This is a genomic window from Floridaenema fluviatile BLCC-F154 (assembly GCF_041929135.1).
Taxonomy (GTDB): Bacteria; Cyanobacteriota; Cyanobacteriia; order Cyanobacteriales; family Aerosakkonemataceae; genus Floridanema; species Floridanema fluviatile.
Genome location: NZ_JBHFNS010000094.1, coordinates 57,672 through 115,342 on the forward strand (window position 1 = coordinate 57,672; position 57,671 = coordinate 115,342).

The 57,671-nt window shown below is 40.1% G+C and carries 57 protein-coding genes (2 of these 57 cut by a window edge); 27 read left to right on the plus strand and 30 right to left on the minus strand.

Annotation, left to right across the window (positions count from 1 at the left end; all coding sequences use genetic code 11):
• The 9 genes from ACE1B6_RS28455 to ACE1B6_RS28495 form a co-directional block, all read left to right on the plus strand.
• A protein-coding gene (locus ACE1B6_RS28455) for a TIGR04376 family protein (protein ID WP_413260677.1) crosses the window boundary here: on the plus strand, nt 1-346 show its 3' portion. 227 nt of this gene lie to the left of the window's left edge; only the last 346 of its 573 coding nucleotides appear in the window; its start codon lies beyond the left edge, outside the window; the stop codon is at nt 344-346.
• 122 nt (nt 347-468) lie between these two features.
• Entirely contained in the window at nt 469-804 is a 336-nt protein-coding gene (locus ACE1B6_RS28460; RefSeq protein ID WP_413260678.1) for a cation:proton antiporter subunit C, read from the plus strand.
• Nucleotides 801-2,243: a cation:proton antiporter gene (locus ACE1B6_RS28465; RefSeq protein ID WP_413260679.1), complete on the plus strand. Its 1,443-nt coding sequence runs from the start codon at nt 801-803 to the stop codon at nt 2,241-2,243. The genes ACE1B6_RS28460 and ACE1B6_RS28465 overlap by 4 nt, the downstream gene beginning before the upstream one ends.
• Nucleotides 2,228-2,617 carry a Na+/H+ antiporter subunit E gene (locus ACE1B6_RS28470; RefSeq protein ID WP_413260680.1) on the plus strand — a complete coding sequence of 130 codons (390 nt, stop codon included), beginning with the start codon at nt 2,228-2,230 and terminating at the stop codon, nt 2,615-2,617. The genes ACE1B6_RS28465 and ACE1B6_RS28470 overlap by 16 nt, the downstream gene beginning before the upstream one ends.
• Nucleotides 2,614-2,874, plus strand: a complete 261-nt coding sequence (locus ACE1B6_RS28475; RefSeq protein WP_413260681.1) for a hypothetical protein — start codon at nt 2,614-2,616, stop codon at nt 2,872-2,874. The genes ACE1B6_RS28470 and ACE1B6_RS28475 overlap by 4 nt, the downstream gene beginning before the upstream one ends.
• A 1-nt stretch (nt 2,875) precedes the next feature.
• Nucleotides 2,876-3,154 (plus strand): monovalent cation/H(+) antiporter subunit G, encoded by a 279-nt coding sequence (locus ACE1B6_RS28480; protein WP_413260682.1) that lies wholly within the window; start codon nt 2,876-2,878, stop codon nt 3,152-3,154.
• Nucleotides 3,147-3,731, plus strand: coding sequence for a DUF4040 domain-containing protein (locus ACE1B6_RS28485; protein ID WP_413260683.1), 585 nt, complete (start codon nt 3,147-3,149; stop codon nt 3,729-3,731). Before ACE1B6_RS28480 ends, ACE1B6_RS28485 begins: the two co-directional genes overlap by 8 nt.
• Complete coding sequence (locus ACE1B6_RS28490) at nt 3,731-4,390, plus strand: Na(+)/H(+) antiporter subunit B (RefSeq protein ID WP_413260684.1); 660 nt, start codon at nt 3,731-3,733, stop codon at nt 4,388-4,390. Before ACE1B6_RS28485 ends, ACE1B6_RS28490 begins: the two co-directional genes overlap by 1 nt.
• Nucleotides 4,391-4,672: 282 nt before the next feature.
• Nucleotides 4,673-6,139: a cation:proton antiporter gene (locus tag ACE1B6_RS28495; RefSeq protein ID WP_413260685.1), complete on the plus strand. Its 1,467-nt coding sequence runs from the start codon at nt 4,673-4,675 to the stop codon at nt 6,137-6,139.
• Between the two features lie 12 nt (nt 6,140-6,151).
• Here ACE1B6_RS28495 and ACE1B6_RS28500 read toward each other — a convergent pair whose 3' ends face one another.
• From ACE1B6_RS28500 to ACE1B6_RS28530, 7 genes are all read right to left on the minus strand, one after another.
• Nucleotides 6,152-6,715: a hypothetical protein gene (locus tag ACE1B6_RS28500; RefSeq protein ID WP_413260686.1), complete on the minus strand. Its 564-nt coding sequence runs from the start codon at nt 6,713-6,715 to the stop codon at nt 6,152-6,154.
• A 130-nt stretch (nt 6,716-6,845) separates the two neighbouring features.
• Nucleotides 6,846-7,043, minus strand: a complete 198-nt coding sequence (locus ACE1B6_RS28505; RefSeq protein ID WP_413260687.1) for a hypothetical protein — start codon at nt 7,041-7,043, stop codon at nt 6,846-6,848.
• 280 nt (nt 7,044-7,323) lie between these two features.
• A complete protein-coding gene (locus ACE1B6_RS28510) occupies nt 7,324-8,448 on the minus strand; it encodes an ABC transporter permease (RefSeq protein ID WP_413260688.1) in 1,125 nt (374 codons plus the stop codon).
• Nucleotides 8,449-8,469: 21 nt separating this feature from the next.
• On the minus strand, nt 8,470-9,576 hold the full coding sequence (locus ACE1B6_RS28515) for an ABC transporter permease (protein WP_413260689.1): 1,107 nt from the start codon (nt 9,574-9,576) through the stop codon (nt 8,470-8,472).
• Complete coding sequence (locus tag ACE1B6_RS28520; protein WP_413260690.1) at nt 9,573-10,031, minus strand: GNAT family N-acetyltransferase; 459 nt, start codon at nt 10,029-10,031, stop codon at nt 9,573-9,575. The genes ACE1B6_RS28515 and ACE1B6_RS28520 overlap by 4 nt, the downstream gene beginning before the upstream one ends.
• Nucleotides 10,032-10,034: 3 nt before the next feature.
• A complete protein-coding gene (locus ACE1B6_RS28525; protein ID WP_413260691.1) occupies nt 10,035-11,990 on the minus strand; it encodes an ATP-binding cassette domain-containing protein in 1,956 nt (651 codons plus the stop codon).
• Between the two features lie 152 nt (nt 11,991-12,142).
• Nucleotides 12,143-13,519, minus strand: a complete 1,377-nt coding sequence (locus tag ACE1B6_RS28530; RefSeq protein ID WP_413260692.1) for an HlyD family secretion protein — start codon at nt 13,517-13,519, stop codon at nt 12,143-12,145.
• Between the two features lie 228 nt (nt 13,520-13,747).
• Between ACE1B6_RS28530 and ACE1B6_RS28535 the strand changes: the two genes are divergently transcribed.
• Nucleotides 13,748-14,374, plus strand: coding sequence for a TetR/AcrR family transcriptional regulator (locus tag ACE1B6_RS28535; protein ID WP_413260693.1), 627 nt, complete (start codon nt 13,748-13,750; stop codon nt 14,372-14,374).
• 23 nt (nt 14,375-14,397) lie between these two features.
• Complete coding sequence (locus tag ACE1B6_RS28540; RefSeq protein ID WP_413260694.1) at nt 14,398-14,847, plus strand: hypothetical protein; 450 nt, start codon at nt 14,398-14,400, stop codon at nt 14,845-14,847.
• A gap of 196 nt (nt 14,848-15,043) precedes the next feature.
• Here the strand turns inward: ACE1B6_RS28540 and crtH are convergent, their stop codons facing one another.
• Nucleotides 15,044-16,573 (minus strand): carotenoid isomerase, encoded by a 1,530-nt coding sequence (gene crtH, locus ACE1B6_RS28545; protein WP_413260695.1) that lies wholly within the window; start codon nt 16,571-16,573, stop codon nt 15,044-15,046.
• A gap of 363 nt (nt 16,574-16,936) precedes the next feature.
• Between crtH and upp the strand changes: the two genes are divergently transcribed.
• From upp to ACE1B6_RS28560, 3 genes are all read left to right on the plus strand, one after another.
• Nucleotides 16,937-17,590, plus strand: a complete 654-nt coding sequence (gene upp, locus ACE1B6_RS28550) for a uracil phosphoribosyltransferase (protein ID WP_413260696.1) — start codon at nt 16,937-16,939, stop codon at nt 17,588-17,590.
• A 337-nt stretch (nt 17,591-17,927) separates the two neighbouring features.
• Nucleotides 17,928-18,305 carry a ssl2009 family thylakoid membrane protein gene (locus tag ACE1B6_RS28555; RefSeq protein WP_413260697.1) on the plus strand — a complete coding sequence of 126 codons (378 nt, stop codon included), beginning with the start codon at nt 17,928-17,930 and terminating at the stop codon, nt 18,303-18,305.
• 142 nt (nt 18,306-18,447) lie between these two features.
• Entirely contained in the window at nt 18,448-18,726 is a 279-nt protein-coding gene (locus ACE1B6_RS28560; RefSeq protein ID WP_413260698.1) for a YggT family protein, read from the plus strand.
• Nucleotides 18,727-18,782: 56 nt separating this feature from the next.
• On the opposite strand, the gene ACE1B6_RS28565 is transcribed toward ACE1B6_RS28560, so the two are convergent.
• Complete coding sequence (locus ACE1B6_RS28565; protein ID WP_413260699.1) at nt 18,783-19,214, minus strand: hypothetical protein; 432 nt, start codon at nt 19,212-19,214, stop codon at nt 18,783-18,785.
• Between the two features lie 193 nt (nt 19,215-19,407).
• Between ACE1B6_RS28565 and ACE1B6_RS28570 the strand changes: the two genes are divergently transcribed.
• The gene (locus ACE1B6_RS28570) at nt 19,408-20,013 is read left to right on the plus strand and encodes a hypothetical protein (RefSeq protein WP_413260700.1); all 606 of its coding nucleotides are present in this window, start codon (nt 19,408-19,410) and stop codon (nt 20,011-20,013) included.
• A 116-nt stretch (nt 20,014-20,129) separates the two neighbouring features.
• Here the strand turns inward: ACE1B6_RS28570 and ACE1B6_RS28575 are convergent, their stop codons facing one another.
• The 6 genes from ACE1B6_RS28575 to ACE1B6_RS28600 form a co-directional block, all read right to left on the minus strand.
• Nucleotides 20,130-20,990: a shikimate dehydrogenase gene (locus ACE1B6_RS28575; protein ID WP_413260701.1), complete on the minus strand. Its 861-nt coding sequence runs from the start codon at nt 20,988-20,990 to the stop codon at nt 20,130-20,132.
• Nucleotides 20,991-21,028: 38 nt separating this feature from the next.
• Entirely contained in the window at nt 21,029-21,532 is a 504-nt protein-coding gene (locus tag ACE1B6_RS28580; protein WP_413260702.1) for a hypothetical protein, read from the minus strand.
• The gene (locus tag ACE1B6_RS28585; protein ID WP_413260703.1) at nt 21,525-23,735 is read right to left on the minus strand and encodes a cation:proton antiporter; all 2,211 of its coding nucleotides are present in this window, start codon (nt 23,733-23,735) and stop codon (nt 21,525-21,527) included. The genes ACE1B6_RS28580 and ACE1B6_RS28585 overlap by 8 nt, the downstream gene beginning before the upstream one ends.
• Before the next feature lie 168 nt (nt 23,736-23,903).
• Nucleotides 23,904-24,332 (minus strand): hypothetical protein, encoded by a 429-nt coding sequence (locus tag ACE1B6_RS28590; RefSeq protein WP_413260704.1) that lies wholly within the window; start codon nt 24,330-24,332, stop codon nt 23,904-23,906.
• An 82-nt stretch (nt 24,333-24,414) separates the two neighbouring features.
• On the minus strand, nt 24,415-26,388 hold the full coding sequence (locus tag ACE1B6_RS28595) for an FHA domain-containing protein (RefSeq protein ID WP_413260705.1): 1,974 nt from the start codon (nt 26,386-26,388) through the stop codon (nt 24,415-24,417).
• 14 nt (nt 26,389-26,402) lie between these two features.
• Entirely contained in the window at nt 26,403-26,921 is a 519-nt protein-coding gene (locus ACE1B6_RS28600) for an FHA domain-containing protein (protein ID WP_413260706.1), read from the minus strand.
• A 368-nt stretch (nt 26,922-27,289) separates the two neighbouring features.
• Here ACE1B6_RS28600 and metK point away from each other — a divergent pair, with 368 nt between their 5' ends.
• The gene (metK, locus tag ACE1B6_RS28605; protein ID WP_413260707.1) at nt 27,290-28,552 is read left to right on the plus strand and encodes a methionine adenosyltransferase; all 1,263 of its coding nucleotides are present in this window, start codon (nt 27,290-27,292) and stop codon (nt 28,550-28,552) included.
• A 471-nt stretch (nt 28,553-29,023) separates the two neighbouring features.
• Here metK and ACE1B6_RS28610 read toward each other — a convergent pair whose 3' ends face one another.
• Both ACE1B6_RS28610 and ACE1B6_RS28615 read right to left on the minus strand, forming a co-directional pair.
• The gene (locus ACE1B6_RS28610) at nt 29,024-29,785 is read right to left on the minus strand and encodes an OmpA family protein (RefSeq protein WP_413260708.1); all 762 of its coding nucleotides are present in this window, start codon (nt 29,783-29,785) and stop codon (nt 29,024-29,026) included.
• Between the two features lie 7 nt (nt 29,786-29,792).
• Complete coding sequence (locus tag ACE1B6_RS28615) at nt 29,793-30,335, minus strand: hypothetical protein (RefSeq protein WP_413260709.1); 543 nt, start codon at nt 30,333-30,335, stop codon at nt 29,793-29,795.
• Between the two features lie 253 nt (nt 30,336-30,588).
• On the opposite strand from ACE1B6_RS28615, the gene pcrA reads away from it, so the two are divergent.
• Both pcrA and ACE1B6_RS28625 read left to right on the plus strand, forming a co-directional pair.
• Nucleotides 30,589-32,937 (plus strand): DNA helicase PcrA, encoded by a 2,349-nt coding sequence (gene pcrA, locus ACE1B6_RS28620; protein ID WP_413260710.1) that lies wholly within the window; start codon nt 30,589-30,591, stop codon nt 32,935-32,937.
• Nucleotides 32,938-33,292: 355 nt separating this feature from the next.
• A complete protein-coding gene (locus ACE1B6_RS28625) occupies nt 33,293-33,517 on the plus strand; it encodes a DUF4327 family protein (RefSeq protein ID WP_413260711.1) in 225 nt (74 codons plus the stop codon).
• Between the two features lie 46 nt (nt 33,518-33,563).
• Here ACE1B6_RS28625 and ACE1B6_RS28630 read toward each other — a convergent pair whose 3' ends face one another.
• From ACE1B6_RS28630 to ACE1B6_RS28640, 3 genes are all read right to left on the minus strand, one after another.
• Entirely contained in the window at nt 33,564-34,847 is a 1,284-nt protein-coding gene (locus tag ACE1B6_RS28630) for an FGGY-family carbohydrate kinase (RefSeq protein ID WP_413260712.1), read from the minus strand.
• A gap of 117 nt (nt 34,848-34,964) precedes the next feature.
• Entirely contained in the window at nt 34,965-35,420 is a 456-nt protein-coding gene (locus ACE1B6_RS28635; protein ID WP_413260713.1) for a tellurite resistance TerB family protein, read from the minus strand.
• 59 nt (nt 35,421-35,479) lie between these two features.
• Nucleotides 35,480-36,397, minus strand: coding sequence for a histone deacetylase family protein (locus ACE1B6_RS28640; protein ID WP_413260714.1), 918 nt, complete (start codon nt 36,395-36,397; stop codon nt 35,480-35,482).
• A 507-nt stretch (nt 36,398-36,904) separates the two neighbouring features.
• Between ACE1B6_RS28640 and gyrA the strand changes: the two genes are divergently transcribed.
• Complete coding sequence (gene gyrA / locus ACE1B6_RS28645; RefSeq protein WP_413260715.1) at nt 36,905-39,472, plus strand: DNA gyrase subunit A; 2,568 nt, start codon at nt 36,905-36,907, stop codon at nt 39,470-39,472.
• A gap of 46 nt (nt 39,473-39,518) precedes the next feature.
• Nucleotides 39,519-41,105: an apolipoprotein N-acyltransferase gene (gene lnt, locus ACE1B6_RS28650; protein ID WP_413260716.1), complete on the plus strand. Its 1,587-nt coding sequence runs from the start codon at nt 39,519-39,521 to the stop codon at nt 41,103-41,105.
• A gap of 53 nt (nt 41,106-41,158) precedes the next feature.
• Here lnt and tsaB read toward each other — a convergent pair whose 3' ends face one another.
• Nucleotides 41,159-41,812 carry a tRNA (adenosine(37)-N6)-threonylcarbamoyltransferase complex dimerization subunit type 1 TsaB gene (gene tsaB, locus ACE1B6_RS28655; protein WP_413260717.1) on the minus strand — a complete coding sequence of 218 codons (654 nt, stop codon included), beginning with the start codon at nt 41,810-41,812 and terminating at the stop codon, nt 41,159-41,161.
• 383 nt (nt 41,813-42,195) lie between these two features.
• Between tsaB and ACE1B6_RS28660 the strand changes: the two genes are divergently transcribed.
• A complete protein-coding gene (locus ACE1B6_RS28660) occupies nt 42,196-43,068 on the plus strand; it encodes an exosortase-dependent surface protein XDP2 (protein WP_413260718.1) in 873 nt (290 codons plus the stop codon).
• Nucleotides 43,069-43,178: 110 nt separating this feature from the next.
• Here ACE1B6_RS28660 and ACE1B6_RS28665 read toward each other — a convergent pair whose 3' ends face one another.
• Nucleotides 43,179-43,427 (minus strand): Ycf34 family protein, encoded by a 249-nt coding sequence (locus ACE1B6_RS28665; RefSeq protein WP_413260719.1) that lies wholly within the window; start codon nt 43,425-43,427, stop codon nt 43,179-43,181.
• Nucleotides 43,428-43,528: 101 nt separating this feature from the next.
• Here ACE1B6_RS28665 and ACE1B6_RS28670 point away from each other — a divergent pair, with 101 nt between their 5' ends.
• From ACE1B6_RS28670 to ACE1B6_RS28680, 3 genes are all read left to right on the plus strand, one after another.
• A complete protein-coding gene (locus ACE1B6_RS28670; protein WP_413260720.1) occupies nt 43,529-44,833 on the plus strand; it encodes a tRNA nucleotidyltransferase/poly(A) polymerase family protein in 1,305 nt (434 codons plus the stop codon).
• Between the two features lie 180 nt (nt 44,834-45,013).
• The gene (gene cbiT / locus ACE1B6_RS28675) at nt 45,014-45,616 is read left to right on the plus strand and encodes a precorrin-6Y C5,15-methyltransferase subunit CbiT (RefSeq protein WP_413260721.1); all 603 of its coding nucleotides are present in this window, start codon (nt 45,014-45,016) and stop codon (nt 45,614-45,616) included.
• Nucleotides 45,617-45,689: 73 nt separating this feature from the next.
• Nucleotides 45,690-46,559 carry a phosphatidate cytidylyltransferase gene (locus ACE1B6_RS28680; RefSeq protein WP_413260722.1) on the plus strand — a complete coding sequence of 290 codons (870 nt, stop codon included), beginning with the start codon at nt 45,690-45,692 and terminating at the stop codon, nt 46,557-46,559.
• Nucleotides 46,560-46,730: 171 nt separating this feature from the next.
• On the opposite strand, the gene ACE1B6_RS28685 is transcribed toward ACE1B6_RS28680, so the two are convergent.
• The gene (locus ACE1B6_RS28685) at nt 46,731-47,483 is read right to left on the minus strand and encodes an LmeA family phospholipid-binding protein (protein ID WP_413260723.1); all 753 of its coding nucleotides are present in this window, start codon (nt 47,481-47,483) and stop codon (nt 46,731-46,733) included.
• 96 nt (nt 47,484-47,579) lie between these two features.
• Here ACE1B6_RS28685 and ACE1B6_RS28690 point away from each other — a divergent pair, with 96 nt between their 5' ends.
• Nucleotides 47,580-48,344 (plus strand): pseudouridine synthase, encoded by a 765-nt coding sequence (locus ACE1B6_RS28690; protein WP_413260724.1) that lies wholly within the window; start codon nt 47,580-47,582, stop codon nt 48,342-48,344.
• Nucleotides 48,345-48,473: 129 nt separating this feature from the next.
• Nucleotides 48,474-49,256: a helix-turn-helix domain-containing protein gene (locus tag ACE1B6_RS28695; protein ID WP_413260725.1), complete on the plus strand. Its 783-nt coding sequence runs from the start codon at nt 48,474-48,476 to the stop codon at nt 49,254-49,256.
• Between the two features lie 66 nt (nt 49,257-49,322).
• Here ACE1B6_RS28695 and malQ read toward each other — a convergent pair whose 3' ends face one another.
• A complete protein-coding gene (gene malQ, locus ACE1B6_RS28700) occupies nt 49,323-50,819 on the minus strand; it encodes a 4-alpha-glucanotransferase (RefSeq protein ID WP_413260726.1) in 1,497 nt (498 codons plus the stop codon).
• Nucleotides 50,820-51,013: 194 nt separating this feature from the next.
• Between malQ and ACE1B6_RS28705 the strand changes: the two genes are divergently transcribed.
• Entirely contained in the window at nt 51,014-51,445 is a 432-nt protein-coding gene (locus tag ACE1B6_RS28705) for an NUDIX domain-containing protein (protein ID WP_413260727.1), read from the plus strand.
• On the opposite strand, the gene ACE1B6_RS28710 is transcribed toward ACE1B6_RS28705, so the two are convergent.
• The 6 genes in view from ACE1B6_RS28710 to ACE1B6_RS28735 are tightly spaced (at most 59 nt apart) and all read right to left on the minus strand, a layout consistent with a single transcriptional unit that may run on beyond the window.
• Nucleotides 51,442-52,569, minus strand: coding sequence for a nucleotidyltransferase family protein (locus ACE1B6_RS28710; protein WP_413260728.1), 1,128 nt, complete (start codon nt 52,567-52,569; stop codon nt 51,442-51,444). The two genes, ACE1B6_RS28705 and ACE1B6_RS28710, sit on opposite strands and share 4 nt — an antisense overlap.
• A gap of 39 nt (nt 52,570-52,608) precedes the next feature.
• Nucleotides 52,609-53,652, minus strand: a complete 1,044-nt coding sequence (locus ACE1B6_RS28715) for an SMP-30/gluconolactonase/LRE family protein (protein ID WP_413260729.1) — start codon at nt 53,650-53,652, stop codon at nt 52,609-52,611.
• Entirely contained in the window at nt 53,600-54,484 is an 885-nt protein-coding gene (locus ACE1B6_RS28720) for an SDR family NAD(P)-dependent oxidoreductase (RefSeq protein ID WP_413260730.1), read from the minus strand. Before ACE1B6_RS28720 ends, ACE1B6_RS28715 begins: the two co-directional genes overlap by 53 nt.
• A gap of 59 nt (nt 54,485-54,543) precedes the next feature.
• On the minus strand, nt 54,544-56,049 hold the full coding sequence (locus tag ACE1B6_RS28725) for a glycosyltransferase family 4 protein (protein WP_413260731.1): 1,506 nt from the start codon (nt 56,047-56,049) through the stop codon (nt 54,544-54,546).
• A 47-nt stretch (nt 56,050-56,096) separates the two neighbouring features.
• Complete coding sequence (locus tag ACE1B6_RS28730) at nt 56,097-56,906, minus strand: DUF6817 domain-containing protein (protein WP_413260732.1); 810 nt, start codon at nt 56,904-56,906, stop codon at nt 56,097-56,099.
• A 43-nt stretch (nt 56,907-56,949) separates the two neighbouring features.
• Nucleotides 56,950-57,671, minus strand: partial view of a glycosyltransferase family 2 protein gene (locus tag ACE1B6_RS28735; protein WP_413260733.1) — the end only. The gene runs 1,483 nt beyond the window's last position; only the last 722 of its 2,205 coding nucleotides appear in the window; the start codon falls outside the window, past its right edge; the stop codon is at nt 56,950-56,952.

Consider the following 57,671-nt stretch of genomic DNA (forward strand, 5'->3'; position numbering starts at 1 on the left):
GAAAGCAGCAAATAGAATGGATTTAGTCCAACCTGCACAGGAACATGAAGCGGCTTTGTTGCGCCAAGGAAATCAGCTTTGGGGACACATGAAAGGTGTGAAAGAACGGATTAGTAAAACTCAGGAATTGTATCAACAAATCGAAGTGCGAAGACAGGAAGTGCGGGCAAAAGCGGCGCAAGCAGAAGCGGCGCGTGCTAGTGCAAAGGCGGGGGCGCAAAATGTGGGTTGGAATCAAGGTAGTACTTTTAAATCTACCAGTGGAATGGATTCTTTGGAAGCGGAATTTAGCCGTTGGGAAGCTCAGGAAGAATTGGAGCAAATGAAGAAGAATATGGGGCGTTGATGATAGAGATTTGATATGGTTATAGTTGGAAATGTTTATGGTATCGATCTTCTTTTATGCGCTCTATAAGTAAATCTTTGATAAAATAATTGCGATCGCTCCCTTAGCAACAGGCAATTCTAGTGTTAGAAGCGTGTGTATTAGCAACAATATTCTGTGGATTTTTCGGGATCATCCTGAAAAAAAACCTGATGATGAAGATCATCGCTATGGATGTGATGAGTACGGGGGTGATTGCCTATTATGTACTGATTGCGTCGCGAGAGGGTTTGTTCACACCTATTTTGGGCACTGTTAACAAAGGGACTTTTGCCGATCCAGTCCCCCAAGCAGTTATATTAACAGCGATCGTGATCGGCTTTTCGATTCAGTCGTTAATGCTGGTTGGGGCGATGAAACTGGCACGGAATAATCCCACTTTGGAAATTAACGAGATCGAGAAGAATAATACACCATGAATACCTTGACGATCGCATGGATCGCACTCCCCTTTTTTGTCGGGTTCGTCATCTATTTAATTCCTCAACTCGATCGCTATCTAGCACTGGTAGTCGCCTTGGCTTCCACTGGATATGCAGCACTGCTATTTTTAGAAAAATCGCCCCTGACACTGCAATTACTCGATAGTTTCGGTGTTACCTTATTCGCTGACCAATTAAGCGCCTTCTTTATTTTGACAAATGCGCTGGTAATGGCAGCGGTACTCTTCTACTGTTGGAACAGCGGGAAGACGGCTTTTTTTTATACCCAAGTCGTTATTTTACATGGCAGTGTTAATTCCGCTTTTCTCTGTGCGGATTTTATGAGTTTATACGTAGCATTGGAAGTACTTGGGATTGCTGCGTTTTTGTTAATTGTTTATCCGCGCACGGATCGATCGATCTGGGTTGGCTTGCGCTATCTCTGCGTCAGCAATGTCGCATTACTGTTTTACCTAATCGGCGCAGTATTAGTCTATCAAGCCCATAATTCCTTTAGTTTTACAGGTTTGGCTGACGCACCCCCCGAAGCTTTAGCCCTAATTTTCTTAGGACTCTTGACAAAAGGCGGAATTTTTGTATCGGGATTATGGTTGCCCTTGACTCACTCGGAATCGGACACTCCAGTGTCAGCAATGCTGTCGGGAGTTGTAGTCAAAGCGGGAGTTTATCCCTTGGTGCGTTGTGCGCTAATGGTGCCAGAAGTTGACCCAATAGTAAGAGTTTTCGGCGTGGGAACTGCACTTCTGGGCGTGTTCTATGCCGCCGTTGAAAAAGATACTAAGCGGATGCTGGCATTCCACACAGTTTCCCAGTTAGGCTTTGTCCTCGCCGCCCCGCTTGTTGGGGGTTTTTATGCGCTGACACATGGACTAGTCAAATCCGCACTCTTTTTAATTGCAGGTAACTTACCAAGTCGCAACTTTAAGGAACTGCAACATCAGCCGATTAGTACCCCAATCTGGATTGCTTTAGTAATAGCTAGTTTCTCAATTTCTGGATTTCCCTTGTTGTCGGGATTTGGGGCAAAGGTGTTGACATCAAAGAATTTTTTGCCTTGGCAAACGATCGCGATGAATATTGCCGCCTTGGGAACAGCAATTTCATTTGCTAAATTCATTTTTTTGCCGTTTGGAGGAACAGAAAATCATACAAAACCTGGTTTCTGGATGGCAATAATTACCTTAATTGGTGGGTTGTTTGTCGCTAATGTTGTTTATTACGAAGCTTACACTGTCGAAAATATCATCAAACCTCTAATTACCATTGGTTTTGGATGGTTGGCATACTTGCTGATTTTTAAACGTTTAGCTATCAAGTTACCTCGTAACATAGAGCAATTCGATCATTTGATCGGTGTGATGGCTTTGATTTTAGTCTTTTTGTTCTGGAATGGATTTGCATGGTTGGGTATCTAAATCTGATATTGCGATTAACCATCTGGTTTTTGCTGACTGCCAATTTCAGTTTGCAAAATATTTTTATTGGCATCATTGTGGCATTTCTATTGCCCGGTCTGGACAAAACTCCGGTAGTATTAAGAGATTGGCTGCGGGTGTTAGGTGAAATTCTGGTGGCGATTCCTCAAGCATATTTTGAGGCATTTGAAATTATGCTTCGTCCCCATAATGAAGAAGATGTGACAATGGAAAGAGTCAAACCACAACGGACTCCAGGGCTGATATTCTTGGATATCTTCTTAATCACTTTTACGCCAAAAACTATCGTGTTGAAATATCACAAAGATGGCTGGTACGAAGTTCACTGGGTACGGAGGCGGAATAACAGATGAATATAGTTTTAATAGCAATGATTTTCGCCCTGCTTATACCCATCTATGAAGCCTTGAAAGATGATAATATTTGGCAAAAGATGTTGGCATTTTCCAGCGTGGCGACTAAGACAACAATTATGATTTTGGTTGTATCTGTCTTACGTGATGACTGGATGATCGGTGTGGTTGGGATAATCATTTTGAGTGTGGGGAATGCAGCATTAATGTTGCTGGCTAATGTGTTGAAACGAATTAATCAGGTGTCAAATAGTTAATATGATCGACCTGTTAAGTTATATCTTGATTGGCTTAGGACTCGTTTTTTGGTTTTGGGGAACTTCTCATCTGTTGGGGAAGCGATCGGTCTTGTTCAAGCTGCACAGTCTTTCGGTTGCTGATACTTTAGGATCGATGGCGATCGTGGTTGGGCTATTTTTGCAAAGACCTAACGAATGGCCCCTGCTGCTTTTGGGAATCATATCTCTGGCAATCTGGAATACAGTGCTGGGATATGTATTGGCATACTGCTCGAGTACGGAGGGTAGCCATGAATAATCCCGATCTTTATATTTACCTACTCGTCGCCCTGTTGCCGTTGTCTGCCTGCATGACGGTGTTTGAGGTTAATCCTTACCATGCTCTGGTGATTCGTGGCATCTTAGGAGCAATAGCAGCAATGGTATATGCCGTTTTGGGTGCGGCAGATGTGGCTTTGACGGAAGCTTTGGTGGGTACAATGTTGGCGATTACCCTATATGCGGTAGCGGTGCGATCGTCAATGGTAATGCGCCTGGGTGTGGTAAAAGATGTGGCGAAAGAGTCAGAGGAAGACCTGAATTTTAAGCGACTGATGGAGGCGTTGCGAAGGACTTTTAGTAAACGTTTTATGCGTCTGGAAATCATTTCTTATGAGGATAAAGACGGCTTACAACAAGCGTTAATGGAAAAGGAAATTCATGCAACTTGCGTTCGATTTGTTCCCTTAGAAATGGACGATCGAGAAGAGGAAGAAAAACCATATCATACGGCGACGAGAGTTAAAAGCATCTATGAAATTATGGAATCGGAACTTTCGTCATCAGAAACTAGTTTGACTTATGTAAACATACCAGATTCCGGGGAGAAGCATTAATGAAATGGGTCTATATTGCAGCGGGAATAGCGTTGTTTATCAAAATCCTACTTGTGCCTAACCCAACTTTAGACTCATCTTTGCCGATCGTGGATTCGATCGTCCAAGATAGTGGAGTTCCTAATGCTGTTACGGGAATTATTTTTCGGAATCGGCTTTATGACACGATTTTTGAAGTGGTAGTTTTTACGATCGCAATCATGGGTTGTTACTTTCTGCTGGCAAACGAAAAGCCCCAAAGTAAGGTTTATCAATTTACAGATGAACCTTCAATTGTTTTAGCACGTTTGGGAGCAACAATTTCGGCGTTAGTGGGAATTGAATTGGCAATTAGAGGTCACTTGAGTCCGGGTGGTGGATTTGCGGCTGGGGTGGCTTTAGGAACTGCGATCGGATTGGTGGCGATCGTGTCATCCCCGGAATGGATGCAAGCAATTTATCAACGTTGGAAAGCGGCTACTTTAGAGAAAATTTCGGTGCTAATTTTTGTTGTTTTATCAGCAATTACTTTGATCGGAATAGAGTTACCACACGGACAGTTGGGCGAACTTTTCAGCGGTGGTATTATCCCTATACTCAATATTTTAGTCGCCATAAAAGTGGGTTTAGGTTCTTGGGCAGCTGTTTTAATTTTTATTCGTTATCGAGGATTGTTTTAAGATTCAGCTTATTTTAAGTTGCAACCCCTCCCCGTCCATAGGGAGGGACAACGATCATTGAAAAGTGAAATGGTTATGATTGGAAATCGTTATATTATTAATTTTATTTTGGCGTTCTATTAAGTTTAACTTTGATAAAATAATCAGAAGAAATTATTTTCCGCGCCAGCTAATTCTAGTATTAGAATTGTGATTCAGGGATGAAATACTGATTGGTGCGATCGAGTTAATACTCAATAATTTGACTTTGGAAATCCAAGAGATAGAGAAATATAAAACACCATGAGTACCATTACGATCGCATGGATTATACTCCCATTTTTTCTAGGGTTTATCATCTACTTAGTTCCTAAAATCGATCGCTATCTAGCACTTTCTGTAGCCATAGTTTCGGCTGGATATGCTTTACAACTATTTGCAGAACGATCGCCACTGACGCTGCAATTACTAAATAGTTTCGGTGTGACATTATTTGCCGATCGATTAAGTGCTTATTTTATATTGACAAATGCACTGGTAACAATGGCTGTTTTTCTTTACAGTTGGAATCTGGGGAAAACAGCTTTTTTTTATACCCAAGCTACTATCTTACATGGCAGCATTAATGCTGTATTTATTTGTGCAGATTTTATCAGTTTATATGTGGCATTAGAGGTAATTGGTATTGCCGCATTTCTGTTAGTTACTTATCCCCGAACGGATCGATCGATCTGGGTAGGCTTGCGCTATTTGTTTATCAGCAACACAGCAATGCTGTTTTATCTAATCGGGGCAGTGCTAGTTTATAAATCAAATCATTCTTTCGCTTTTACAGGTTTGCCTGGGGCACCAACTGAAGCATTAGCTTTGATCTTTTTGGGATTATTAACAAAAGGAGGAGTTTTTATTTCCGGGTTATGGTTGCCCTTGACTCACTCGGAATCAGAAACTCAAGTATCGGCAATGCTTTCTGGTATTGCGATCAAAGCGGGAGTTTTTCCTTTAGTGCGTTGTGCCCTAATGTTCGATCAAGTTAGTCCGATCGTTAGGATCTTTGGAGTAGGGGCAGCACTTTTGGGAGTGATTTATGCCGCATTAGAAAAAGACACCAAGCGGATATTAGCATCAAGTACAATTTCCCAAGTAGGCTGGATTCTCTCGGCACCAGAAGTCAGCGGCTTTTATGCCCTGGCACATGGATTGGTAAAATCGACTTGTTTCTTGATTGCGGGTAACTTACCAAGTCGAAATATTCAAGAATTACAACGGCAGCAGATTAACACAGGGCTTTGGATTGCTTTAGTGATGGCAAGCCTTTCGATTTCGGGTTTTCCTTTATTTGTCGGCTTTGGGGCGAAAATGTTGACTCTGGAGAATGTGATGCCCTGGCAAACTTACGCCTTGAACATTGGGGCGGTAGGAACGGCGATCGTTTATGCCAAATTTATATTTTTGTCGCCTGGGGGACAAGAGAATGTCCGCCCTGGTTTGTGGCTACCAATAAGTTTATTAATCGGTGGATTAATTGCTACCAGTGCTTTACATTTAGAGGTTTATACTATTGCTAATATCACAAAAACTCTGATAATTATTGGTATTGGATGGTTGGCTCATCTTTTGATTTTTAGGCGATCGTTGTTTACTTTGCCGCGTGGGTTAGAAAAGTTTGAGAATTTGATTGGTGTTATGAGTTTGATGTTAAGCCTGCTGTTCTGGATAGTAGTTTTGAAATTGGGGTGGTTGGAGGAAGTGCGATCGGGATTGTTGTAAGATTGCCATTCCTTAAGGTAGTTTCTTTTGTAAAGAAAGCCATAAGTTAACTTCAGGAAGCAAAACTACCTTACCACTTTCTGCTAACACTGAGATTGGCTGCAAACGATTTTTAATTTTTCTCAATTCTCTTATTTCTTCAATCTGACATTTTTTCCAATTAGTTGCTTTTGTTGTCGCTTCAGAGTAGGACATTTTTAAGCTATCTTTGAACCAATGCAGTATCGAGTTAAGATCGAGAACTGGATGATCGGGAATAGCTCCGAATTTTACTATCATAGCGGCTCGCAACATCATTGAGGAATTGAGTAAAGAATCTCTAGTATCAATATTTGCTGATTTTGCCAATCGATCATATACTTCGATCGCTACTTCTGCCCATTTGATGCTATTGCTTGGAAGATGGCGATCGTCCTCAAGAGCATCAAAACTAGCTGCTTCAGCTAAACCCAACCAGTTAAATTCTTCTGGCGCTGAAGAAGGTTTTAATTCTATGGTTTTTAACCAATTTAGCACTGAGTCAGCATCCTCTTGCAATATTTGATTTAGTTGGATTGCCGATTTTGATTGAGTCATAAATTTTAGCGCGCTCCATAATATTTTACTACGGAATTTGAGCGATCTATATTTCGTTGTCTAAAGGCTTCTATGCCTATTGCTAGACTATCTGGAGTTGGTAGAAAGTGACCGCTATAATTATTGATTTCTAGAAGATAATATTCACCATTGCTACCAACATTTCTGCTTCACCTGCTGCTAAAACTGGCTGACCGCGAGTTAAAATTGTATGAGGTATTTCTTGGCTACCAACAAATTTTGGTATTACTAATAGTTGATTTTCTGTAGTTACTGCCCATTTGATTGTTCCTTCGTTAATTGTATCGTCAAATCCTACTTCTGCCACCTGAAGAGGTTTGATACTTAAGCGATCGCCTAATCTGAGTTCTGCATTTAAGCGATCGGGTAATTGATTAGAGAAAGAGTCTGGGGCAATACTGCTCGGTTAAGAGTAGGGGCGAAGCATTCGGGCGACAATTTATGACTCAAACCCTAGATTTTCTGTCCGAATGCTTCGCCCCTACAAAGGCAAAAAATGCTTAACCGAGAAGTATTGGAGTCTGGGGGAACTTTCCTAGAATACTCGGATGGCACTTGGGTTTAATTTTAATTTATGAATACTTATTTTAACTTAACTGGGAACGGAAGCGATTAATACTAATTGTCAGCAGAAGTACGGCAAAAATTGCTAACATTAATATGTTGGGCCAAAGTACTTCAATTCCCACACCTTTGAGTAATAAACCTCTGGTAATTGTGACAAAATGGCGTAAAGGATTGAACCAGGAAAGAGATTGAAAGAATGTTGGCATACTTTCAATGGGTGCGATCGCTCCTGAAAGCTGAATTACTGGTAAATTAATAAAGAAAGAAATCAAAATTACTTGTTGCTGACTCTTTGCTAAAGTTGCCAACATGATTCCAATTCCAATTCCCACAAATACGTAAAGTCCCGCAAAGGCAAAAAAGAGAATTACATTACCTCTAACTGGTACTTTAAACATAAATTTAGCAATACTTAAAGCTAGTAAAACATCTCCCATTAACAGAACAAAAAGCGGCACAATTTTGGCTAATAAAATTTCCCAAGCATCGGCGGGAGTCATTAATAATTGTTCTAAAGTCCCGGAATCTTTTTCTTTAACTACTGTGGTTGCGGAAACTAAAGTGCTAGTTAAATTTAACACTAATCCCATAACTCCAGGGACAATAAACCAAGTACTTAGTAACCCAGGATTATAGAGAAAAACGCTTTGCGCTTGCACTAATGGCAGTGATTTATTGTCATTCAAACTGCGACTATATTGATTGACAATTTGGTTAATATATCCATTGGCAATTCCGGCGGTGTTTGCGTCAACGCCATCAATCAAAACTTGAATTTCTGCGGGTTTGTTTTGGGATAAATTGCGATCGAAGTCAGGCGGAATTACTAACCCAGCAGTAATTATTCCGGTTCTGACTTGTTGACTTAATTCTGATTGACTGTAAGTATAAATTTTCGGTTGAAAAAGCTCATTTTCGGTAAAAGCTGCAATTAATTCTCTGCTTTCATAAGTGTTAGCATAATCAATAATTCCGATTTTTAAATGTTGCACATCTGGATTAAGAGAAAAACCAAAAACTAAAAGTTGTACCGTTGGCGGAAATAAGAGCAAAAACATTAATTGTTTATTGCGTAAGATTTGGTTAATCTCTTTGATAATTAAAGCGATTAAGGGAGTCTCTAACAACCAATTTATAAAATTCATAATTTCTTACCCCTTGATTAATTAATCTGGTAATTGCATTCTGCTTAAGTTTCGTCTAGCAACATTAAAGAAGAAGAGAAAGATTAAAAACAAAACTATTGGTACATACCAAACACCTAACCAACCCGAACCTCGAACAAAAGCATCTCGACTTAATTCAATGTAATATCTGGCGGGAATCACATTAGAAATTAACGATAAAGGAAAGGGAATATTGCTCAAGGGATAGATAAAACCCGACAGTAATAATGCTGTGGTAAAACCAGCAAAAGCGACTCCTTGAACGGCGGAATTTTGATTGTTTGCTCTCGTACCAATCATTAACCCAAACATGACGCTAGTCATTAAAAAAATTAGAGTTCCAACTAAGAAAGAAGTTGGTTCTGTAACTAAATGAATTTGAAATAAAATCGCACCTAAAATAATGACAAATACTGCTTGAGCAACACCTACTAAAAAGTAAGCTAGTAATTTACCAAGTAGTAGTTCAGCAGCAGTTAAACTGGAAGCATAAACTTGTAAAATTGTGCCTCTTTCTTTTTCTCTTACCATTGCGATCGCAGCTAGCAAAGAAGGAAAAATCCACAAAATTACCCCAAAAACTCCCGGTACAATATACAGTGATTCTTTCCTTCCGGGATTGAACCAAAGACGAGTTCGAGTTACAATATTATTATTAGTTGGTTGCAACTGAGAAGTTCTTAAAAATGCTTGAGTTGTTGCTTTAATACTATTTTGAATTACTCTGGCATTATTGGCATCTGTACCATCAATTAAAACTTGAATTGTACTAGGTTTATTAGCTTTTATTTCTCTGTCAAAGTCAGGGGGAATAATAATTGCTGCTTTGGCAATTCCGCGATCGATCGCACCAGCAGCATTATCGTTCCCTATCCCAGGTGTAGGTGCAAATTTGTTAGTCGCAAATAGCTGTTCTACATAGCTGCGACTTAAGGGAGTCATGCTAAAATCTTGAATAACTATGGGAATATCTCTAGTTTCTAAACGAATGGCATAACCATAGATAAATAGTGTAGCTATTGGTAGTAAAATCGCTAAGGCAAGAGTTAAGCGATCGCGCCGAAACTGTGCTAATTCTTTAATACATTGGGAGATGATTCTTTTCATTTTTCTCTATCAATCCAATTAGTCATTAAATAGCGATCGTGTTCGACAAATCCCGCTTTTTGGTAAATACTTTTTGCTCTGGTATTTTGATGGTTGACTTCCAAATGTACAGCTTTAATTCCTAAATTTTGACAAGTTGTTTTGACAAATTCTAATGTTTGTTTACCAATTCCTTGACTGCGATAAGTTTCCCGAATGTAAAACTCATCAATTAAAGCATCTCTTCCGTGAAATTCCAAGCTATAACCAAAAGTTAGCACTAAATAACCTGCTGGTTCTCGATCGGCATAAATTATCCAAATCCTTGCTAAATTATCGTTAGAAAAAACTTCATCGAAGCATTTGTTTAGCACCTCCACATTATATGTTAAGTGTTCGAGTTGATAGAACTCTTTGGTTAAGGTTAAGAGTAAATTGCGATCGCTATTCGTAGCAGTTTTAAAAGTTACTTCCATAAACTAAACCTTCTGTTGTGCGCGTTGTACTGTTCCAATAAAAGCATCTTCTAAAGAAAAGGGAATTGTTCGTACAGATTTGACATTTATTTCCGAATTTTGTAAAAAGGAACGGATTTCGGGAAGTTCAGTTTTTGGACGATCGAGAACGATGTGAAGGCGATCGCCAAAAATCGAAACTCGCCAAGATTCTAATTCAGTTTTTAGTAAATCAGAAGCAGCTTGAGTTTTGTTAGTAACTAACTCAATTAATTCTCCCGGTTGTTGTGCTTTAATTTCACTTGGCGAACCTTGAATTACCACTTCACCCGCTACCATAAAACCCATTCTATTACATTGTTCTGCTTCTTCCAAATAGTGAGTTGTGACTAAAATTGCCGTTCCTTGACGCGCAAATTCATTAATAAATCGCCAAAATTGTCGCCTTGCTAAAGGATCGACTCCAGAAGTAGGTTCATCCAAAAATAATATATCTGGTTCGTGCATTACGGAAGCGCCAAAAGCAACTCTTTGCTTCCATCCTCCGGGTAATTGTCCGGTAATCAAATTTTCTTGTCCCGCTAAACCACAGGTTTCTAAAACCCAGTCGATTTTTTGTTGGCGCGATCGCCTTGGTACGCCATAAACCCCGCAATAAAATTGTAAATTTTGCAAGATTGATAAGTCATCATAAAGCGTAAACTTCTGACTCATATAACCAATGCGTCGGCGTAATTCCTTACTGCGTAAATTGCTAGTTTGTCCGCCTAAATAAATTTCTCCGTTACTTGCTTCTAACAACCCGCAAAGCATTTTAATTGTCGTCGTTTTCCCCGCACCATTTGCGCCTAACAACCCATAAATTTCTCCATATTTAATTTCTAAAGTTACGCCTTTAACTGCTGCAAAATTTCCGAAAATCTTTTGTAAATTGTAAGCACCGATCGCAATATCGGACTGAGAACGAGAAGTTTTTGATTTAGGAAAAGTCACAAAGGGAGGATCGGAACCTTCTTGACGTAAGCGAGTTACAAAAACATTTTCTAACGTCGCTTCTGCACTTTCAATCGAGTTAATTGCTAAATCATAATGAGCGAAAATTTCCTCAACTTGCGACTTACCCTTAGCAGCATTTTTCACTAAAACATCTAGTCTGTCACCAAAGGTTTGGACATCAGCAATGTTTTGGGAATTGGCGATCGCCTTTAGCAAAACTTTCTCCGCAGTTTGTAAATCATTAGTGCGAACTTCCAAACGTTGTAAACCCAAACTTTCCCTTAACTCATTTAACGTTCCAACTTGATGAATTTCCCCATCATACATTAAAGCAATTCGACTGCATCTTTCCGCTTCATCCAAATAAGGAGTCGCCACAACAATAGTAGTTCCCTCATTAGCTAAAGTCGCCAAAATATCCCAAAATTCTCTTCGGGAAACCGGATCGACACCTGTAGTTGGTTCATCTAAAAGCAAAATTTCCGGTTGCGAAACTAACGCACAACAAAGCGCTAGTTTTTGTTTCATTCCTCCCGAAAGTTGTCCAGCTAGGCGATCGCCAAATTTCTCCAATCCCATTAACCCCAAATACTTAGCACGCCGCTGCATAAATAACTCATTAGGAACCTCTCTTAACCCCGCACTATAGCGAAGATTTTCATCAATACTCAAATCCAAATAAAGAGAAAATTGCTGTGTTAAATAACCAATTCCCAACCTAGCATTGCGAGGAACTTTACCCAAAACCCAAACATCCCCCGCCGACGCTTCCATCACCCCCGCCAAAATATGAAAAGTCGTCGTTTTTCCCGCACCATCGGGCCCAATTAAACCAAAAATTTCTCCCCGCCGAACCGCAAAATTAACCCCTTTAACTGCCGTTAATTTACCATATCTTTTATAAAGTTCTGCCACCTCGATAACCAAATTATTCGAGGGGTTTTGCATTATAAAATCAGCATTTTCAATAATAAACTGACTCATTTTCCCAACTTAAGTTACACTATTAATATTAAATTCTTCGTCTTTCTCTTCGTTTTCTTCGTGTCTTCGTGGTTCAAAAAAAAAGAATTTTTGAACCACGAAGACACGAAGGACACGAAGGAAGAGAAGAAAGAGATTTTTTGTTTTGCTTTTTATTTTAGGTGAGTAGAATTGGTTGAGGATTTTTGTTCGGGGAGGATTTCTGCATCAGCTGGCATTCCTGGTTTAGCGAATCCTTGGGGGTTGTCAAGAGCAAGTTTTACACCAAAAACTTGTTTAACTCGATCGTCTTTAAAATAGATATTTTCTGGCGTGAAAGATGCTTGAGTGTCGATCGCCGCAACACGAGCACTTAAAGCTTGATTTGGTGCTGAATCTAAGAAAACTTTCGCATTTTGTCCCACCCGAACTTCACCAATTTTACCTTCAGGAATAAACCCTCGTAAATAAACAGAATTTGGGTTAAGAACAGTTAATAAAGTTTTGCCAGTTGCTACCACTTCTCCCGGTTCAACGCTGCGAGTAATTACTACTCCGCTAATCGGACTAACTACATTTAAATAAGACATTTGTGCTTGAATTTGCTGTTGTGCTGCTTGAGCATTTTTTACTTCTGCTTCCGCTGCCGCTAATTGTGCTTTGGCAACATTTAATTGTCGGCGTAAAGCATTAACTTGAGCATTGCGAATGTCAGGATTAATACTGGTAGTTTCTGCTTGCAATAATCCACCTTGCGCCGCATTTACTTGCCTTTTCGCCGCATCAACAGCTGCTTTTCTACTAGCTAAAGTTGCCTTACTAGTTTCTAATCCCGCTAAAGCATTTTCATAAGTTGCTTCAGCAGTTTCAAAGGTAGTTTGTGCTCGATCGAATACTTCTTTGGAAAATGCACCTTGTTGGTAAAGTTGTGCATAGCGATCGCGATTTACCCTCGCTAATTTTAACTGTGATTTTGTCTGATTCACCTGCGTTTGTGCCCGAATAACTTCCGCTTGTGCTTGGTTAACCATCGCTTCCGCTTGACTCACTTGCGCCTGTGCAGCTGCTAGATTTGATTGCGCTTGAAAGATTCTTCCTTTAGCATCTCCCATCGCTTGCTGCATACTTAATTGTGCTTCTTGAATTTGGCTATTAATTACCTCAATTTGTGATAAAACTTGCTGTTTTTGTTGTTCCGCTGCCGTAATTCTTGCCGCTGCACCTCTTAATTGTGCTTGAATTTCTGCATCATCCAATCTGACAATTATTTCGCCTTGATTTACGCGATCGCCTTCTCGCACCGTCACAAAACTAATTCTTCCCCCTACCTTTGCACCAATATCTGTCGGATATCCCTCAATTCTTCCACTCAGTTCTAAACCTTTATCCTGCGGACGATTAAAATAATTCCAACTAAAAAAACCAATCCCACCCACTATTAATAAAGCTAGCGGAATTCGCAACAAACCAACTTTAAATTTACGCTCTGATTTGGGTTTTTCTGGCTCATCTGGAACTAACTTATTCGGTCGTGAACTTAATTGTGTCATTATCTTATACCCCCTGATTTTAGTGCTGGGGAATTGCAAAACTTATGAGGCTTTATCAAGCAAAATCGTCAATTCATCTCGCCTACTAATTAAATCAATCTTTGTTAAACTAGACTGTTTAGTATGACTTAATATTTGTTATACTATACCTGGCAATATGCTTGAACAATAATCTTACAAAAATTTACAAAATTTTTTCTAATGTAATAATTTAGACTGAGAAAATCAATGATGGAAAAAAAGGCAACATTAGCAATAAATAGCAAACAAGAACAAATTTTACAGGGAGCAATGAGAATTTTTTTAGATCATGGATACGCTACAACCAGCATGGATCGGATAGCAGCAGAAGCGGGTGTATCTAAGCAAACAATTTACAGTCACTTTCAGGACAAAGAAGGACTTTTTCGAGCATTAATAGAGCGAGTAACAATTCGCCGCTTGCAAGCAGAATATCAATCAGAATCAGAATTATTTCAAGGCGAACCAGTGGTAGTTCTCTCCAAATTGGCAAAAAGTATACTACACAGAATGGACGATCCAGAGTATATTGCTTTTATTAGATTAGTAATTGCTGAATCTGGGCGATTTCCCGAATTAGCGCAGCTTTATAGTAATACCGTCGTGCAATATGGCTATCGCAATTTGATTGCTTACTTTCAGTCTCATCCCGAATTAAACATCCCCGATCCAGAAGCAACCACTCGGATTTTTATGGGAACAATTGTTGGGTTTATGCTATCTCAAGAAATATTGCAAGGAAAACACACCATGCCAATGGAAAACCATCGGTTAATTAAAAGCTTAATTCGTTGTATTTTAGGTGATACTGCTACTCAAGAATTGTCAGATTAGTTAAGTTGCACAAAAGAAAGACTATGCTAACAACTCTCGGCAAAATAACTGTTATTTTGGTAGCGATCGCCGCGATCGCCAACTCCCCCCAAACCACCACCGCCCAAACCAATACCCACAACTTCACCAAACAAACAAAACGCTGCACTCCCCAAACTTGCACCCCCTACAGACTAAATTATGAACGCGCCATTGCCAACGGCATTATTCGCCGCCCTTCAGGAGTAGCAACCGAAAGTGAAGCGATTAAATTAGCCGATGAAGCTATCGCCAAAGGCAACAAAAATGAAGCCGCAATTCGTTTAGCCCAAGCCTTAGTAATTATCTCCGAAAAAACCCCCCAAGGAACTGCAAATGCTCAAGCATTAGAACGATCCTTAGACGAAGATGTAAAAGCAAGACAAAAGCAATCCCTAAGAGCCTATTTACCCCTATTCGGACGCATCTTTCCCGTCAACAAAAATCCCTATTAAAAAGGCAGAAGGCAGAAGGGTAAAAGTTTTGAGTTTTGAGTTAGGGAGACTTGGGGAAGTTTTGAGTTGTAGGGGCGGGTTTAGCAGACAAGTCTGTGTTTACAGCAGAAAAATTAATAACAAAACCCGCCCTTACAGAGTTTTAAATTCTCCTCTCCTCTGCCCCCCTGCCCCCCTGCCCCCCGCCCCTCTGCCCTCAAAGTCCCAAATCTACAGCCACGCGATGAGCACAGGCGAAACCGGAAAAAGCAACTGCATTTAAACCTTGACCTGGGAAAGTACTATCTCCCACACAATACAAACCGGGGATAGCAGTGCGATTAAAAGGCATTCCTAATAATCCCGCTAACTTGCGCCGGGGAATTGGGCCATAAGTGCCATCATCTCGACCTAAAAAGCGGCGATGAGTGCGGGGAGTTCCCACTTCCATAAAATCTAAACCAGCATCTAAACCAGGGAAAATCTTTTCTAAACGTTCAATAATTCTGCCAGCTGCTTCTTCCTTTTTCTCCTCATATTCATTTTCCGAAATTCCCTGCCAATCCTCAAACCAACTCGGTGTAAAAACGTGGAGAATGTGATAACCTTCTGGCGCTAAACTGGGGTCAAGTAATGTGGGAATGGAAACAAAAATTGTTCCTTCTGGTAACTCCATTTTCTGCCAATCTTCCAAAATAATGTGATGGCATTCCGTACCCAAAGGTAAAACATCTGCGGCTACCCCCAAGTGTAAACTTAAAAAACTGGGAGATTTTTTATAACGATGTTGCCATTTTTTCTCACTTGGGGGCATTTCCTCCGCAGGTAATAATTGCTCAAAAGTATCCCAGCGAGTAGCGTTAGAAATAATCCGTTTGGCGCGATATTCTTCCCCTGTGGCTAATTTTACGCCTACAGCCCTGCCATCTTCGGTAATCACCTTGGTTACTCTGGCTTTGTACTTAATTTCACCGCCAGCTTTTTCTAAACCTTCTACCAGTTTTAAGGCAATTTGACCAACTCCACCTTTGGGATAATTGATGCCACCGTAATGGCGATCGGAAAACACCATCCCAGCATTAATCATCGGTGTCATTTCCGCCGGAACAACTGACCAGCAGTAACATTCAATATCGAGAAACTTTAGTAAAGTAGGATCTGTAATGTACTTGCGAGCAACATCGCCAGCATTCAAGGGTAAGTACTTCACCAACCCCAAACAAGCCATTGGATGCTGGAAAAACACTCGCGTTAAATACCTGGGTTCTTCCAGTGAAAGCAAGTCCATTGCATTGAGACAATTAAATACTTTCCAACACTCGTCATAAAACTGACGAATACCGTGCTGTTCTTGCGGAAAATACTCTATTAGTTCTTGCAAAAATTTCTCATAATCGCGATGTACTCTAATATTTAAACCCTCTGGTAAGTGGTAATGAATCTGTACGGGATCGGGAATTGTTTCTAAGCTGACATTAACTGCTTGCAAAGCGCGAGTCAGGAGATTGGTAGTCCCTTTGTTGCCAAAGCCAAAAATCATTGATGCTCCCACATCAAATCTGTAGCCATCTCGTTCAAAGTAACCAGCACTACCGCCAGGAATCAGGTAACGTTCCAGCACTAGCACTTGAGCGCCCTTAGCCGCTAGCTGAGTTGCTGTCACCAACCCACCAATACCAGAGCCAATTACGATCGCATCCAACTCGAGCAAATTATCATTCGCCGCCAAATTTAGGGATTTTTTCACCGAAGGCATGGGGTAAGTAAGAAAGAAACCTATTTTATTGACGTATTAGAGTCTAACGTTATCAGTCTATCCCTGCTAGAAAAAAAAATACGGACTCTATCTGCTACCGCTGACCGAGCCCGTCTGCCGTACCTCAAAGAGGAGAACACGAGAGAGGAGAACACTTAAACATTAATATAGGGTTATTGAAAAATAATGTCAATACTATTAGGAAAAATTTGCAATAAGTTCCAGTAGTGGCGATCGCAAACAGATACAGCAATGTAGCAGCAAACAGCTTATGATGAGTCAGGGTTGAGCAACAGCCTCTTTCCAGCCAGGGAGGAAAATCCCCAAAACTAAGGTATTAAATGCAAAATTACTATGACTTTCCAGTTGCGAGTTTATGTACCGCCCCATCCTTTAATTAAACATTGGCTAGGTGTTGCCCGGAGTCAGACTACCCCGACTCCCTTATTTCGCAGCGCCATGACCGAATTAGGACGCTGGCTAACTTACGAAGCAGCACGAGAATGGTTGCCGACAATGGAAACCACAGTGGAGACACCGTTAGCTGAGTGTCCGGCTACTTTCGTTAACCCAGAGGTTCCTGTAGCAGTAGTGCCAATTTTACGCGCAGGTTTGGCACTGTTGGAAGGGGCGCAAAGTGTGTTACCTTTAGCCTCGGTTTATCACCTGGGCTTAGTGCGAGATGAGAAAACTTTAGAACCAAGTTGTTATTTGAATAGATTGCCAGCCCAGTTTAAAGAACAAACTAGGATACTAATTAGCGAGCCAATGTTAGCTACTGGTGGCTCAATTATGGCAACAATGGCAGAATTAACGGCTCGTGGTGCCGATCCCAGCTTGATCAGAATTATTTCTATAGTGGCGGCTCCTCCAGCCTTACAAAAACTCAGCGTTGCTTATCCAGCATTGAATATCTACACTGCCACCATCGATGAAGTAGTAAACGAACATGGTTTTATTGTGCCTGGTTTAGGGGACGCAGGCGATCGCACCTTTGGAACTGAGTGAGCTCTCGGAGCAGGGGTTAGAGGTGCAGAGGTGCAGAGGTGCAGAGGTGCGGGGGTGCAGAGGTGCGGGGGTGCAGAGGTGCAGAGGTGCAGAGGTGCGGGGGTGCAGAGGTGCAGAGGTGCGGGGGTGCAGAGGTGCAGAGGTGCAGAGGTGCAGAGGTGCGGGGGGAGTTTTTCCCCAACCCCCAACCCCCAACCCCCAACCCCGCCCAGTCCCTAGTCCCTAGTCCCCAATCACCAGTTCCCCTGCTAGGCATTTGTCATCAGCAACAGGTAAGCTGAAGACAGTTGTATTTTGTTAGCGATCGAAAATCTAAAATCGGAAATCTAAAATTGATATGAGTCAGCGAGATGGTTTTGCAGCAGGGTTTCTGGCAGGGTCTTTAGTTGGTGGTGTAGTTGGTGGTGTATTCGGAGCTTTGTTAGCTTCTCGAATCAGTAACCAAGCATCCGAAACAGAAGCATCAATATTAAATGCTAATCAATCAGAAACTAAAACTGAGAAAAGTAAAAAGCGTCAAATGGAAGCCGCTTCCGAACCGCGAATTGAAATGGCTAGGCGCAGCTTAGAGGATAAAATTGCTCAATTGAATCAGACAATAGATGAAGTTCGACTTTCTTTGGGCAATGTGAATGGAAATGTTACTTCCGAAAGAGGGGAACGTACTGGCGAAACTGATTCCCCATCAGGATCTATGCTGAGAGATAATTCCTGAATATGTTTCTTGGCTTTAAGATCCAAATTAGAGATATCTATGCGGCAACTATTGATTTAACTGGTGCGGAATGAGCCAATATCGGTTAAATTAAATTCAACCGCAGATAATCTTGTAAATTTAGCGAAAAACCAGAATAATTATGAGTCCAGTTGCTCTGCTGATAACTACACTTGCCACCTTTCTCAATATTTACATGGTGCTGTTGATTATTCGGTTCCTCTTGAGTTGGTTTCCGAATATCAATTTCTACGATCCACCTCTTTCCATTCTCAGCCAACTTACCGATCCTTACATCAATTTCTTTCGTTCATTTATTCCGCCGATCGGAGGAATTGACTTTATTTCTCCCACTTTGGCAATCCTAGCTTTACAGTTGGCAGCTAACTTGCTGACTGGCTTGGGATCGCAATTGTACTAAATTGTTGCTTAGAGCGTGTTCTCAATCTGCAAAAGCACGCTCTTACGCCTTGAAATTTAACGCCTGACTTTGCCAGTAAAACCTGTGGCTTTGAACTGTTCTAACTGTAATGGTGTCGGTTGATTAGCAGCTACGGAAATTCTAAATTCAAAGTCGCTGACTCCTGGGGGTACTTCTTCAATCAGCCCAACCCGGTTACGATTTTCCATAACGGAATTGCCGCTAGCGTCGTAAATTCGACCAAAAACATCGGCATTATAGACGTATTTACCGGAAGTATTATTGGCTTTGCCAGTAATCAGAAAGCAGTTAGCTGCCATTACTGAACCACTAGTAACGGCTCCTTCTGCCATTTCTGGCGGACAATCTTTGTATGAGATGTCAGTTAGCTTAATATGTGTTAGGGCTAGTACTGGTGGAGTAATTCCCCAACTTAAAATCACGATTAGGCAAGAGACTAGAAAAAGTTTTACGGCTGGAAACCTCATAAAATATCCCGCGAGCTATCTAAACTTCAGCATATATCTAATTGTGAACAAACTAGTTAAGTAAAATTCTGGAAAAGTTTTGCAATAATTAAAAAAATCATCCCTGATGTGCGCTGCCACAGGAGAACTGCCACACAATATCAACTATTTTAAGTTTTGTGTGGAATTTAGTCCTATTTCCTAATAGTATGCTATGTCGAAGGCTGAGATCGAAGCTGCTTTAAAAGCTGCATTTGACCAGTGTATTGCTGCTAACTGTCCTTTAACTGAGGTGCAGAAACAAATTTTGCTGGAAGTAGCTCAAAGGCTTTCTAGCAGTGCTGAGGAAACTGCAAACTCAGAGGGAACAAATCCCTTGGATGAGTTGACTGTTGAGGAACGTTTAGCTTTGCTGGATTTTGTGCAGGAACAGGAAAGTTTAAATCAACCTTGGAAGGTTCAGTTATTAAATGATTGGTTGAATAATACTGATTCTGGTTCGGTTCAGTTCATTCGCGATCGCTACGGTTTGCAATGGTTAAATTCGGTGCAACCTGCACATTTAGCCGAGTATTTTCAGCGTTTGTCAGCTGAGTTAAAGCTGAAAGCTGGCGATCGCATTGAAGTATCAAATGGTTTGTGGGAATGGGTGCAAGAAGAGGGTCCTTGTAGCCAAATGTGGGTTCCTTGCACGGTAATTAGTGTTGCAGAAAGGGAGAATGATTATAGTAGTTGTATCATTCGTTTTGACAACGGTAGTGAATACGAAATTCAAGGAATTTATGATTGGAATCGTTATAACTGGCGTTGGCCTTCTTAGGGGCGGAGGGGCGGAGGGGCAGAGGGGCGGAGGGGCAGAGGGGCGGAGGGGCAGAGGGGCAGAGGGGCAGAGGGGCGGAGGGGCAGAGGGGCAGAGGGGAGATAAATATTTGTCCTTTATATTCTTAAATATTGTCTTAAAGATTGGCGCATTTCTCCTACTGGAGGTTGTTGTTTTAGCCAAATTTTTAATGCTGCTGCGCCTTGTTGAACTAGCATTTCTAAACCGTCGATCGCTTCTACACCTTGTTCTTTAGCGATTTGCAGAAATTTGGTAGGATTGGGGGTGTAGATTAGGTCGTAGGCGATCGCATCTTTTGGCAATTTTTCCATCAATTCTACACTTACAGGAGTTTCATTAACGTGAGGATACATTCCCACTGGGGTAGTATTTACTAATAAGTTTGATTCGCCGATCAAATCGGGTAATTGTTCCCAATGATAAACGCTGAGATTAACTGCTAATTGGGAATTTTGCCAACTATTTTGAAAAGCTTTTAACTTCTGCAAATCTCTACCTACAACTTGGATTTTGGCACAGTTTAATTGAGCGCAACCTGCAACTACTGCTCTCGCTGCGCCGCCACAACCTAAGATTAATGCTGTAGTTTGATGCCAATTTTGCTTGTAATTTTTTAAAGGTGAAAGAAAACCTTCTACATCAGTATTTGTGCCATTCCATCCTGTTTTGGTGCGCCAAACTGTGTTAACTGCGCCGATTTCTTTGGCGATTGGTGATACTTCTGTTAATAGTGGAATGATTGCTTGTTTGTGGGGAATTGTGACACTAAAACCTGTTAAATCAATAGCAGCAAAACCGGATATTGCTGTCGATAAATCTTCTGGTTTTATGGGGAAAGGGAGATAAACGTAGTCTAATTGTAATTTTGCGATCGCGGCATTGTGCATCACTGGGGAAAGGGAATGCTCAATAGGATCGCCAATAACGCCTAATAGTTTGGTTTTACCTGTAATCACTGATTGCTAAACTGAATGAATTACTATTTTTTGTCTGGTTAATGTATTGTCTGTTTGTCTGACTTTTGAGTTGTTTCTTTAACTGCTGTAAATTTAACTTTTTCGGGAAATGAAGTCAAGCTAATTTCACCTTGCAGCGTTTTACTTTTAATCATACCGCGAATTTTTACTAATTGTTTCTGGCATCGATCTATTTGATTTACTTTGCCTGACAAATTGAGAGGTTTTTCACTACTTTTCTGCCATTTACCGAATAAAGAAGGTCTTTTTTCTGTTAGTCCTGATAATTGTTGATTACTATTTCTTGCTAACAAAGTACCATTTAAATAAATACCTGATTGTTGAATAGATAATAACAAATTTTTTGCTTTTAGGCATCCCGGTAGATTATTGCTGTCAATAAATAAATAATTACCATCAATTTCGGGAGAAGCTTGAATATAATTTGCGGCTAAGATATTAACAGCTTTAAATAAAATTAGCGTAAAACTAATTGCGCCAACGTAAAATGTCAAAATTTTAGGTTTTAGAATTTTATTCATCTTCAGTATTTCCTCCAAATTGATCTTGATTAGTATCATTATTAGAATTATTGAGCAAAGTAGCGAGGTGAGAAGTCACTTGACTATATCGACGAGTAATTAATAATGAAGAATCACATTCCACAGCTAGTAAATCAGTGTAACGTCCTAATGTTTGACGTTCAATTCCCCAAGCGCGACTAGTACCAGCAATAGTTAAGTCAATATTTTTAGATGCTTCTACTACTGCTTCCATTGGTTCTGGTGCGGTAGTAATTTGGATATCAATGCGATCGCGTATATGCTTCGGCAAACGTTCTAATAATGTGCGAAGTTCGTAATTTAAATCAGTTTTATGTAATCCATTTTGAAGTACTCTGAGAATAGTTAAACAACAAGTGTCACGATTAAAAAGTAATCTTAAGGCAATTTCCAAGGCTAAATCATCATGGATATTTGCGGAATATGGTACTAATAAAGTTTCTAATTTCTGCTTTCTGCGATCGACAAATATAGCTACATCTGTCGGTACATTGCTGAGCATTTGTCCAACTCTTCCACCTAAACGGTTACTACTAAAAGCTGGACGATGCCAGCCTACTAAAGTTAAATCTGTGCGATCTAATTTAGCAATTTCTGAAGTTTCTCTAGTCACATCATGAGAAATTCTAATAATTGGATGTACTAATTGACGAATTTCTGGAGGTTCCAAAGTTTGGATTATAGCTTCTAGGCGATCGCGACGTTCTTTAATTAATCTCTCTGCTTCTGCGGGAGTACTTTGATACAAGTAAGTTTCTTCTAATTCAATTAAACTTAAGGGATGAACTACAGTTGTTTCTAACCTAACTCCAGCTATTGCTACCGCTAATTGTAATAAACTTTTTTGAGTATTAGGATTAGCAATAGGAGTGAGAATTCGATAAGTAGGAGCGTGATAAACAGGGGAGATAACTTCTGCTGATTCCTCTTTTTCATTAATAGCTTCTAAAACATCCAACTGAATTAATCGCTTGGGATATGTCCATTCCAACAAAGGCGAAGTCATGAATGTTGTTACCAGTGCCATAATTACTAACATAGTAAACAACAAAGGCGAAATTACACCTAAACTCAAACCAATATTCAAGACGATTAACTCAGTTAAACCACGGGTGTTCATTAACCAACCGAGTGCCAAAGCTTCCCTTTTTTCAATTCCAGAAAATCTGGCAGCTAAGTAAGTTCCCACATATTTTCCTATGATTGCTACTCCCACAACTGTGGCACAGATTAACCATAATTCTGGTCGATTAAGTAAACCAATCTGGGTTTTTAAGCCACTATAAGCAAAGAATATTGGCAATAAAAATATTAAGACAAAATCCTCGGTTTTCTCGGCTAATTCTCTTACTAAACCGGGATTTTTGGGCATAATTGCCCCTAGTAAAAATGCCCCAAAAATCAAGTGAATTCCAATTAATTCTGTAATTAAAGCTGAGGTGACAACCCCTATATAAATTCCGGCTAATACTAACTGTGTTAATTTACCATTTCGTTTATAAAAAGATGCAAGTCTTGTCAGGAACCAACGTCCGAAAGTTACCATTAAAGCAATGTAAATTATAGACTCAATAATTGTCGGAATAGCACCAACTATGCTGTTAGTTCGAGTGACTGCGATCGCTAAAGCTAACAAACACCAAGCTGTTAAATCATCCACAGCTGCACAAGTTAAAGCTAAAGTTCCTAACCTAGTTCCTTGCAAGTTATTTTCTGTAATAATTCTTGCCAATACCGGAAAAGCCGTTACTGACATTGCTGAACCTAAAAATAAAGCAAAAGCCGTAAAAGATACCGTAGAATTTGATAGTAAAGGATAAAGTAAAAGCGCCAGCAAACTTGCCAAAGAAAAAGTCAATAAAATACTAAAATTTGAAGTGAAAACTGCTGTCTCTATATTACCTTTCAAGTATTTTGGATCTAATTCTAATCCAATCAAAAACATGAAAAATATTAGTCCCACTTGCGATAACACATTTAAAAAAGGGACTGTCTCCGCCGGAAATAAAGTGGCGGCTAATTCAGGAGCAATTAACCCAAATAAAGAAGGGCCTAACATAATTCCAGCTACAATTTCCCCAATTACCAAAGGTTGTTGTAGCCAGCGAAACACCAAACCTACAAGTCGGGAAAGCCCAATGATAATTAGAATTTGAATTAGTACTAAAACGACTGTCTGCATAATTTCCTCAAAGACAGTTTTAACTTAGCGTAGCTTAACGCTAAACTTGTACTTAGCAAGTTTACACTACATTTACTCAGCCGTTTGTATCATACCAAAATAAATTTGTTTACTTCTAGAAAACTTTATTAAATTACAGTCCTCGTCCAGCTACTCCAATTTAATACTTTATAACCACTGACCACCGCGAAACCGCCAGCGAGGAAAGATAATTCGCATTATCGTTTGAGATGCTAAATAAACACCTAGCCAAACTAAACTATAGTGACGGATAAACAAGTTTAAATCTAGATTTTCAATTCCCGGTAAAGGTAATTGCAACAATTTAATAATTATTATTAAGAAAATTGCCTCCCAAATTCCTGCTAGTAATTGAAATATTCCTGACCAATCTCGATCCCAGCGAAATTGTTGCAGATAATTATAAAATATATCCCAAAAAATGCCAAGAATGGCAATATATCCCAATACCCAAAAATAAACAGAACTAGAATTTGGGCTAGTAATTCCGAGTGCAAAAGGTAAAGTGATTAATACACCGACTGTTGCCAATAATAATAACCGAGTTTGCCATCTACCAAAAAGAGTGGGAGTCATTTAATTTTAGGTTTTGGATTTGGGTTTTTAGATTCTTTCTTAACTTTAAATTGGAATTTCTATCTGCGATTAGAAAAACAGATTAAGGAGACTGATTAACTGCCCATTTTAACCATTGAATCAAAGAAGTAATTGGGTTGAGTTTATGTAGTTCTGGGGCTTTTGCTGCGGCTAAACTGTCAACAGCGCAAAGGGCGGCATATTGTAATCCTAAAAAGCTATCAACTGCGGCGTAAGAATTGCCTAAAGTTATCGCACCAATAGCATATATTTTACCACGTTGATTTCGCATTTCTCCTATTTCAAAATCATTAGTAACTGCTAGTCTACCATTATCAAGTAATGGCAGTTTATATTGAGTTACTAAGTCATTTAATAAAGGGCTGGCTATGACTTGGGCATCTAATCCTGTCGCATCAATAATGAAGTCTGCTTCCAGGCGAATTTGTCCTTTTAATCCTTGTTCTTGAATGTAAGTAACGGTACGATTGTGGGCATCTGGTTCTACTTTTTCTACTGTACCAAATGTTATTTGATACCAGCCTTCTTTTAAGCCTTGATTAATGATGCGTTTCCAATCTTTCCGATCGGCTGTCGTAGTCCCTCCCCATTGTTGCAATAACTCTTTTCTTTCCTGAGAATTAGCTTTTTCTAACATTTCTTTTAAGTCGCCACCCCAACAAGCTTTAGGCCAATTAAATGGTTGAAATTCAAAATGATTTTCTACTTGACGTTGAGCGAAACCAAATTTGTTTCCTTGGGGTTTGGGCGATCGCATTAAATGTAAAATCGAAATTAACTTATTCTGTTCTCTCGCTTCATACAGCCTTTGAATAATCCGCGAAGCTACAATTCCCCGACCGCGAATTAAAACTGTACCACCGTTGTTTTCCAGAAATTCGTAAACATGATGATGGTCTTCATAAGCATTAACTACTGATTTAAAATCCTTAGTTTGTTGACGGTAAGCTTGTAAATCTGGTAAGAATTGTATGGCGGGATAACCTGTAGCTAAATGAATAAATTTGCTGATTAAAAAAGCCCGATCGGGGGGTGCTGTGCTGGAACGACGGCGCGAATAGGCGATCGCATAACGCCCATCAGTAGTTTGGCGAATTGCTCTCACACTACCATTACGAAATATTTTATCCCAACCTATTCTTTCGGCTTCGCGATCGATCGAATCAAAGACATTTTGCGATCGAGGCGTGTAAGTTTCCGCAAAACTTGGTTCCGCAAAAACTTGCCACAAATAACCCAAACTATCACCCACTTTTCCCTTAATTAAATCATGCCAAGCTTCCCTTAAAGCATAACTCGGCCAACCCCAAATATTATCAGGACAAGAATCAGAATTAGACCGCAATCTTTCGTGAGGCGGAATTTGCGAATTCAAGCACAAACGCTGATAGCGTGCATAAGGTTTTTCCTCCAAACCTAAAGCCACAATTTGATGAGATTTTACTCCACAAATTCGCAATAAATCCACCCAAATAAAGCTTCCCAAACCTGCCCCAATTGCTGTATAATCAACTTCATCAACCGCGTTACCAGTGGCATATAAATCTTGAATATTTACTTGCGGTTGTTGAAAGAAATTTGGCGGAAAACTTTGTCCTGAAGAAACAGGAGGAGTCACAATTAATGATTCTGGTAAATCCGTATCTGGATTAAAATTAATTGTGGCTGGAATCGGGGAAACTGCTGGGGGTGGAATCGTCGCCAAAGAAACGGTAATTTGATAATCAGCTATTTGGAGAATGTCGCCATTAGCTAAAAGCGATCGCGCCTGACGTTGCCCATTAACTAAAGTACCATTAACCGTATTTTGATCGATAACTACTAACCCATTTGCTTCCAGATCGATTAAAGCATGAAAGCGAGAAATGCCCAAAGTATTTAACACAATGCGCGACACCCGCAAACCTTTAATTTCGGCTGGCATTTGGGCAAATTCTCTTCCTAAAGCAACCGGAATATTTAACAAAGGTTCTCGTAGTTCTCCGGTAACGGGATCTTGCCAACTCAGCCGAATTTTTAGAGGTTGAGGATTCATAATTGCGGGAAAAATTAATGAGTGTTCGGAGTAATTAAAACGCTAGAAGCTGCTGCTAAAGAAGTACCGCACCAAGGACAACCTAAGTCTAACTGTTCAAAGGGAGAAATGCGATCGCACTTCGGACATTTTAAACCGTAAACTTGATTTACTGGAGTGGAATTAGGTGGCATCAAAATAGTTGGCGGAACACTACTACCAACCAAAGTTACAGACACCACTTTAATTTCAGTTTGTCCCAAACAAATAGTGCTACCTTCAACTAAAGTCATTTCCCCTTGAATCAAATTTTTACCATTCACTACTGGAGGATTACTTTGGCGCAAGTTTCGTACTTGAAAACAATAACAGTTTTGGTTAAAAAATATCTCTACGTGCAAGCCAGAAACAGTAGGATGAGTTAATACAATATCACATTTGAGAGGATCGCGACCTAACCGAACTGTACCCGGATTTTTACTAACTTGTTGGTCATGAATAACCACTTTTCTCAGTTGTGCTGCTTCTTGCCATTCAAGAGTAATTTCGTTCATCACTCAGTTCTCGCTTAATTTTAAATATATACAGGAAACTACTTCAAGTTATCAGGCTAAAATTTCCTGAATAGGAGCTAATATAGCGATCGATTGGTGTTACTTACTCCAATTTCACATAGTATCGCGTTGGTGTAGCCTGTGTTTGCCCGATTTCTCTCGCACTCAGAGCAAAAGAAGTGTCTGATGGCAGGAGTAAGATTTTAAATTACGATTAATCCTCAGCAAAATCATATCAATTACTCAATTAAGCAAATCTTGTTTCTACTTAAGGGTATAAATCTTGTTATGATGGCTGGTTACAGTGGTTGAATTCAGCCCAGATAGTTTAGTTATTACAAACCCACAAACTCAAGGAGGAGCTACCTTTGACTCGTCGCTACCTATTCACCTCCGAATCTGTCACCGAAGGTCATCCTGATAAAATTTGCGATCAAATTTCTGATTCTATTTTAGATACGCTACTCGCAGAAGACCCCTATAGCCGTGTAGCCGCAGAAGTTGTAGTAAATACAGGCTTAGTGCTAATTACCGGAGAAATTACTACCAAAGCGCACGTTAATTACGTCGATGTCGTCCGCAAAAAAATTGGCGAAATTGGTTACACTGATTCCGAAAACGGCTTTGCAGCCCACAGTTGCACCGTATTGGTAGCTTTAGATGAACAATCCCCCGACATCGCCCAAGGTGTGAACACCGCCCATGAAACTCGCCAACAAAGTGACTCTGACGCTTTCGATGCCATTGGTGCCGGAGATCAGGGAATCATGTTCGGTTTTGCTTGCAACGAAACCCCTGAGTTAATGCCCTTGCCGATTAGTTTAGCCCACCGAATTGCCCGCAGACTAGCCGCAGTTCGCAAAACCGGAGAGTTGACTTATCTGCGTCCAGATGGCAAAACTCAAGTAACTGTCGCTTACGAAGACGGAAAACCCGTAGGAATTGATACTATCCTGGTTTCTACTCAGCATACTGCTACTATTGGTGATATTACTGACGAAAGTGCAGTGCAAGCCAAAATCAAAGCAGACCTTTGGGAAGCAGTTGTTCTCCCAGTTTTCGCTGACATCGATGTGAAACCAGATGCAGAAACTCGCTTTTTAGTCAATCCCACAGGCAAATTTGTCATCGGTGGCCCCCAAGGTGATTCCGGCTTAACTGGTCGGAAAATTATTGTGGACACCTACGGCGGTTACTCTCGTCACGGTGGCGGTGCTTTTTCTGGTAAAGACCCCACCAAAGTAGACCGTAGCGCCGCTTATGCTTGCCGTTATGTGGCGAAAAATATTGTCGCTGCTGGGTTGGCGGAGAAGTGCGAAGTACAGCTTAGTTATGCGATCGGTGTAGCCCGTCCTGTAAGTATGATGATCGATACTTTCGGAACTGGCAAGGTAGACGATGACACTTTACTAAATTTAGTCAAAGAAAACTTTGAACTACGTCCAGCTGGAATTATCGCCGCCTTTAATTTACGCAATTTACCCGCAGAAAGAAACGGTCGTTTCTATCAAGATGTCGCCGCTTATGGACATTTAGGACGCACAGATTTAGATTTGCCTTGGGAAAAAACCGATAAAGCAGCTTTGTTGCAACAAGCACTCAAGCAAGAACTTTCTGTTCCTGTAAGTTAAACCAGAAAAGCGATAATATCATATCCGCTTGATTACCTATATTGTAGAGACGTTATATATAACGTCTCTACAAGCTTTTAGATTAATAATGCTATTTACAAACTTATTATGGTACAAAATATTTCAGCCAAAGATATTAGCCTAGAAGAATTAGAAAGACTAAGCTGTTACGCATTTAAAAGTCATATTGTAGGGTGCGTCAGATTTAGATATTTTCCTTTCTACATAGGCTTTACCGTCTGACGCACCCTACTCGTTAATAAGTGATTTAAATGCGTAACAGCTTATTCAACCTTCAATTAGTTGAAGATGAAGGAGTAATCGTTAAAGGCAATCTTGATACTTTAGTTCTCAAAGATCAAATTTGGCTGATGATAATTGAATCGAAACGAGTCACTTATTTAATTAGGGTTTTTAGAACGCAGATGAACGCAGATGTTTTTGTAGGTCTTTGGTGGGGGTTTTTAGGCTTTAAGTTTTGATTATTACTTCTACTCGTCGATTTTTTTGTCTACCTTCGGGATTATCTGAACCATCGGATTTACTATTAGGTGCAATGGGTTGAGTTTCGCCAAGTCCTTTAGTTTGGAGTCGCTTTGCTGGTACTTTAAACACATTAATAAAATAGTACTTGACTGCTGCGGCTCTGAGTCGAGAAAGTTTTTCGTTGTAAGCGTCATCGCCTTTGCTATCTGTATATCCGTTAATTAAAATTTCTGATTTGCCGTAGTAAGTTAAAAGTTGATTTAGCTTGGTTAGGGTGGGTTTTGCTGTGGCGCGAACGTGATATTTGTCAAAGTCAAATAAGATATGTTCGGGAAGGTTAATTTTAATTCCTAATTTGGTTTTTTCGGCTTTTAATTCAGTCATCGTTTTTTCCACTGTCGCCGCTGTAATTTTTGTCGGTGGTGGTGTTTCAACTTCGACTTTAGTCGCGGGAGTCGGGGAAGTTTCAACTTTTACATTTGTATTAGTCGTTGGTTCAACTTCTAATTTAGTTTCGGGAACGGTTTGAGTTTCTGTTTGTAACTGAGTAGTAGGAGTAGTTTGATTTGCTGTTTCTACACTTGTTGAAGTCAGAGATACAACTTCTAATTGGGAAACGGGAATTGGTATTATTTCTAATGTGGTAACTTTGGGATATGTATTATTGCGACGAAAGTCCAAATAGGAAAAACCCACCACAGCAAATAAGGCAAACAGCAAGTTTAACTGTCTAATTAGCTTGGTCATTTTTCTGTTACCTTTGAATTAATAGATTACTGAAATTTATGTAAGGAAAATTTTTTAAACGAGAATAACTAGGTAAACTAGAATTTGTGGCAATACTTAGGTTAGTAGCTTGCGGTGAAATTCTACCAACGAAAACAAATTGTCCTTTCAGAGTTGTTCCTGGTTGAATTTGGATTTTAGGATTATCTGATGGAACCATTAAACGGTATTGATTGGTGTTATATGAGGTATCGTCTCTTAAGATAAAGTCATCTTTGGCATTCAACTGAATAGCTTCCTGACTAACATTAGTAAATGCCATAGTGACAACAATGCTGTCATCAGTAAAGGCAATTTGAGTTAATCTTGCTACAATTTGTGGATCGTTTACTTGCAAATCATAAGTTTGAGTTGGTGGTAAGGAAGTTTTAGAAGTTGGTGCAGAAGTGCTAGCAGAGGTTTGAGAAATGGGTGTTGTAGAGGTAGAAGGTTGCTGTGTGAGTGGGTTGGATTGACAGGCGATACACAGTAGGGATATTGAGGTTAATATTGGTAGGATAGTAGCTTTCATAATGTGGCTCTATTTTGCTTTTCTGGTTAATTTTATAACTATCGATCGCACTAAAGATTCCTGAAAAATACGGAAATTGCTGAGGTTTTCAATACTGAGATTACAGAGAATTTATCTAAAAAAATGACGATCGCATTTTCCCCACAGTTTTAGTTTCAGTAAAATTTCTGTTTTCTTGAGCAAACCCTTTGGGAATGACGTACTATTAAAAAGCATATTCTGCGGCTTTAGCAGCATAGCATTCTTAGCAATTATGACAACAATTACTGATTTTCTAAGCCATCTTAACCCTAGTCAACGTCGCGCAGTGGAACATTACTGCGGTTCTCTGTTGGTGGTTGCGGGTGCAGGTTCCGGTAAAACTAGAGCTTTGACTTATCGCATTGCCAACCTCATCCTTAAGCATAAAATCGATCCCGAAAATATCCTCGCTGTCACTTTTACTAATAAGGCGGCGCGAGAAATGAAGGAACGGGTTGAAAAATTGTTTGCCGAACAAATAGTAGAAAAAACTACTGGTAAACCTTTTGCGTCTTTGTCGCCAGAGGAACAGACACATTGGCGATCGCAAATTTACAAAAAATACATTAAACCTCTCTGGGTGGGTACTTTTCACAGTCTTTGCGCTCGCATTTTGAGATACGATATCGAGAAATATCAAGATCCAAAGGGTCGGAAATGGAATCGCAATTTTTCTATATTTGATGAATCGGATACCAAAAGTTTAGTTAAAGAAATTGTTACTAAACAACTTAACTTAGATGACAAGAAATTCGATCCGAGTTCGGTTCGTTACGCCATTAGTAATGCGAAAAACTTAGGTTTATCTCCTCAAGAATTCGCCAAAGAACAGCCAAATTTCCGAGGTAAAGTAATTGCTGATGTTTACAGTCGTTACCAAGATGCTTTAGCGGAAAATAACGCTTTGGATTTTGATGATTTAATTTCGGTTCCAGTGCGATTATTTGAGCAAAATGAATCAGTTTTAGGATATTGGCATAGACGTTTTCAACATATTTTAGTTGATGAATATCAGGACACAAACCGGATTCAATATGACCTGATTCGCTTGTTAGTTACTAACGGAGAGAACCCGAAAAAGTTTGATAATTGGTTGAGTCGATCGGTTTTTGTAGTCGGTGATGTAGACCAAGCAATTTACTCTTTTCGCATGGCAGATTTTCGGATTTTGCTGGAGTTTCAAGAAGACTTTGGCGATGGTTTACCGGATGAAAAAACTCAGTCAATGGTGAAGTTAGAGGAGAACTATCGCTCAAGAGAAAATATTTTACAAGCAGCGAATCAGTTAATTGAAAATAACACTCAACGCATTGATAAAATATTGCGTCCGACTCGCGGAGAAGGAGAACCAATTTTTCTGCATCGTGCAGATAATGAAATAGATGAAGCGGATTTTGTTTTACAACAAATTCGTCAGTTAGATCGTCAAGATAACGATTTTAATTTGGGTGATTTTGCGATTCTTTACCGCACTAACGCTCAATCCCGTCCGTTTGAAGATGCTTTGTTGCGATCGGGAATTCCCTATACAATGGTAGGTGGATTAAAGTTTTACGATCGCAAAGAAATCAAAGACGCTTTGGCATATTTGCGCTTAATTGTTAATTCCAATGATACTGTCAGTTTGTTGCGAGTAATTAACACTCCTCGGCGCGGAATTGGCAAAACTACAGTAGATAACTTAGTAGTTGCTGCAAGAGAATTAAGCATACCTTTGTGGGAAATTATCAGCGATGAAGTATCAGTAAATAACTTAGCTGGACGTGCAGCGAAATCAATTAATAGTTTTTGCCAATTAATTCAAAAATGGCAAACTCAGTTGGATGTTTTATCAGCTTCGGAAATTGTCCAAGGAATTATGGAAGATTCCGGTTATACTGATGATTTGAAAAAGCAAGGAACTGATGAAGCACAGGATCGCTTACAAAACGTCTTTGAATTGTTTAACGCCGTCAAGCAATTTGAAGAAGAAAATGAGGAAACGAGTTTAAGTAATTTCTTAGAAAATGCTTCCTTATCTTCGGATTTAGATAATTTGGAAGAGGGACAAAAAGCTGTTTCCTTAATGACTTTACACTCAGCAAAAGGTTTGGAATTTCCCGTAGTATTTTTAGTGGGAATGGAACAAGGTTTGTTACCTCACACTCGCAGTTTAGACGATCCTGAAGGATTAGAAGAAGAACGTCGTTTGTGTTATGTTGGGATTACTCGCGCCCAGGAAAGATTGTATCTTTCTTATGCTAGAGAAAGACGGTTGTGGGGTGAACGCGCACCAGCTATTAGTTCGCAATTTTTGCAGGAATTACCCAAGGAATTGTTGAGTAGTAAAATAGATTTAGGTGTTCGCGGTAGTCGCTCAAATTTAACTGCTAAATCTCAAACTGAGAAACCTAATCTCACTCGAACAACTACCACACAAGGTTGGAAAAAAGGCGATCGCGTAGTTCACAAAACCTTTGGAGTTGGAGAAATTAGCCACGTTTTTGGTTCAGGAAATAAACTCTGTATCGCAGTCAAATTCCCCAGCGTTGGACAAAAAATTCTCGACCCCAAAATTGCTTCTTTGCAAAAAGTTCAATAACCAAAAGTTCAGCATAATTAGTAGGGTGCGTCAGACAATAAAATTTGATTGATAGCATCAGAATTTTAGCTTCTGACGCACCCTACAACTACAACTATAGGCTGTTTAAGCATATCGTTGATTAACTAAGAATTGCTACATTTCGCAAAAGTTTTGTACAGTTTTATAAAAAATGATTAAATCCAGACTAACTATACTGTGCGGGAAAGTCTCAAAGCTAGCTTAGATAATTATTTCCCTTATGTTACTTTTCTTAATGAATTTCTCAGAATAGTTGAAAAAAAATACCCCAAGAGAGAGATGATATAAATACAGCTAAAACTGCTACCAAATAAAATTGTGGAGTAAAGTAATAATGATTACCTCTAACCTGCATTACTCAATAGATGTGATCAAAGAAGAAGCGCGGGAACTTGTCAAAAAAGGTTTAATTAGTCCTCAGCAACCGATCTATAATCTTTGTCAGCATATTCGTTCGGGAGAATGGGTTTTTGTGGAATATGAATTAGAAGAGTGTGGTTATTTACTGCGCGATCGCATTTGCGATTTAATGGGTTGTGAAGAATGGAAAAATGATTAATTTCTCTCTATTTATCCGAACTAAAATAGGGTGGATTTTCTCCATCCTATATTTTTTTATTGATACCTTCCATTGCCAAAATTGCCGAACCATAAGCCGCTTGTCTGTGCGTTGGTTTTAAAATTGGAACTTGTAAATAGCGTTCTCGGATCTTCGTCCAAGTTGGATTTTTCGCACCCCCACCAGCAGTATAAACACAAGTTAAAGGAGTTGCACCTAACTGTTTTAATAATTCATATCCCCTCGCTTCAATTCGAGCTATACTTTCTAATAAGCCATGCAAAAATTCCACTGGATTTTCGGGACGTGGATCTAATTTAGGTGGTAAATTAGGATCGTTAATGGGAAAGCGATCGCCAGCCTTCAACAAAGGATAATAATCAAGACTACTAGCTTTTTCCGCATCAATTTGCGAACTTAAATTTTCTAATTCCGCATCAGAAAAGAAACTTTTCAACACTGCACCTCCCGTATTTGAAGCGCCACCAACTAACCATAAATCCCCCAATCTATGACTATAAATTCCATATTTCGCATCATCAACACGAGTACTACTTAACAGTTTAATCACCAAAGTAGAACCCAAAGAAGTACTAGCTTCCCCCGGAGATTTTGCCCCACTTGCCAGAAAAGCTGCAATACTATCAGTTGTACCTGCACAAACAATACAATCTTTTCTTAATTTCAAATTTGCAGCTATTTCCGTTGTAACTTCAGCAATAGCTGTTCCGGGAGTCAGAACATTTGGTAATTGAAAAGGTATTTCTAAGTTTTGTATCCATTTAGGATAACAAAGTTTCTCTACATCATAACCAAGTTTCAAAGCGTTATGATAATCGCTAATTCCTAATTGTCCATGTAATAAAAAAGCTAACCAATCAGCTTGATGTAAAAAAGAAAGATCCCCCCTAGCCCCCCTTAGTAAGGGGGGGATAAGAGGGATGTTTTCTTGGTACCAGAAAAGTTTTGCTAATGAAGAGGTAGCACTGATTACTGTGTGATTTAGTGGTGCAATTTGTCTGAGTTTATCTATTAGTTTTACGCCTCTGGAATCGTTGTATAAAATTGGTGAGTCAATGGGGTTGCCAGTTCGATCGCACAACAACACCGTTGAAGATGTGCCGTTAATGGCGATCGCACAAATTCCCCCTCTAATTTCTGACGGTATTTCACTAATTAAAGAAAACAAAGCTTGTCGCCAAACTGTTATTAAATCATCAGTTGAATCAGTAAAAGAATATTGTGATTCAGCTTGAATAATTCCTGCTGAATCTATTACTATTGCCCGTGCGCCAGAAGTGCCAAAATCAATGCCAAGGTAGAGATTCATGAGAAAAATAGTTAATTATCTAAACCTGCCGACGCAGGTTAAAAAATTAAAGTCCGCGAAGGCGGACTTTGTTTGTGTAGTCGCGATTTCAACCGCCAAATCCTTTTCAAACATCCTCTAAGAAAACGCCTCTTCCTCCTCATCAATTAACTCATCAATCATGTCCTGCGCCACATCTTCCGAAATATCCAAAGCGTCAGCTAACTGAGACAAAAAACTTTCCTCATCTTCATCAATTTTCTGATCGACTAACATCATTTCTGCCACTGCTTGAAAGGCAATTTCCCCGAAATCATCAGTAATAGATTCTACTGCGGTTCTAAATAAAACCCCGATTCCCTCCTCATTCAACATACTAGTAATTTTATTGATCGTCTCCTGAAACTCATCAACTGAGTAACTATCGAAAATATCCTGAGTATTGATGATATTAATAGCTTCCTCACTTTCTGCTTCCGAAGGTTGACCATTAGCGTAAACTGCTACCAGGACGATCGCCGCCACAGCTTCCTCTGGACTTAGAGTTTGTTTGCCTGTAATCTCTACATCAAAAATTTCTTGATACTTCACCATTTCAATCTCCTCCTTAGTTGATTAGTTATGACTTTTGTTCCATAAAAATGCCAAATTTTCTAAACTAAACACTGTTCAATTGTTGCTACCACAGATTCAGCTAAAGCCGCTAAATCGTAACCTCCCTCTAAACCAAAAACAATTCGTCGTGTTAACTTTAAGCAATACTCTGTAAACAAGCCAAAATCATGAGGTTGCAAATCAATTCTGGCTAATGGATCGTCAGCATTAGCATCATATCCAGCACTAACAATTAGCAAATCTGGGCGATAAATCGATAAAAAGGGCAATACTTCCGATTCAAAAGCCTTTTGATATTCTCCAACAGCACTACCCGGAGGTAGAGGAATATTTAACACATTTTTATATTCACCTCGTTCATCGGCGTAACCTGTTCCCGGATAACAAGGGGACTGATGCAAGGAACAGTAAGCCAATTTAGGATGATGTTCGACAAAGTTTTGTGTACCATTACCGTGATGCACATCCCAATCTAAAATTGCCACTCTTTTCACTTCCGGTTGTGACAAAGCATAACAAGCTGCGATCGCCGCATTGGAAAACAAACAAAAACCCATTCCCCGATCGCGTTCTGCATGATGTCCCGGTGGACGCGCCAACACAAAAGCCGGATCTTCCGTTGCCAAAACCCGATCGACTCCATCTAACCAAGCATTCACAGCTAATAAAGCAACATCGTAACTATAAGCAGAAACCGGAGTATCACCATCCAAATTTCCCCCACCACGTTTAGCAATTAATTCCACTCTTTCAATATGTTCTTCAGAATGTACCTTTTGCAACCAAGGCATCACATCTCTCTCAGTTACAGGTGTTGGTAATTGCCACTTTAACTGGTCAGCAAATGGAACACTTTTCAAAGCTTTGACAATTGCACTTAAGCGTTGCGGACGTTCTGGATGAAATGAACCAGTATCGTGTAATAAGAACTCATCAGAATAAATTACAGGTAACATAGTTTGTAGTAGGTAAACAACCGGGAACTTTCCCACCTTAGAGATATAGAAGCACAGGTGAAGCAAGCTGATTTCATTTAGTAACAAATTTTTGAATATAGCTGGCTTACCAAGTCCTAAATCAACTTTCTATATTTTTAATTCTACTTCACCATCGTCGGTGATATTTTTAATAATTCAATCGCTGATATTTGGATAATCCTTCATCAATACTTTAGGCGATCGGAGCCGAAAAATTCTTGATCTAAAATGAATTAATAGAGAATTATTTCAGCAATAATCAAAGTAATTTTTAACAGCAATCAGAGAACTAAAAACTTAGTAACTATTTGAATACTAGGAAAACCATACCAGATCCAAGGAAAAATTGGTTTCAACCCACCAAAAACGCCAAAATATGATACAATTTTAATGGTATTTGTGCATTATTGAAAGTCAGTTTGGCTGAAATTTCAATTACTTGCATTTTAGCAACATATATCTCACTTTTTTGGAGTTTTTCACCGTATGACCACTTCCCAGGAGCGGATTATACCCACGGATTTAGGGAACGAGATGTCCCGGTCTTACCTGGAATACGCAATGAGCGTAATTGTAGGGCGGGCACTCCCAGATGCTAGGGATGGTCTGAAACCAGTGCATCGGCGCATTCTGTATGCCATGCACGAATTGGGACTCACCCCAGACCGCCCGTTTAGAAAGTGCGCCCGTGTGGTAGGGGAAGTGTTAGGTAAGTACCATCCCCACGGGGACACCGCGGTATACGATGCGCTAGTGCGGATGGCGCAAGACTTTTCCATGCGATCGCCCCTGATCAACGGACATGGCAACTTCGGTTCGGTAGACAACGATCCACCAGCAGCAATGCGTTACACCGAATGTCGCTTGCAAGCACTAGCCACCGAAGCAATGCTGCGGGATATCGAAGCAGAAACAGTAGATTTTGCCGATAACTTCGACGGATCTCAACAAGAACCGATCGTTTTACCTGCCAGAGTTCCCCAACTATTGCTTAACGGTTCCTCCGGTATTGCAGTGGGAATGGCAACTAACATTCCACCTCATAATTTAGGCGAATTAATTGATGGTGTAATTGCCTTAATTCATAATCCAGAAATTACCGATCAACAATTAATTCGACATATTCCCGGCCCTGATTTTCCCACAGGCGGACAAATATTAGGAACCTCAGCAATTAAAGAAGCTTACACCACTGGACGTGGTTCAATTACCATGCGGGGTGTTGCCAATATTGAAACTATTGAACATCGTGGCAGACCCGATCGAGAAGCAATTGTAATTACTGAATTACCTTACCAAACAAACAAAGCAGCATTAATCGAAAAAATTGCCGAATTAGTCAATGATAAAAGACTAGAAGGAATCGCAGATATTCGGGATGAAAGCGATCGCGACGGCATGAGAGTCGTCATCGAATTAAAACGCGATGCTTACCCCAGAGTCGTCCTCAACAACCTTTACAAACAAACCCCATTACAAGCAAATTTTGGCGCAAATATGCTGGCGCTAGTTAATGGCGAACCCCAGCTATTAACCCTGAAACAATTCCTTAACGTCTTCCTAGAATTTCGCATTGAATGTATTACCAGACGCACTCAATACGAATTGCGGAAAGCCGAAGAAAGAGACCACATTTTACAAGGTTTGTTAATTGCCTTAGCAAACTTAGATAGAATTATCGAACTAATTCGTCATGCAGCCGATGCACCTACAGCACGCCAAGAATTAATCGCAGGTTACGGACTTTCGGAAGCCCAAGCTGACGCAATCTTACAAATGCAACTGCGGCGGTTAACAGCTTTAGAAGCCGAAAAAATTAGCCAAGAACATCAAGAATTACTCGCCAAAATTGCTGACTTGCGCGACATTTTACAACGTCGAGAACGCATCTTAGAAATCATTGAAACCGAAGCAACGCAGCTAAAAACCGCCTTTGCCACACCCAGAAGAACAGTCATCGAACACGCCGAAGGCGAACTAGACGACACTGATTTAATTGCTAATGAAAAAGCCTTGATTCTATTAACCGAACAAGGTTATATCAAGAGAATGCCAGTTAGTACCTTTGAAGCTCAAAGTCGGGGAACTCGTGGCAAAGCAGCTAACAAAATGAAAGAAGATGATGTCGTCGAACATTTCCTCACCTGTTGCGATCACGACAGCGTTTTGTTCTTCAGTGATAAAGGTGTTGTTTACTGCTTAAAAGCTTACCAAATTCCTACATCATCGCGCACTGCGAGAGGCGTTCCGATCGTCCAAATGTTACCCATTCCCGTCGATGAAAAAATCACTTCAATGGTAGCGGTAACAGAATTTAGCAATGATGAATACTTGGTAATGTTAACCAAGCAAGCTTACATCAAGAAAACCCAACTTTCCGCATTTAGCAACATTCGGGCAAATGGATTAATTGCAATTTCCTTGGAAGAAGGCGATCAATTACGCTGGGTAAGACGCGCCAGAATTGAAGATAGTATTATTATCGGATCGCGTCAAGGAATGGCAATTCACTTCCGCGCCGATCACGATCAACTACGTCCTTTAGGTCGTGCGACTAGAGGCGTAAGGGCAATGAAGTTAGAAAATGGCAACGAAGTAATTAGCATGGATGTTTTACCCAGTTCAATTGTTGCTAATATCGCCCAAGTAGGTGAAGCTGAACCAGAATTAGAAGCCGAAGAAACTAACAGTAACGGGGAAGAATTACTCGCCGGAAATCAAGGGCCTTGGGTGTTAGTTGTCACAAATGGCGGCTATGGAAAACGAGTTCCAGTTTCCCAATTTAAGCTGTATAATCGGGCAACAAAAGGCAAGATTGCGCTGAAATTCCGCAAACAGAATGATACCTTAGCCTCACTTTTAATCGTCAATGAAGATGCTGAATTGATGATGGTAACAACGCGAGGAATTATTATTCGTCAAGCTGTGAATGCTATTCCTTCCCAATCTCAATATGCCACAGGTGTAAGAGTGCAAAGGTTGGATGAAGATGATGCGATCGCCGCTGTCGCCCTAGTTCCTCCCACAAATGGCGAAGAAGAAGAAGCTGAATAATAATAGTCAAGGTGGGTTTTCTCCCACCTGACTTTTTTGAAATTCAATGAAAAATTCCACTAAATTTCGTTTAGTTATTAGCCTTGTCAGTGGCATTTTAATGGGAATGACCGCTGCACCTTTTGGTGTTTGGCCTTTAGCTTGGATTGCTTTAATTCCCTTATGGATTTTTACCGTAAAAAGCCAAAAATCCGAAAAATCTCTTTACTTTTACGCTATACTTTGGGCGATCGGCTATCATGGTTTAACTATATCTTGGATTCTCGGACTTCATCCTTTAACTTGGTTGGGAATTCCTTGGATTTTGAGTTTAGCGATCGCGATCGGAGCCTTATTATTATTTACAATTTGGGGCGTAGCCTTAGTCACTATTTGGGCAATTGGTAGCCGAGTAATTTTTCAATTCATTCATAATTTTAAATCCCCCATTCCTAAAAGTTTAATTCGCATATTAATCGGCACAACTCTTTGGTGTATTCTCGAATATATTTGGAGTTCCGGCCCCTTTTGGTGGACTTCCTTATCCTTTACCCAAAGTCCGCATAATTTAGCAATTTTACATCTCAGTCAAATCTCTGGCCCCAACACAATTAACGCCGTAATAGTCGCCGTAAATGGTTTAATCGCTGAAGCTTTTATATCTGGTAAATCACAAACAAATTCAACAATTGGCAGATTTCACAAAGGCTATTTAAGCCTTGCCATTGGGCTATTAATTACTTCCCATTTAGTCGGATGGGCAATTTATAGCCAACCATTAAGCGATCGACCAAACAACGCCTTAAAAATAGGAATTATTCAAGGCAACATTCCCAACAAACTTAAATTTACCCCCGAAGGTTTGCGTCTTTCCTTAACAAGATATACTGCTGGATATCGCAATTTAGCTAAACAAGGAGTAGCAGCAGTCTTAACTCCAGAAGGCGCTTTATCATCTCAATGGAATGACCCACCATCACCAAACAATCCTTTTTATCAAGCTATTTTGAATGAAAATGTAGCTGCTTGGGTAGGCGCACATCATCGAAAAAAAGATGGGTTTACCAACAGCTTATTTACTGTTACTAAAAACGGGGAAATTTTCAGCCGTTATGACAAAGTAAACTTAGTAGCTTTTGGCGAATATGTACCTTTTCGGGATATTTTAGGACGGATATTTCCCCAAGTTTCCGCAGTTGGATCGGATCAAATTCCTGGTAGACCTAATCAAGTATTTGATACACCTTTTGGTCGAGCTATTGTGGGTATTTGTTATGATTCAGTATTTACTCGTCATTTTCAACATCAAGCAGCTTTAGGTGGGGAATTTATTCTTACTTCATCTAACAACGATCCTTATAATGCGGCAATGCAATTTCAACATCATGCACAGGATGTTTTACGGGCTATTGAGAGCGATCGCTGGGCAGTAAGAGCCACAAATACAGGTTACTCTGCTATTGTCGATCCTCATGGTCAAACTAAATGGATTTCCCAAACTAAAACCTTTCAAATTCACGCTGACACTGTTTATCGCCGTCAAACAAAAACATTATATGTGCGTTGGGGAGATTGGTTAACACCGCTTTTGTTACTAATTTCTACAGTTATTTTAATCTGGCAATATTGGATAAGTAAATTCGGTTCGTTGTAGGGACATCAGTCCTTCACCTTTTAGCTTTTACGACTGAAGTCGCTACTACGAACTTATTCTATGGGATGTTGACCATAGAAAGGTAAACCTTCTGACCAATGGGGGCGTAAGCCTTGTTTCCAATCTAAATATGCTAGTTCTAATAAATTAGAAACAGTTGCACCTATGTTGCCAGAAACTTCTATTAATTTGTAGGGATAAGTTAAATTTGCCAAGGTTTGTTGCCAGACTTCTGGTTTCATCACCGTATCAGGGAATAATTGAACCTGCTTCAGATCGTTGACAGATTTTCGATAAACTGCTCCAAAAACTTCGCCTCGACTGGCTGGCATTTGAACTGCGATCGCAAATGGCTCATCCTCAGTGTGATGCGACCAAGCGATCGCCGCTAGAGTAGAAATCGCAAACAAAGGAATGTTTAATTGCTGCGCTAAAGTACGTGCAGTTACTACCCCAATGCGCGTACCCGTGAAACTACCAGGGCCTTTTGCCACCCCAATAAAACTCAAGTCTGACCAAGATTGTGGTTGAATAAATGCGGCTAAATACTGATGCAAGTGTGTAGATAAATCATGCCCTAAATTCCAGCTTTGGCAGCGGGTATTATCAGTAAAATTACTGATTCCTATTCCTAATTCTGGACTGCTACTGTGAATACCCAAACCGTATTTGACTAACTCTACAGACTTTTCCATAAATTCAACCATGCAACAAATTCCTCTAGGCAAAATTTTTATGTAATACTCCTAGTATAGTTATCATTTTGCTACAAATACTGCGTTAATTAACTAGATAAATTAGGTTGACCATAGTGGTTTTTTTATTATTCCTTAAGGATCAAAGACAATTTTAAAGATTAGAAGAATTTCTCGTTCATTGGGTGTAAGTTATAAACAGCGATGAGTAGTATAGAAATAGCTAGAACCAAGTATAATGACGACAGTCAACCGGAAGCTTGATTCAGCGCCAAATAACTAAGCTTGAGTTTTAATCTTTTTCTTTAAAACCAGCAAAGATCTAGATCACAAAATCAAAAAAAAACGACACTATTATTTTACTGATTGTCTTAAATACACTAGGGAGTACAAGAATGAAATTACAACGCACTGCAACTTTTATAGGTTTAGCCTGTAGCACAGTTTTAGCCGTTTCTACCGCTGCTCAAGCTGCCAGTTTTACCAGTAATGTTAGCCAAAATACAGACCCCGAAGCTGATATTTGGTTAAATTCCATCACTCAAAATGGCACTACATTTAGCGATTTTAACTTGGTCAACCGAGCTACTATTGTCTACAATACCCCGATCAAGGATGTACTACCTGGACAAACTTCCAATCCAGAACTCGGGGCTGATGTTAACAATACTGGTGCTGCTAGTACCGATCGAGGTGACAAAGCTACCGCACCAGGCGGTCGTGATGTATCTGGTTTAAATAACCCTACTGGTGAAGATATTGCTGCATATCTCGGTAATACCAATCTCAACAATATTATTGATGTTGAAGATGGTAAAAGCATGAAATTGAACCTGTTCTTCCAAGAAACTATTTTCGCGGATAATACAGGGTTAGATAACCTCTTCTTCTGGGAACGGGGGATGGGGAACTGGAGTGCTAGCGATTTGTCAGTTCAAGCAATTGATGCTGATGGTAATCTGATTGGTAATGCTTTGTTCCTCGATCGCAACGCGAAACAATATGCAGGCTTTAGTTTGGACACAATGGAAATTGATGAGGTTCAAGAAGTAGGAAGTTGGGGAGTTAAACTCAGTCAATTAGGAGTAACATCTGCTGCGGGTATCCGAGTCATGTCAGACTGGAATATGAATGGCCCAGATTTCAAATTAATGGCACGATCGAACGCACCAGCAAGCGTACCTGAACCCGCAACCCTCGCTGGTTTAGGATTCGTAGCTGCTTCTTTAGCCACATTTCGCCGTCGTAAAGTCAGCAAAATCTCGTAAGAGACAACTTCTATACTTCACATTCTCGAAAGAAATAAAGAGGTACATACTTTAAGTATGTACCTCTTTATTTCTTCATTCCTTGGAGTTTTTTTCTGGCTTTTTCCCCTTTAAGTAGGTACTAACTCACCCGGACGTAACTTCGCCCATTTGCCCATTTCTTGTTTAAAGCTAACGCAGCCAACAACATCCCATTCCATTTCTACATAATCTTGTTGGGGACGAATGTTAACATTAATGCTGGGTTCAATTGGTTCAAAGTCAGGATCTTCCGTCAAGTGAGGTACCTCATGCTGCGTTTCTACGGCGTGGTAGGTAATGCAGCGATCGACATAATGACAATTAACGCAAATACACATAGCGTCTTCTCCAGTACCTTTTTTGTTAATCTAGCTTAGGCGAGTGGGCGATCGGTTAGTCCCTTGGTTGATTTTTGTTGCGATTATCTGAAAAAACTACCATGAACCACAGAGACACAGAGAACGCAGAGAGAGAATTTTCTGTCTTGTCTCCCGAAAATTGGCCTTTCGATTTAGAATTTTTGCCCCAATCTGCTTACATGGTAGGTGGTGCGGTACGCGATGCGCTTTTGGGGAGACAACGCAATTATCTGGATTTAGATTTTATTATCCCGAAAGCAGCGGTGAAAGTTGCTCGGAAAATTGCCACTCACTACAAAGCTGGGTTTGTTTTGTTAGATCCCCAAAGACAAATTGCTAGGGTTGTTTTTCCCGATGCTACCGCTGACTTTGCTCAGCAAGAAGGTGATTCCTTAGAAACTGATTTGCGGCGACGAGATTTTACCATGAATGCGATCGCCTACCACCCCCACAGCAACCAACTAATCGATCCCCTGCAAGGTTACACTGACTTAAAGCAAAGTCTCATCCGCATGGTATCACCTGCCAACCTACAAAATGACCCTTTGCGTTTACTAAGAGCATACCGTCAAGCTGCCCAATTAGGTTTTCAGATTCAACCAGAAACTCGTTCCGTAATTCGAGAAATGGCATCCTTACTCGGTACAGTTGCAGCTGAAAGAGTCCGAGTAGAATTAGGTTATCTCCTCAATTCTCCCGGAGGAATTCCTTGGTTAACCGCTGCTTGGGAAGATGGATTAATTAATATTTGGTTGAGTAACGCCACAGAAAAAAGTTTCGTTCAACTTGTCGCTGTTGACTCCGCAACTACCAAATTAGTAAATATTTGGCCTCAATTAGATATCGAACTTTCTCAACAAATTCGTGACACTATCAAAACCCCTTGGTTAAGTCTTGCCAAACTCGCTTGTTTAGTCGCAACCGATCCCTTTTTGGCAGAAAGCGAATTACAAAAACTCTCTTACAGCCGCGCCGAAACTAAAGCTGTAACTACGATATTAAAACTTTTACCACGGTTACATTTACAGCCAAAATTATCTAATGAAATGTCTTTAAGAGAGCAATATTTTCTATTTCGAGAAGCTGGAAAAGCTTTTCCCATTGTCGCAGTTTCATCTGTGGCTACCGGAATTTCCATTGCAGAAATTTCGCCTTTGATTAACCGTTATCTTAATCCTAATGACCAAGTTGCCCATCCCATTCCCTTAATTTCCGGCAATGATTTAATCAGAGAACTTAATCTCACACCTAGCCCAAAACTTGGGGAATTACTCACAGAAATTCAAATTGCTCGCATTGAAGGTAAAATTTCTACGGTGGGAGAAGCGATCGCATTCGCCACCCAGTTAAACGAGCAGGGAGACAAAGGGGCAGAGGGACAGTAAAAGTTTTTATTATGCAAGTTTCAATGTTCTTTACTAACTAATTCTTCTTAATTCTCTGAATCCAAATAGCCATCTAACAGTAAATGATAATATTGCACTAACTTCTCCCTAAACATTTCTCCCCTGCCCCCCTGCCCCCCTGCCCCCCTGCCCCTCTGCCCCCCTGCCCCTGGAGCTCCTATGCCTTCCCCAATCTGGCCTTATATTACCCCAGGAATACCAGACGACTTGTTCGATCGCTTACCAGGCATTCCCCTCAGCAAGCGAGAAGTACGACTGTTGTTAATCTCTCACTTGCGTCTCACTACCGACACAATTTTGTGGGATATTGGCGCAGGTACAGGGACAATTCCTGTAGAAGTCGGGTTGCTGTGTTCGCAGGGTAAGATTATTGCTGTAGAACGGGATGAAGAAGTAGCAACTTTAATTCGGCGGAATTGCGATCGCTTTAGTGTCACCAACGTAGATATAATCGTAGGAAGTGCTCCTGAATGCCTCAAAGACTTACCAGCGCCACCCAATCGAGTTTGCATTGAAGGTGGTCGCCCAATTAAAGATATTCTGTTTGAAGTGTGGCATTACCTACCACACCAAGGCAGAGTTGTAGTGACAGCAGGCAACTTAGAAAACCTTTACACTGTCTCTGAAACCTTTGCTCAGTTACAAGTACGGAATATAGAAGTTGTACAATCAGCTGTTAACCGCCTGGAGACGCGAGGCAATCATCAAACATTTGCTGCTGTCGATCCAATTTTTATTCTCAGTGGCGAAAAGTTAGAGTAAAACCAAAGAGATTGTAGATTTTTTATCTACTCTAAAATCTAAAATTTAAAATCTAAAATTTAAAGCACGTCTCATGTCTTGGTCTAGAATACTTAGTGGAATTGTTGCGATCGTCCTAGCTTTAGGAATGATTTTCTTGGGAGGTTGGTATTTCACCCTTTGCTTTGGGATTATCATTTATTTAGGTTTGTTAGAATACTTTCAACTAGCACGCGCCACAGGAATTGCTCCCGCAGGTAAAACTACGATCGCAGTTAGCATAGGATTATTGATAATCGCTACAGTTTCCTCCACCCTAGCTGATGCAGTATTACCAGTAGCCGGAACTTTTATCTGTTTTTATCTCTTATTTCAGCCCAAATTAGCCACTATTGCTGATATTTCTACTTCCATATTAGGACTATTTTATGGTGGTTATTTGCCTAGCTATTGGGTACGCTTACGCTCTCTTGGTCAAGCAGAATGTAGTAACCTACCTTTAGGCGGCTATTGGCCGGAACATTGGACAAACATTAAAGATTGGCCTCAAGGACTAACGATTACATTACTCGCTTTTGGTTGTATTTGGGCAGCTGATATCGGCGCTTACTTTATCGGTAAATTCTTTGGCAAAACTAGCCTTTCCCACATTAGCCCGAAAAAAACTGTGGAAGGCGCAGTTTTTGGCGTTAGTGCTAGTGTAGCCGTAGCTGTAGCCGGAGCTTGGTATCTTAACTGGCATTTATGGCCTATTACTGGAGTCGCTTTAGGTCTGTTAATTGGTATTGCTAGTCTCTTAGGAGATCTTACCGAGTCAATGATGAAACGCGATGCAGGTGTCAAAGACTCAGGTCAACTCATCCCCGGACATGGTGGAATTTTAGACCGCGCCGATAGCTACGTTTTCACCGCCCCCTTAGTCTACTATTTTGTCACCCTGCTTTTGCCCTTGTTACCGAAGTGAGTAGGGTGCAGAAGTAGGGGTTCAGGGGAGAAAGTTTTGGTTTTAAGTTGTAGGGGCGGGTTTAGCAGGTAAACTTATATTCATCACAGAAGAGTTAACAACAAAACCCGCCCTTACAGAGTTTTCCCCTTGTTCCCCAGTACCTAGTACCCAGTCCCCAGTCCCCAGTCCCTAGTCACTAGTCACCGAAATGCTACCTCGACAGATTAATTGACCATGACTTAGGGTGAGTTCGTGAATATCGACATCTGGGCCTAAGTCGATCGTTAAATTGGCTAATTTAGGGGAGTTTAAGCGGAAGTCTCCTTGAAGTTGGGGATTATCTAAATGTAATTGATTGCGATCGCTTATTCTCACACCAGTACTAATTGAGATCGGAGAGTTAGTATCTAGCAAACAGGCTTTTAGATGGATTTGATTACCATCAACGGTAATTTTTTGCCAATGAATCTGCTGATTTTGGAGAATTGAGGAATTAGTACCTGCTGCTTTGAGCAACATTTGGCAAAATTCATTTAAACCGCTGATGAGTAATTCGCTGTTTAAAGAGGCATTGAGGTCATCTTCAGATAAAAGTAACTCACCTTTGGCGCGAATTGGTTCTAGTAAACGTAAGGGTTTACCTTTGATGATTTGACCCAAGTTAACGCGGATATTTTCGGCAATTAATTGAATTTGTTGCAGGTGTAAACCTTGGTACAGAGCACGAGTCGTAAAAAGTGTTACTTTGGGGATGTAACCAGATAAGATTTGTCGATCGCCCCCTTCAATCTGAAGTTCCAAGTCTGCAACTTGTTCTGCTTGCGATCGCAGCCACAATTTTACCGCAGGTGACAACACCTTACTAATAATTCGACTGCGTTTCTTTTGCAAGTTTTCCGCACTCTCTGTCCCTGGAATCTGATTTGCCGGGAGATCGAACATAAACACCACCTATGACGATACATTTTTTCATGTAATATTTGTACATAGTTTACTGATTCTGGAAAAAACCAGTTAGTCAAGCAGTCAAATTTAAGTATGGAAAGGCTGCAAAAGTTACTTTCACAGTGGGGAATTGCCTCCCGTCGTCACGCAGAAGAAATGATCCAAGCAGGTCGGGTGCGTGTCAACGGTGAAGTTGCTCATTTGGGACAAAAAGCTGACCCAGCGAGCGATCGAATCACCGTAGACCATCAATTGATTAGATTTGCTAATCGACCCGAACAGGTTTACTTATTAGTGAATAAACCAGCTGGCATAGTTTCCACCTGTAGCGACCCCCAAAAACGCCCCACCGTTCTCCATCTGTTACCCACCTCACTGCAAAGAGGACAAGGAATTTATCCAGTGGGACGCTTAGATGCTGATTCCACGGGAGCCTTACTATTAACTAACGATGGGGATCTTGCCTTCCGCCTCACCCATCCCCGCCATAGTATGCCGAAAACTTACCAAGTTTGGGTCAAGGGACAACCGCCAGAAGAGGTGCTGCAAAGGTGGCGCGAAGGAGTTATCCTAGACAGCAAAAAAACCTTACCCTGCCAAATCAGGGTATTAAAAACCGGGTCTAAGGGCGATACGGCTACGCCACGCTACGGCGACTGCACTCTCTTAGAAGTGATTTTAAAAGAGGGGAGAAATCGTCAAATTCGGCGAGTAGCTGAACAATTAGGATATCCTGTGATTCAGCTGCATCGGACTGCAATTGGCCCAATTCAACTACAGTTACCCAAGCAGAGACTTTTACCAGGAGAATACCGATATTTGACAGATATGGAAATTAATTTTTTGCAAAGTCGGTAAATCCAGGGTAGATTTTTCTGTTATCAGTGTAGAGTTTTCTTTGATGACAACTTTGCCCAAAAAAGTTAAAAATATTTACCCAACCACCTTAGTGAGTAGATGAGCTAGTAAATGTTAAGGATGCAACTGATGAAGACGAATAAAAGAGAAGATCTAGGTTCTTATTTAGAAGAACAACGAGCTAAAAAGCTCGCAGAAATGGGTGATTATCTGCGTCACCTGCGGGAAGAACAAGCCCTGTCTTTAGATGACGTAGCATCTATCACTAAAGTTCCGGCTCGAATGCTTAATGCGATCGAAGAAGGTAAACTAGAACCCTTACCAGAACCAGTCTATACCAAAGGTTTTATTAAACGTTATGCTGATGCCCTTGGTTTGAATGGTTCTGAGTTTGCCAGCGTCTTCCCGACAGCGCAGGTTTTCAGCGCCAAAAGGCAATTTTGGGGAGAGTTACCAGCGGCTCAATTAAAGCCAATTCACCTTTACCTTTTTTATCTAGTAGTAATTATTTTGGCGGTAACTGGATTGTCGCAAATGGTCGATCGATCTGCTCAACAAGCAGTCACGCCCACCAGCGAAAAACCAACGGCGAGCAAAAAATCACCCCAGCCTACCAGCGACAAAAATCAAGATCAAGTCGCCTTGGTTAGCATGAACAGCAAAAATAGTTCTGAACCTGTGAGAGTTGGTCTAAATGTTACATCCGACTCTTGGGTGCGAGTAGTCGTTGATGGCAAAAAAGAATTTGAAGGGACTCTTTCCCAAGGAACTCAGCGCACTTGGACGGCAAAACAAGAGATAGTTTTGCGTGCTGGTAATGCCGGAGGAGTTATGGTTGCTTATAATGACGAGCAAGCCAAAAAATTAGGAACTCCCGGAACAATTAAACAAGTGACTTTTAAAGCTAACTAACCGGGGCAAGGGGGGAGAAGTCGAATTTTTTCCTTCAACCTTCTCCTAATGCCCCTCAGATTTCGATCACGCCCGACCAAAAGTTTCCGTCAACTTTCTCAAGGCTTCAATTTCTTTGTAAGTTAAAGTGCCTGGTAAATAACGCCATTCCCAGTTCCCTTCACCTTCACTAGGAATATTCATCCGGGCTTCACTCCCAAGACCTAAAATGTCTTGTAAGGGAATAATTGCTTGATTGGCGATCGAACTCAGGGCTAAGCGAATTAAATCCCAATGGATACCTTCCCCAGAAACACAACCTATATAAGCGAGTAAACCTTGCTTTTCATGTTCGGGTAATTTATCGTACCAACCTACGGTTGTGTCATTGTCGTGAGTGCCCGTGTAAACTACACTATTGCGCTCATAGTTGAAGGGCAAATAAGGATTACCAGCACCAGAACCAAAGGCAAAGTGTAAAATCTTCATGCCGGGAAATTCAAAATCATCCCGCAATTTTTCCACTTCTGGAGTGATTAAGCCTAAATCTTCGGCTAAAACAGGTAATTTGCCAAATTTATCCCGAATTACTTGGAATAATGCCTCTCCGGGTGCTTTGATCCATTCGCCATTAATGGCAGTTTCTTCGCCTCTTTCCACTGCCCAGTATGCTTCAAAACCGCGGAAGTGGTCAATGCGAACAATATCAACATAATCTAATAAAGATTGGAAACGTTCTACCCACCATTTAAAATTGTCTTTTTGCAGATTTTCCCAATCGTAAATTGGATTTCCCCATAATTGTCCGGTGGCGCTAAAGTAATCTGGTGGTACTCCTGCCATTAATGCTGGTTCTTTGGTTTCTTCATCTAAGCAAAAGTATTCGGGATGTGCCCAAACATCGGCGCTATCATGGGCAACATAAATGGGAATGTCGCCGACGATTTCGATGTGGCGATCGTTCGCAAACCGTTTAATATCAGACCATTGCCGGAAAAACTCAAACTGTAAGAATTTCTGGTAGATTATCTCATCTGCTAATTCTTGTTCAAACTTTTCTAATGTAGCAGGATCTCTTTCTGCTAACTCTGGTTCCCACTGATGCCAACTTTCTCCTTCGTGTGCATCGCGCAACGCCATAAACAAAGCATAATCATCTAACCAATAAGCTTTACTGGTACAGAATGATTTAAATCGCTGTTGAAACTTGGGCGAAGTCTCTTTTTTAAAGTTTTCGCAGGCTTTTTTTAGTAACGGAGTTTTCACTTCCATTACCTTTTCAAAGTCTACTTTGTCAGCGGGGAATTCTGGTAAGTCGCCAAAGTCTTCTTCAGTCAATAACCCCTCATTTTGCAACCGTTCCGGGCTAATCAATAGCGGGTTCCCAGCCATCGCTGAAAAACACATATAAGGAGAATTACCATATCCTGTGGGTCCTAATGGCAGCACTTGCCAAATTTTCTGTCTGCTTTCGGCTAAAAATTCTACAAAACGGTAGGCTTCTGAGCCTAAATCTCCAATACCAAAACGACTGGGAAGTGATGTAGGGTGCAATAAAACCCCACTGGTTCTGGGAAACGGCATAATTTACCTAAAAAAGGTCGAGCAACGGATATCAGTGAGATTATCACGGTAGAGTTGTCTTTTAAACCCGACTCTCGAAAGGTTTTTTCTCTGACGTTTGGTAGAATACTCTGTTTTGTGGTTAACCTTGGTCTAAGACCTAGATTTATCTGTGGGATCAATCTAAAATTTAAAGTCTCAAATCTAGAATTTCTATGACTTACCGCAATCCTACTCCGACTGTTGACATTATTATTGAGTTGGTCGATCGATCGCAACGTCCAATAATCTTAATCGAACGCAAAAATCCTCCTTTTGGTTGGGCTATTCCGGGCGGTTTTGTGGACTATGGCGAGTCTGTGGAGTCTGCGGCGCGTCGAGAAGCTGAGGAAGAGACGGGGGTAAAGGTGGAGTTGGTGGAACAGTTTCACGTCTATTCTGACCCGAATCGTGACCCGCGTCAGCATACTTTAAGTGTGGTGTTCATCGCGACGGGTAAGGGGGAACCAAAAGCTGCTGATGATGCCAAAAATTTGGGGGTTTTTGAGTTTTGGCAGTTGCCGGAAAATCTCTGTTTCGATCACGATCGAATTATGCGCGATTATTGGCATTATCGGTTTTATGGCTTGCGTCCTCGTTTAGGTTAGGTTTTTTTGAACCCAATTCTTTGGATAGTCCGACTTGTTACTTGGATCGGAACTTCCCATAAGTTTTCTAATCCCCAAACATATTGTAAGTAATGCAGAAATCCTATTAAGTTAAATTGGGCATTTTTGCTAATTCTTAAATATTGAAAATACCTCATTTTTAACCGCTCTAATATTGTCGTTTTCTCCCCAGTCAAAACTTGATATTCTTCTTGTTCCATCTGGGAAACTGGGAGATTTTCTAGTTCTAGTAAAATTGAGGCTGGAATAGGTGCATTGAGAATTTCGGATAACTGAATTAATTGAGTTTTTAAGGGCAAAAGCAAGCGGTAATTTTCAGCTAGTTCAATCAGGTGATGCCAATTTATGCGATCGGGGTATGTGTAAATTGCGATCGCTGCATCCACTAACCGACGCACAGGCGAAACGGAGTTTCTAAATATTCCCGATCCACAAGTATATAATAACTGCTCTGTTGGCGATAAAACATAAACTGGTAAATTATTTACTTGAGTGAGTATTGCTGATTGCCAAAATTGGTTTTCGGCATTCTCATTAAAACCTTCACCAAAAAGATGCCAGCGCAGATTTAAATATTGCTTAGGTTCTTTTTTAAATCCCACAATATGAGTAAATGGAATCTTTGGATTAGCAATGTTTCCCTGAATTTTCCAATCTAATTTTTCTAACAATGGAATAGCATTTAAAACATCCTTGGTGCGGATCAAGAAATCAAAGTTTTCGATTGTCCGCAAACCATAGTCTTGGTAATAATATAAGTTCAAAGCTGCATCTTTCAGGAGCATTGTTTCAATGCCCGCTGATTTCAAAGCATCTAAAATAGATGCAATTTCTTGAAATAAAACTTGGTTTTCTACCCAGGTACGTCGGTAAACTCCCTTCAGTCTTCCCAAATGTGAATCGGTTACATTATGAGCAGATAAATTCCGATAAACTAAAGGTAGTAGTCGATAAGATTCTCGATCGATATCGTCAATATTAACAGTTTTTCTCCAAGTCTGCCAGGAATTAATTGCTGCTTCTCCTTGCCAAAGTGCAGCCTGTAAAAGTAATTTTTGCTCATTGGTTGGGGATGAATTATTTTGATTATAGTGGGAAAACATGACTAATTCCTAATTTGTTAAGTGTTGGGAAAAGAACTCTTATGGGACTTGAATACCCGGAATATTAACTCGAATTTTGTATAAAGAAGTTCCGGCAGTAATGTAAAGAGTTTGCCAATCTTCGTCTCCCCAAGCACAATTTGCTGGTACTTCTGGAGTGACGATCGTTCCTAAATGATTGCCTTTTGAATCGAATACCCATATACCACCTCCACCCGTACAATAAATATTTCCCTGTAGGTCTATTTTCATGCCATCTGGTAAACCTGGTTTTTTCGTTTTCATATCATAAAAAATTCGATCGTTTGCTAAAGTACCATTTTCTTGTACGTCGAATACGCGGATATGTCGGCGTTCGGAATCATCAATATAAAGCTGTTTTTCATCTGGGGAAAATGCTAAACCATTTGGTTTGTCGAAATTATCAGCAACTAGAGTAATTTGGTTGTCATTTGGTGCAAGGCGATAAACTCCTTGAATTGGTTGTTCTTGCTGTTCGGGTTGAATTCCGTAGGGGGGATCGGTAAAGTAAATTGTTCCGTCACTTTTGACAACAATATCATTGGGACTATTCAATTTTTTACCTTGGAATTTATCAGCTAATACTGCGATCGTCCCGTCTTTTTCTGTGCGGGTAACTCGCCGTTTGCCATGTTCGCAAGCAATTAATCTTCCCTGCTTGTCTCTAGTCAAACCGTTAGAATTATTACTAGGTTCTCGAAAGATAGTTACTTGGCGATCGCTACTTAATTTATAAATTTTATTAGCGGGAATATCGCTAAATAGTAAATATTTTCCTTCGGCAAACCAAATCGGGCCTTCAGTAAATTGAAATCCGGTTGCTACCCGTTCGAGCTTTACTTTCTTCGGGAAAAGAGTTCTAAATTCGGAAGTTTTTGCTTCTAGGATACTAGATCCGAATAAAGATTTGAGCCTTTTTTTTATCTGAAACATTGCTTTTTGGTTGTTGGTGAATTTAGTGAATAAAAAACTCAATCCCGCTAATAGCATCAAAGCTAAAAAGGTTTTTCTACTGAGGTGGATGTTGGCTAATGCGATAATTATATAATGATAGTCCAGCATCAATTTTTAATATGGTTCCTGTAGTAAAATGAGAAAAATACTCTACAGCTAAATAAACAGCGGCTCGACCAATATAACGAGGATTAATTGAACTTTGATGCAGCGGTGTATATTCATGAATTAGGGGATTTCCCTGCTCATCTTCTGCTACCCAACCAGGTGCTATTCCGTTGACTCTAATTCCGTAATTTGCTAAGTCGATCGCCAATTCTTCGATCATCATTCTTAATGCTGCTTTGGAAGCACTGTAACTGGGCCAACGTACAATTTTTTCTTGGTGGATGGAAGTAATAAATATAATCGATCCCCGGATTTGTTTATTTATCATCATTGTGGAGATCATTTTCGTTAAATACATGGGACCAAAAACATTTGTATTAAAAGTTTGATACCATTCTTCTAAAGTCTGATTTCTGATGCCAATTGTCTCAAATTGAATTCCTGCATTGTTAATTAGTATATCAATAAAAATATCGTTCTCTATCAAGAAATTATTTAAATCATTTATTTCTTCAGATTTTCTTATATCTAATAAAAAGCTTTTCACTTGAACTGAATAGCTAGCTAATTCTTGTTCTAACTTTTTCAGGTTTTCCTGGTTAATTTCAGTAAATAAAATGTTTGCACCTTGTTTAGCCATTTCCAAGGCAATACTTTTGCCAATATTTCTCCCAGCGCCAGTGATTAAAACGTTTTTTCCGGCTAACAACTGATTATCTATTACTATAGAAGGCTCTACTTCTTTGGTGTGAATCACTAACTTCGGAGGTTGAGTTGGATTAATGAATGACTTTAATGCGGCTTTTAAGCGATGTTTAAACTTAAGTTCCATAAAAACAATTATGATTGTAGATATTCAAGAGCGATCGTCATTGTCAACTGGCATAATTATCACCCTGAATTACCCGATATTTTAACTGAAAATAGCTTTTCAACGATCGCTTTATATTTTATCAGCATTCGTTCTTCTTTAAACATTTTTTCAGCGCGATTTTTACAGGCTTGACCAATACTATAACGTAATTGAGAATCGGTTGCCCAAGCTTCAATAGTAGTAACTAATTCTTGAATAGTTGCTGATGAATTGATTTTTGGATCGGGTAAAAGTTTACCCGTTTCTCCTAACTCTTCGGGGATACCACTAACGGCGCTAGCGAGTACGGGTTTTGCTTTTGCCATTGCTTCCATAATTGCTAAGGGCATTCCTTCAAATTGAGAGGGTAAAATAAAGATATCGGCAGTATCTAATAAGTCTGGAATGTCGGATCTTTCGCCAACAAATTTGATGCGATCGCTAACTCCCATTTCTGCCGATAAAGTTTTCAGCCGCAATGATAAATTTCCCGTTCCTGCCCAAATAAAGTACAGCTTATCCCAAATTTCACTTTCTTGAAGTTGTTGAATAGCACTCAGTTGATACTGGTAGCCTTTGACAAGATCCAAACGAGCAGTTGTCAAACAAACAATAGCATCATTAGGGATATTTAATTCTTGACGTAGGCGATCGCGTACTGCTAAATTCGGCGGATTAAAATATTGTGCAGGTCGCCCATTATAAATTACTTGACCGATATTTTCCGGTAATTTAAATTGTTGACGGAGTAGGTTTAAATTTTCTTCGGAAACGGTAATTACAGCTTGGGCGTGCTGATAAATATTGGGTAATCTTTGCAAGTAAGGTTGAAATTGTTTTGCCCATTCAGCGGTCACACAATGAACAATTTGGATGTAGGGAATCTCTCTTTGAATAGCGACTTCTTTAGCTGCCAAATTGGAAACAGGACAGCCATCGCCAAAAATAATTAAATCTGGTTTAGCTAAAGTAAAAATATGTTCGACTTCATCTGTATTACTGAAGGCGCGAGCAGGTTTTGTTGGGTGATAAAGATTGTCGGGCTTTAACCATAAATGAGATATTCTTAATTGGTTTCTTTGCTGAATTAAGTAATGATTAGCTTGGCTTTGAACGCAGGTTAATTTATATTTTGATGCTGCTAAGTCGCAGATAATTGCGTGATTTAATTGAGCCGCACCATAGATTTCCGGGCAATCTGTATAAAAAAGAATATGCAGACTATCTGACTCTATTAGTGGTAGCAAATCAGTAAATTTTGAATCTTTTCTGCGAATATTATTGATTAATTCTTGATAAAAATTTGCTTCGTTTGGATTGGCTTCTATGGCTTGGTGATAAACTGCGATCGCTTCTTCTTCTCTTCCTTGTTCTATTAACAGTTCAGTAAGTTTGACGTAAGCATCGGTATAAATTGGTTGCAGATCGATCGCTTTTTTATAAGAGGCGATCGCTAACTCAATTTTGCCCTTAGCTTGCCAAACATGGGCTAAATAAAATTGTCGTTCTGCTTCTGATTGAGTAAATTTTACGGTTTCTGACATCAACAATTCTCTACTTTTGGTCATCAACAGAAATTGTCAGTTAATTTTTAGCTAGCAATTTTTTTAAATGGTTGTAAAGAACGCAGCTTTCTTTTCAACCGATAGATAATAGATTGCCCATAACTAAGACTGTGATTCAATTCTTCATAAGCGGCTAACCAGATTTTCTTTTGATAAGACTTGGGGGCAATAAAGAATGAATCTTTGTATTGGCTGTATGGGCTAAGTTCTTCAGGAAGTTCAGCTAAAATATTTTCTGGGAATACGGCTTCTAGTTCGGTGGCTAAAGTGGGAAACCCAATTTCTTGAGCCATTGCTACCATAATATCGCCCATATCCTGAAGAAATTGCTGACGATCTTTGCGATTTGAACAATACAAAATACCCAAATCTAAGCTATCTTCTAGCTGATCGGCTAAACGGATTAAAAGAACATTTCGATCGATCTGATCGAGGCAATGAAGGCGATCGCGCAACGAAAGAATAGTTTTTGCATTCCATTGTAAAGCAGCATATCTACAAAGATATTCTTCTACCTCTTTTCCGACTACAGCTTTTACTTGTTCCCGTTTGGTATTTGAAATACCTTGTTTCCCACTACCAAAATCAGCTTCCGCATAGATGGAGTGAAGAAGACCTGCAATTACTATTTCTAAAGAAACAGCAAGAGAAGCCAGAATACTAGCTGTACCAACGACATGAGCAATAAATGTTTTGCCAGAAGGACGATAACAACCAGCAAATAATTCTGCTGCCATTTGGTAGCTATTTTTAACTCTAACTAGTTCTTCCTTTGAGTATCCATTCTCTTTTAGTTGATTCAAAAGTTGGATATATGTTTGGGCGTAGGAGTGCATAGTTGTTCAATTTTAGTTTAGAAACAAAGATTAATCCAAAGTTTTACTTTTCCTGCCATAAACGATTCTCTACTTTTCGGTATAAGGAAACTAACGCAGCTTCAACTGCGGGAGTCGGGCTACATTTGAGTCCTTCTAAAATGTTGGCTAGCGCCTCTTGATTTTGGTTGCGATCGAATTGCTGTTGAGCTAAATTAAAAGCATAATCTGCATAATATTGCAAAGCTTTGTATGAAATATCGTCAGCAATACTAGGCGGTAAATATTGTCGGGAAAGTTCAATTGTTCGGCGCGTATCAGCAATTTGTCCCCCCGATTTTAACAATTGCGAAGTTTCTGTTGTTGCATCTTTATTAAAACAAACTAAAGTTTCTGGTTCATACCAAACTGGATAATTAACCGCGATGCGCTTCCACATTTCCCAATCAAATGCTGATTTAGCTTGGGGAGAAAATCCGCCTAATTGTTCGTAAACATCGCGACGAACAACCATTGAAGAAAACTGCACTCGACACCAAATAGCAAGTTCTTCGATCCAGTTTTCTATGATTCCAGGTATTTCTCTTTCTAAGGGAGAAAGCCGAGGATTTCCTATGTTATCTGTGTAGAGTTGACGACAAAAAGCTGCGCCAATATTCGGTGCTTTTTCTATACCTGCTTTCAAGGAATTATAAAATCCTGGTTCTACCCAATCATCATCATGTAAAATATGAACCCATTGACCTTTTGCTCGTTCAATACAAACATTAAAGATGTGAGGATGAC

Excerpts from the sequence above, each read along its gene's own strand:
- ACE1B6_RS28580 (WP_413260702.1), bottom strand. The coding sequence starts at position 21,532 with ATGAATAAAATTCTAAAACCTAAAATTTTGACATTTTACGTTGGCGCA.
- ACE1B6_RS28540 (WP_413260694.1), top strand. The coding sequence starts at position 14,398 with ATGCTAACAACTCTCGGCAAAATAACTGTTATTTTGGTAGCGATCGCC.
- ACE1B6_RS28565 (WP_413260699.1), bottom strand. The coding sequence starts at position 19,214 with ATGAGGTTTCCAGCCGTAAAACTTTTTCTAGTCTCTTGCCTAATCGTG.
- ACE1B6_RS28510 (WP_413260688.1), bottom strand. The coding sequence starts at position 8,448 with ATGAATTTTATAAATTGGTTGTTAGAGACTCCCTTAATCGCTTTAATT.
- ACE1B6_RS28695 (WP_413260725.1), top strand. The coding sequence starts at position 48,474 with ATGAAGACGAATAAAAGAGAAGATCTAGGTTCTTATTTAGAAGAACAA.
- ACE1B6_RS28495 (WP_413260685.1), top strand. The coding sequence starts at position 4,673 with ATGAGTACCATTACGATCGCATGGATTATACTCCCATTTTTTCTAGGG.
- ACE1B6_RS28625 (WP_413260711.1), top strand. The coding sequence starts at position 33,293 with ATGATTACCTCTAACCTGCATTACTCAATAGATGTGATCAAAGAAGAA.
- ACE1B6_RS28660 (WP_413260718.1), top strand. The coding sequence starts at position 42,196 with ATGAAATTACAACGCACTGCAACTTTTATAGGTTTAGCCTGTAGCACA.
- ACE1B6_RS28470 (WP_413260680.1), top strand. The coding sequence starts at position 2,228 with ATGGTTGGGTATCTAAATCTGATATTGCGATTAACCATCTGGTTTTTG.
- ACE1B6_RS28680 (WP_413260722.1), top strand. The coding sequence starts at position 45,690 with ATGTCTTGGTCTAGAATACTTAGTGGAATTGTTGCGATCGTCCTAGCT.
- upp (WP_413260696.1), top strand. The coding sequence starts at position 16,937 with ATGACTTTCCAGTTGCGAGTTTATGTACCGCCCCATCCTTTAATTAAA.
- ACE1B6_RS28730 (WP_413260732.1), bottom strand. The coding sequence starts at position 56,906 with ATGCACTCCTACGCCCAAACATATATCCAACTTTTGAATCAACTAAAA.
- ACE1B6_RS28670 (WP_413260720.1), top strand. The coding sequence starts at position 43,529 with ATGAACCACAGAGACACAGAGAACGCAGAGAGAGAATTTTCTGTCTTG.
- ACE1B6_RS28570 (WP_413260700.1), top strand. The coding sequence starts at position 19,408 with ATGTCGAAGGCTGAGATCGAAGCTGCTTTAAAAGCTGCATTTGACCAG.
- ACE1B6_RS28705 (WP_413260727.1), top strand. The coding sequence starts at position 51,014 with ATGACTTACCGCAATCCTACTCCGACTGTTGACATTATTATTGAGTTG.
- ACE1B6_RS28585 (WP_413260703.1), bottom strand. The coding sequence starts at position 23,735 with ATGCAGACAGTCGTTTTAGTACTAATTCAAATTCTAATTATCATTGGG.
- ACE1B6_RS28595 (WP_413260705.1), bottom strand. The coding sequence starts at position 26,388 with ATGAATCCTCAACCTCTAAAAATTCGGCTGAGTTGGCAAGATCCCGTT.
- ACE1B6_RS28480 (WP_413260682.1), top strand. The coding sequence starts at position 2,876 with ATGATCGACCTGTTAAGTTATATCTTGATTGGCTTAGGACTCGTTTTT.
- ACE1B6_RS28465 (WP_413260679.1), top strand. The coding sequence starts at position 801 with ATGAATACCTTGACGATCGCATGGATCGCACTCCCCTTTTTTGTCGGG.
- ACE1B6_RS28725 (WP_413260731.1), bottom strand. The coding sequence starts at position 56,049 with ATGTCAGAAACCGTAAAATTTACTCAATCAGAAGCAGAACGACAATTT.
- ACE1B6_RS28520 (WP_413260690.1), bottom strand. The coding sequence starts at position 10,031 with ATGGAAGTAACTTTTAAAACTGCTACGAATAGCGATCGCAATTTACTC.
- ACE1B6_RS28720 (WP_413260730.1), bottom strand. The coding sequence starts at position 54,484 with ATGGAACTTAAGTTTAAACATCGCTTAAAAGCCGCATTAAAGTCATTC.
- pcrA (WP_413260710.1), top strand. The coding sequence starts at position 30,589 with ATGACAACAATTACTGATTTTCTAAGCCATCTTAACCCTAGTCAACGT.
- ACE1B6_RS28640 (WP_413260714.1), bottom strand. The coding sequence starts at position 36,397 with ATGTTACCTGTAATTTATTCTGATGAGTTCTTATTACACGATACTGGT.
- tsaB (WP_413260717.1), bottom strand. The coding sequence starts at position 41,812 with ATGGTTGAATTTATGGAAAAGTCTGTAGAGTTAGTCAAATACGGTTTG.
- lnt (WP_413260716.1), top strand. The coding sequence starts at position 39,519 with ATGAAAAATTCCACTAAATTTCGTTTAGTTATTAGCCTTGTCAGTGGC.
- malQ (WP_413260726.1), bottom strand. The coding sequence starts at position 50,819 with ATGCCGTTTCCCAGAACCAGTGGGGTTTTATTGCACCCTACATCACTT.
- ACE1B6_RS28555 (WP_413260697.1), top strand. The coding sequence starts at position 17,928 with ATGAGTCAGCGAGATGGTTTTGCAGCAGGGTTTCTGGCAGGGTCTTTA.
- ACE1B6_RS28525 (WP_413260691.1), bottom strand. The coding sequence starts at position 11,990 with ATGAGTCAGTTTATTATTGAAAATGCTGATTTTATAATGCAAAACCCC.
- ACE1B6_RS28630 (WP_413260712.1), bottom strand. The coding sequence starts at position 34,847 with ATGAATCTCTACCTTGGCATTGATTTTGGCACTTCTGGCGCACGGGCA.
- gyrA (WP_413260715.1), top strand. The coding sequence starts at position 36,905 with ATGACCACTTCCCAGGAGCGGATTATACCCACGGATTTAGGGAACGAG.
- ACE1B6_RS28665 (WP_413260719.1), bottom strand. The coding sequence starts at position 43,427 with ATGTGTATTTGCGTTAATTGTCATTATGTCGATCGCTGCATTACCTAC.
- ACE1B6_RS28475 (WP_413260681.1), top strand. The coding sequence starts at position 2,614 with ATGAATATAGTTTTAATAGCAATGATTTTCGCCCTGCTTATACCCATC.
- ACE1B6_RS28715 (WP_413260729.1), bottom strand. The coding sequence starts at position 53,652 with ATGCTGGACTATCATTATATAATTATCGCATTAGCCAACATCCACCTC.
- ACE1B6_RS28610 (WP_413260708.1), bottom strand. The coding sequence starts at position 29,785 with ATGACCAAGCTAATTAGACAGTTAAACTTGCTGTTTGCCTTATTTGCT.
- ACE1B6_RS28500 (WP_413260686.1), bottom strand. The coding sequence starts at position 6,715 with ATGACTCAATCAAAATCGGCAATCCAACTAAATCAAATATTGCAAGAG.
- ACE1B6_RS28560 (WP_413260698.1), top strand. The coding sequence starts at position 18,448 with ATGAGTCCAGTTGCTCTGCTGATAACTACACTTGCCACCTTTCTCAAT.
- ACE1B6_RS28490 (WP_413260684.1), top strand. The coding sequence starts at position 3,731 with ATGAAATGGGTCTATATTGCAGCGGGAATAGCGTTGTTTATCAAAATC.
- ACE1B6_RS28590 (WP_413260704.1), bottom strand. The coding sequence starts at position 24,332 with ATGACTCCCACTCTTTTTGGTAGATGGCAAACTCGGTTATTATTATTG.
- ACE1B6_RS28600 (WP_413260706.1), bottom strand. The coding sequence starts at position 26,921 with ATGAACGAAATTACTCTTGAATGGCAAGAAGCAGCACAACTGAGAAAA.
- ACE1B6_RS28615 (WP_413260709.1), bottom strand. The coding sequence starts at position 30,335 with ATGAAAGCTACTATCCTACCAATATTAACCTCAATATCCCTACTGTGT.
- ACE1B6_RS28515 (WP_413260689.1), bottom strand. The coding sequence starts at position 9,576 with ATGAAAAGAATCATCTCCCAATGTATTAAAGAATTAGCACAGTTTCGG.
- ACE1B6_RS28690 (WP_413260724.1), top strand. The coding sequence starts at position 47,580 with ATGGAAAGGCTGCAAAAGTTACTTTCACAGTGGGGAATTGCCTCCCGT.
- ACE1B6_RS28530 (WP_413260692.1), bottom strand. The coding sequence starts at position 13,519 with ATGACACAATTAAGTTCACGACCGAATAAGTTAGTTCCAGATGAGCCA.
- ACE1B6_RS28535 (WP_413260693.1), top strand. The coding sequence starts at position 13,748 with ATGATGGAAAAAAAGGCAACATTAGCAATAAATAGCAAACAAGAACAA.
- cbiT (WP_413260721.1), top strand. The coding sequence starts at position 45,014 with ATGCCTTCCCCAATCTGGCCTTATATTACCCCAGGAATACCAGACGAC.
- ACE1B6_RS28485 (WP_413260683.1), top strand. The coding sequence starts at position 3,147 with ATGAATAATCCCGATCTTTATATTTACCTACTCGTCGCCCTGTTGCCG.
- ACE1B6_RS28685 (WP_413260723.1), bottom strand. The coding sequence starts at position 47,483 with ATGTTCGATCTCCCGGCAAATCAGATTCCAGGGACAGAGAGTGCGGAA.
- ACE1B6_RS28710 (WP_413260728.1), bottom strand. The coding sequence starts at position 52,569 with ATGTTTTCCCACTATAATCAAAATAATTCATCCCCAACCAATGAGCAA.
- ACE1B6_RS28635 (WP_413260713.1), bottom strand. The coding sequence starts at position 35,420 with ATGGTGAAGTATCAAGAAATTTTTGATGTAGAGATTACAGGCAAACAA.